The 44,938-nt window shown below is 71.9% G+C and carries 44 protein-coding genes, 1 tRNA gene and 1 pseudogene (1 of these 46 cut by a window edge); 30 read left to right on the forward strand and 16 right to left on the reverse strand.

Features of this window, described 5'->3' with window-relative positions; all coding sequences use genetic code 11:
* The 10 genes from AB0K35_RS29945 to AB0K35_RS29990 form a co-directional block, all read left to right on the forward strand.
* Nucleotides 1–453: the 3' portion of a hypothetical protein gene (locus AB0K35_RS29945; protein ID WP_238671199.1), read on the forward strand. 84 nt of this gene lie to the left of the window's left edge; 453 of the gene's 537 nt are visible here — the last part of the coding sequence; its start codon lies beyond the left edge, outside the window; it ends in the stop codon at nucleotides 451–453.
* Nucleotides 454–504: 51 nt separating this feature from the next.
* Nucleotides 505–1,128: an RNA methyltransferase gene (locus tag AB0K35_RS29950; RefSeq protein ID WP_238671367.1), complete on the forward strand. Its 624-nt coding sequence runs from the start codon at nucleotides 505–507 to the stop codon at nucleotides 1,126–1,128.
* A 79-nt stretch (nucleotides 1,129–1,207) separates the two neighbouring features.
* Nucleotides 1,208–1,885, forward strand: a complete 678-nt coding sequence (locus AB0K35_RS29955) for a DUF6758 family protein (RefSeq protein WP_341866340.1) — start codon at nucleotides 1,208–1,210, stop codon at nucleotides 1,883–1,885.
* A 116-nt stretch (nucleotides 1,886–2,001) separates the two neighbouring features.
* Nucleotides 2,002–2,160 carry a hypothetical protein gene (locus AB0K35_RS29960; protein ID WP_007455302.1) on the forward strand — a complete coding sequence of 53 codons (159 nt, stop codon included), beginning with the start codon at nucleotides 2,002–2,004 and terminating at the stop codon, nucleotides 2,158–2,160.
* Between the two features lie 6 nt (nucleotides 2,161–2,166).
* Nucleotides 2,167–3,042, forward strand: a complete 876-nt coding sequence (locus tag AB0K35_RS29965) for a PH domain-containing protein (RefSeq protein ID WP_238646470.1) — start codon at nucleotides 2,167–2,169, stop codon at nucleotides 3,040–3,042.
* Nucleotides 3,043–3,145: 103 nt separating this feature from the next.
* Nucleotides 3,146–3,925: a SigE family RNA polymerase sigma factor gene (locus tag AB0K35_RS29970; protein ID WP_357364609.1), complete on the forward strand. Its 780-nt coding sequence runs from the start codon at nucleotides 3,146–3,148 to the stop codon at nucleotides 3,923–3,925.
* Nucleotides 3,922–5,184: a hypothetical protein gene (locus tag AB0K35_RS29975; RefSeq protein ID WP_363889669.1), complete on the forward strand. Its 1,263-nt coding sequence runs from the start codon at nucleotides 3,922–3,924 to the stop codon at nucleotides 5,182–5,184. The genes AB0K35_RS29970 and AB0K35_RS29975 overlap by 4 nt, the downstream gene beginning before the upstream one ends.
* Nucleotides 5,185–5,237: 53 nt before the next feature.
* A complete protein-coding gene (locus tag AB0K35_RS29980; RefSeq protein WP_238671196.1) occupies nucleotides 5,238–6,110 on the forward strand; it encodes a PHP domain-containing protein in 873 nt (290 codons plus the stop codon).
* 41 nt (nucleotides 6,111–6,151) lie between these two features.
* Nucleotides 6,152–6,766, forward strand: coding sequence for a MarC family protein (locus AB0K35_RS29985; protein ID WP_030329175.1), 615 nt, complete (start codon nucleotides 6,152–6,154; stop codon nucleotides 6,764–6,766).
* 43 nt (nucleotides 6,767–6,809) lie between these two features.
* Nucleotides 6,810–7,730 (forward strand): PD-(D/E)XK nuclease family protein, encoded by a 921-nt coding sequence (locus AB0K35_RS29990; RefSeq protein WP_363889673.1) that lies wholly within the window; start codon nucleotides 6,810–6,812, stop codon nucleotides 7,728–7,730.
* Between the two features lie 20 nt (nucleotides 7,731–7,750).
* Here the strand turns inward: AB0K35_RS29990 and AB0K35_RS29995 are convergent, their stop codons facing one another.
* Nucleotides 7,751–8,614: an oxygenase MpaB family protein gene (locus tag AB0K35_RS29995; RefSeq protein WP_238671194.1), complete on the reverse strand. Its 864-nt coding sequence runs from the start codon at nucleotides 8,612–8,614 to the stop codon at nucleotides 7,751–7,753.
* Between the two features lie 59 nt (nucleotides 8,615–8,673).
* Nucleotides 8,674–9,102 (reverse strand): Fur family transcriptional regulator, encoded by a 429-nt coding sequence (locus tag AB0K35_RS30000; RefSeq protein ID WP_238671193.1) that lies wholly within the window; start codon nucleotides 9,100–9,102, stop codon nucleotides 8,674–8,676.
* Nucleotides 9,103–9,303: 201 nt separating this feature from the next.
* Between AB0K35_RS30000 and AB0K35_RS30005 the strand changes: the two genes are divergently transcribed.
* Complete coding sequence (locus AB0K35_RS30005) at nucleotides 9,304–9,786, forward strand: DUF2231 domain-containing protein (RefSeq protein WP_238671192.1); 483 nt, start codon at nucleotides 9,304–9,306, stop codon at nucleotides 9,784–9,786.
* Nucleotides 9,787–9,819: 33 nt separating this feature from the next.
* On the opposite strand, the gene AB0K35_RS30010 is transcribed toward AB0K35_RS30005, so the two are convergent.
* Entirely contained in the window at nucleotides 9,820–10,269 is a 450-nt protein-coding gene (locus AB0K35_RS30010; protein ID WP_363889676.1) for a hypothetical protein, read from the reverse strand.
* 143 nt (nucleotides 10,270–10,412) lie between these two features.
* Between AB0K35_RS30010 and AB0K35_RS30015 the strand changes: the two genes are divergently transcribed.
* Nucleotides 10,413–10,595 (forward strand): hypothetical protein, encoded by a 183-nt coding sequence (locus AB0K35_RS30015; RefSeq protein ID WP_124771313.1) that lies wholly within the window; start codon nucleotides 10,413–10,415, stop codon nucleotides 10,593–10,595.
* Nucleotides 10,596–10,621: 26 nt separating this feature from the next.
* Here the strand turns inward: AB0K35_RS30015 and AB0K35_RS30020 are convergent, their stop codons facing one another.
* Nucleotides 10,622–10,933 carry a hypothetical protein gene (locus tag AB0K35_RS30020; protein ID WP_363889678.1) on the reverse strand — a complete coding sequence of 104 codons (312 nt, stop codon included), beginning with the start codon at nucleotides 10,931–10,933 and terminating at the stop codon, nucleotides 10,622–10,624.
* A 251-nt stretch (nucleotides 10,934–11,184) separates the two neighbouring features.
* Here AB0K35_RS30020 and AB0K35_RS30025 point away from each other — a divergent pair, with 251 nt between their 5' ends.
* Nucleotides 11,185–11,472: a hypothetical protein gene (locus AB0K35_RS30025; RefSeq protein ID WP_363889731.1), complete on the forward strand. Its 288-nt coding sequence runs from the start codon at nucleotides 11,185–11,187 to the stop codon at nucleotides 11,470–11,472.
* A gap of 14 nt (nucleotides 11,473–11,486) precedes the next feature.
* On the opposite strand, the pseudogene AB0K35_RS30030 reads toward AB0K35_RS30025, so the two are convergent.
* Nucleotides 11,487–11,693 (reverse strand): annotated as a pseudogene (locus tag AB0K35_RS30030) (FmdB family zinc ribbon protein); the annotation flags it as partial.
* Nucleotides 11,690–12,367 (reverse strand): 5-formyltetrahydrofolate cyclo-ligase, encoded by a 678-nt coding sequence (locus AB0K35_RS30035; RefSeq protein ID WP_363889681.1) that lies wholly within the window; start codon nucleotides 12,365–12,367, stop codon nucleotides 11,690–11,692. The pseudogene AB0K35_RS30030 and the gene AB0K35_RS30035, both read right to left, overlap by 4 nt.
* Before the next feature lie 85 nt (nucleotides 12,368–12,452).
* Between AB0K35_RS30035 and AB0K35_RS30040 the strand changes: the two genes are divergently transcribed.
* The 6 genes from AB0K35_RS30040 to AB0K35_RS30065 all read left to right on the forward strand — a co-directional run bounded on the left by AB0K35_RS30040 (nucleotide 12,453) and on the right by AB0K35_RS30065 (nucleotide 19,115).
* Complete coding sequence (locus tag AB0K35_RS30040; RefSeq protein ID WP_363889683.1) at nucleotides 12,453–14,786, forward strand: diguanylate cyclase; 2,334 nt, start codon at nucleotides 12,453–12,455, stop codon at nucleotides 14,784–14,786.
* Between the two features lie 9 nt (nucleotides 14,787–14,795).
* Nucleotides 14,796–15,758 (forward strand): UTP--glucose-1-phosphate uridylyltransferase, encoded by a 963-nt coding sequence (locus AB0K35_RS30045; RefSeq protein WP_363889685.1) that lies wholly within the window; start codon nucleotides 14,796–14,798, stop codon nucleotides 15,756–15,758.
* A complete protein-coding gene (gene glp, locus AB0K35_RS30050; RefSeq protein WP_091394702.1) occupies nucleotides 15,755–17,068 on the forward strand; it encodes a gephyrin-like molybdotransferase Glp in 1,314 nt (437 codons plus the stop codon). Before AB0K35_RS30045 ends, glp begins: the two co-directional genes overlap by 4 nt.
* Nucleotides 17,069–17,179: 111 nt before the next feature.
* Nucleotides 17,180–17,830 (forward strand): GNAT family protein, encoded by a 651-nt coding sequence (locus tag AB0K35_RS30055; protein WP_238671186.1) that lies wholly within the window; start codon nucleotides 17,180–17,182, stop codon nucleotides 17,828–17,830.
* Between the two features lie 206 nt (nucleotides 17,831–18,036).
* Nucleotides 18,037–18,813 (forward strand): hypothetical protein, encoded by a 777-nt coding sequence (locus AB0K35_RS30060; protein ID WP_363889688.1) that lies wholly within the window; start codon nucleotides 18,037–18,039, stop codon nucleotides 18,811–18,813.
* A 225-nt stretch (nucleotides 18,814–19,038) separates the two neighbouring features.
* A tRNA-Ala gene (locus AB0K35_RS30065) sits at nucleotides 19,039–19,115 on the forward strand.
* A gap of 316 nt (nucleotides 19,116–19,431) precedes the next feature.
* Here the strand turns inward: AB0K35_RS30065 and AB0K35_RS30070 are convergent.
* A complete protein-coding gene (locus tag AB0K35_RS30070; RefSeq protein WP_363889690.1) occupies nucleotides 19,432–19,764 on the reverse strand; it encodes a hypothetical protein in 333 nt (110 codons plus the stop codon).
* 130 nt (nucleotides 19,765–19,894) lie between these two features.
* Here AB0K35_RS30070 and AB0K35_RS30075 point away from each other — a divergent pair, with 130 nt between their 5' ends.
* Complete coding sequence (locus AB0K35_RS30075) at nucleotides 19,895–21,559, forward strand: DUF885 domain-containing protein (protein ID WP_363889693.1); 1,665 nt, start codon at nucleotides 19,895–19,897, stop codon at nucleotides 21,557–21,559.
* 148 nt (nucleotides 21,560–21,707) lie between these two features.
* Here the strand turns inward: AB0K35_RS30075 and AB0K35_RS30080 are convergent, their stop codons facing one another.
* Nucleotides 21,708–22,442 carry a hypothetical protein gene (locus tag AB0K35_RS30080; protein WP_363889696.1) on the reverse strand — a complete coding sequence of 245 codons (735 nt, stop codon included), beginning with the start codon at nucleotides 22,440–22,442 and terminating at the stop codon, nucleotides 21,708–21,710.
* Nucleotides 22,443–22,501: 59 nt separating this feature from the next.
* Here AB0K35_RS30080 and AB0K35_RS30085 point away from each other — a divergent pair, with 59 nt between their 5' ends.
* Both AB0K35_RS30085 and AB0K35_RS30090 read left to right on the forward strand, forming a co-directional pair.
* Nucleotides 22,502–23,587 (forward strand): Gfo/Idh/MocA family oxidoreductase, encoded by a 1,086-nt coding sequence (locus tag AB0K35_RS30085; RefSeq protein ID WP_363889699.1) that lies wholly within the window; start codon nucleotides 22,502–22,504, stop codon nucleotides 23,585–23,587.
* Nucleotides 23,588–23,707: 120 nt separating this feature from the next.
* Complete coding sequence (locus AB0K35_RS30090; RefSeq protein ID WP_238671182.1) at nucleotides 23,708–24,724, forward strand: hypothetical protein; 1,017 nt, start codon at nucleotides 23,708–23,710, stop codon at nucleotides 24,722–24,724.
* A gap of 65 nt (nucleotides 24,725–24,789) precedes the next feature.
* On the opposite strand, the gene AB0K35_RS30095 is transcribed toward AB0K35_RS30090, so the two are convergent.
* Nucleotides 24,790–25,560 (reverse strand): DUF4352 domain-containing protein, encoded by a 771-nt coding sequence (locus AB0K35_RS30095; RefSeq protein ID WP_238671181.1) that lies wholly within the window; start codon nucleotides 25,558–25,560, stop codon nucleotides 24,790–24,792.
* Between the two features lie 202 nt (nucleotides 25,561–25,762).
* Nucleotides 25,763–26,419, reverse strand: coding sequence for a 4'-phosphopantetheinyl transferase superfamily protein (locus AB0K35_RS30100; RefSeq protein ID WP_363889702.1), 657 nt, complete (start codon nucleotides 26,417–26,419; stop codon nucleotides 25,763–25,765).
* Between the two features lie 198 nt (nucleotides 26,420–26,617).
* Between AB0K35_RS30100 and AB0K35_RS30105 the strand changes: the two genes are divergently transcribed.
* Entirely contained in the window at nucleotides 26,618–26,887 is a 270-nt protein-coding gene (locus AB0K35_RS30105) for a hypothetical protein (RefSeq protein ID WP_238671179.1), read from the forward strand.
* Nucleotides 26,888–26,933: 46 nt separating this feature from the next.
* Here AB0K35_RS30105 and AB0K35_RS30110 read toward each other — a convergent pair whose 3' ends face one another.
* From AB0K35_RS30110 to AB0K35_RS30120, 3 genes are all read right to left on the reverse strand, one after another.
* The gene (locus AB0K35_RS30110) at nucleotides 26,934–27,716 is read right to left on the reverse strand and encodes a peptidase (protein WP_363889704.1); all 783 of its coding nucleotides are present in this window, start codon (nucleotides 27,714–27,716) and stop codon (nucleotides 26,934–26,936) included.
* Nucleotides 27,716–28,993, reverse strand: a complete 1,278-nt coding sequence (locus AB0K35_RS30115) for a VWA domain-containing protein (protein WP_357266484.1) — start codon at nucleotides 28,991–28,993, stop codon at nucleotides 27,716–27,718. The genes AB0K35_RS30110 and AB0K35_RS30115 overlap by 1 nt, the downstream gene beginning before the upstream one ends.
* 365 nt (nucleotides 28,994–29,358) lie before the next feature.
* Complete coding sequence (locus AB0K35_RS30120) at nucleotides 29,359–31,068, reverse strand: phospholipid carrier-dependent glycosyltransferase (protein WP_363889707.1); 1,710 nt, start codon at nucleotides 31,066–31,068, stop codon at nucleotides 29,359–29,361.
* Nucleotides 31,069–31,151: 83 nt separating this feature from the next.
* Between AB0K35_RS30120 and rsmI the strand changes: the two genes are divergently transcribed.
* Entirely contained in the window at nucleotides 31,152–32,000 is an 849-nt protein-coding gene (gene rsmI / locus AB0K35_RS30125) for a 16S rRNA (cytidine(1402)-2'-O)-methyltransferase (RefSeq protein ID WP_238671175.1), read from the forward strand.
* A gap of 31 nt (nucleotides 32,001–32,031) precedes the next feature.
* Here rsmI and AB0K35_RS30130 read toward each other — a convergent pair whose 3' ends face one another.
* On the reverse strand, nucleotides 32,032–33,090 hold the full coding sequence (locus tag AB0K35_RS30130) for a hypothetical protein (protein WP_363889711.1): 1,059 nt from the start codon (nucleotides 33,088–33,090) through the stop codon (nucleotides 32,032–32,034).
* A 149-nt stretch (nucleotides 33,091–33,239) separates the two neighbouring features.
* Here AB0K35_RS30130 and metG point away from each other — a divergent pair, with 149 nt between their 5' ends.
* The gene (metG, locus tag AB0K35_RS30135) at nucleotides 33,240–35,042 is read left to right on the forward strand and encodes a methionine--tRNA ligase (RefSeq protein ID WP_357364650.1); all 1,803 of its coding nucleotides are present in this window, start codon (nucleotides 33,240–33,242) and stop codon (nucleotides 35,040–35,042) included.
* A gap of 70 nt (nucleotides 35,043–35,112) precedes the next feature.
* On the opposite strand, the gene AB0K35_RS30140 is transcribed toward metG, so the two are convergent.
* On the reverse strand, nucleotides 35,113–37,983 hold the full coding sequence (locus AB0K35_RS30140) for a hypothetical protein (RefSeq protein ID WP_363889714.1): 2,871 nt from the start codon (nucleotides 37,981–37,983) through the stop codon (nucleotides 35,113–35,115).
* 160 nt (nucleotides 37,984–38,143) lie between these two features.
* On the reverse strand, nucleotides 38,144–39,391 hold the full coding sequence (locus AB0K35_RS30145; protein ID WP_363889717.1) for a hypothetical protein: 1,248 nt from the start codon (nucleotides 39,389–39,391) through the stop codon (nucleotides 38,144–38,146).
* Between the two features lie 128 nt (nucleotides 39,392–39,519).
* Here AB0K35_RS30145 and AB0K35_RS30150 point away from each other — a divergent pair, with 128 nt between their 5' ends.
* The 5 genes from AB0K35_RS30150 (at nucleotide 39,520) to AB0K35_RS30170 (ending at nucleotide 44,851) form a co-directional block, all read left to right on the forward strand.
* Nucleotides 39,520–40,419: a TatD family hydrolase gene (locus AB0K35_RS30150; RefSeq protein ID WP_363889719.1), complete on the forward strand. Its 900-nt coding sequence runs from the start codon at nucleotides 39,520–39,522 to the stop codon at nucleotides 40,417–40,419.
* 46 nt (nucleotides 40,420–40,465) lie between these two features.
* Nucleotides 40,466–41,335: a 16S rRNA (adenine(1518)-N(6)/adenine(1519)-N(6))-dimethyltransferase RsmA gene (gene rsmA, locus AB0K35_RS30155; RefSeq protein ID WP_357266467.1), complete on the forward strand. Its 870-nt coding sequence runs from the start codon at nucleotides 40,466–40,468 to the stop codon at nucleotides 41,333–41,335.
* A gap of 86 nt (nucleotides 41,336–41,421) precedes the next feature.
* A complete protein-coding gene (locus AB0K35_RS30160; RefSeq protein WP_357364658.1) occupies nucleotides 41,422–42,369 on the forward strand; it encodes a 4-(cytidine 5'-diphospho)-2-C-methyl-D-erythritol kinase in 948 nt (315 codons plus the stop codon).
* Nucleotides 42,370–42,489: 120 nt separating this feature from the next.
* Nucleotides 42,490–44,295: an ABC-F family ATP-binding cassette domain-containing protein gene (locus AB0K35_RS30165; RefSeq protein ID WP_363889722.1), complete on the forward strand. Its 1,806-nt coding sequence runs from the start codon at nucleotides 42,490–42,492 to the stop codon at nucleotides 44,293–44,295.
* A gap of 100 nt (nucleotides 44,296–44,395) precedes the next feature.
* Nucleotides 44,396–44,851, forward strand: a complete 456-nt coding sequence (locus AB0K35_RS30170) for a DUF4383 domain-containing protein (RefSeq protein ID WP_238671166.1) — start codon at nucleotides 44,396–44,398, stop codon at nucleotides 44,849–44,851.
* Nucleotides 44,852–44,938 lie beyond the last annotated feature (87 nt).

Genomic DNA, 44,938 nt, shown 5'->3' on the forward strand with positions numbered 1-44,938 from the left:
GCCGTCTACTCCGGCGCCGAGTGGGATCTGCTCACCGGCCTGCCCGGTCGGGTTCTCGTGGCCGCCGCGGCGCCCGGTCCTGGCCGGACGGAGCGTGGAGTGATGGCCGGCCTGGCCGGCCTTGATGCCGTGGCCGCGGGCCGAGCCTCCGACAGTGATCTGGTCCGCGCTGTGGTCGCCACGATCTACGCCCGCCACGACGGCACCCCGCAACCCGCCGAGCGGCTCACCGACCTGGTGGACCTGCTGGCCGCCTGCCGTGCAGCGAGCCGCGTCCTCCGGCGGCGGGCCGACCCCGCCGACTCGGCCGCGTACCGCCAGTGGGTGCAGTCGGTGGCGGCCCGGGTCTGTCGCGCGGTGCCCGGCACCGGCGCGCGTCGCGTGGACCCACCGGCCAGCCCGGCGGACCGGCGCTTCCTGGACCGGCTCGGTGCCGCCCTCGACCTGGGCTGACCGGCAGGTCTCCGCGACGGGCGCCGACGCGGTCCGTACCCTCTGATGACCGTGACCGACGACCAGCTTGAGGTGGGCGTGGGCCCCTGGCCGGGGGACCCACCCGACGACAGCCGTTACGACCCGCAGCTGTTGGCGGAGGGGGACCGGCGCAACGTCGTCGACCGCTACCGCTACTGGCGGCACGAGGCGATCGTCGCCGACCTGGACCGGCACCGGCACGGCTTCCACGTCGCGATCGAGAACTGGCAGCACGACTTCAACATCGGCACTGTGGTGCGCAACGCCAACGCGTTCAACGCCGCCGAGGTGCACATCGTCGGACGGCGACGGTGGAACCGGCGCGGCGCGATGGTGACAGATCGGTACCAGCACGTACGGCACCACGAGACGATCGAGGAGTTCGTCGCCTGGGCGGTCGAGCGGCAGTTGCCGGTGTTCGGCATCGACAACCTGCCCGGGTCGCGTCCGCTGGAGACCGGCACCCTGCCGCGGGAATGTGTGCTGCTGTTCGGCCAGGAGGGCCCCGGCCTCTCCGCGCCGGCCCGTGCCGCCTGCGACCAGCTCTACTCCATCGCCCAGTACGGCTCGACGAGGTCGATCAACGCGGGTGTGGCCAGCGGAATCGCCATGCACGCCTGGATCCGCGCGCACGCCGGTACGCCGCCGGACTGACCCACGTACGGTGCCGAATCGGACGTTCCGGCTTGACGTGCCGCCGGTCCGGGGAGACGGTGGGGATGTGAGTGTCGCGGTGAGTTGTCCGAGATGCGGGGGCCCGGTACGGGCGCCGGATCTGATGAACACCGACTCGAGGTGTGTGCGCTGTGGCCCGGTGCCGCCGTTGCACGTGCCCGAGCACATCGGAGCGGACATCGTGGCGAGCGTGGTGGAACGGATCACCGCGACCGGCGATCCACCGGTGACACCGTTGTGGTGCCCGTGGCCGCTGCCACCCGGTTGGACACTCACCGGCGTGGCGTACGCCGGGGACGACCGCACGGGCGTGCGGGCGACTGTGGTGGCCTGCGCGGGTCCCGCGCCCCTCGGTGGTGGTCCAGCCGATCTGGTCTTCGTGGCCGAGGAACCCGGTGTCGGCCTGGGCACCCGGCTCGCCGGTCTGACCGGCCCGGATCCGGGACCGGAGTTGGTGGACGCGTTGACCGACCCGGGATCGGGTCACCCTGACCACGTCGGACAGGCGAAAATCAAGGTCGGCGGGCACCCCACTCCACTGTGGTTGGTGAATTCACCAACGGATCGAAGCGCGTACGCCGGCGAGGCTCGGGGAATGTGGCTCCATGCGATAGCCTGGCCGGCGAGTGCGGGTCACCTGCTCGCGGAAGATGTCGTGCTACACGACCTGACCGAGTGGACTCCGCCCGAGCTCGTGTACGGCGCACCGTCCCCGTATCTACCCGGTAGAGCTTGACAACTCTTCCGGATTGACGGAGAACGGACGCAGATATTCACTGTACGACACCACACTGATACTCTGGGTGCCGCTGCGGTAATGGGACCCGGCGCCGCGCGAGAGGATGGCCCGCCATGGTCAAGAAGGTCCTCACCTGGGCCGGAATCGCATTCTTGATCTTCTTCGTCGCCTATCGGCCAAACTCTGCGGCGGACGTGTTCAAGTCGCTCGGCGGCGGGATCATGGATATCGCCCAGGGGTTTGGCGACTTCTTCACAAGCCTCGTCGCCTAGCCGCCGATGGGCAGCCCCTCCGGTCCACCCTTCGACCCGGACGACCCCGACCGGGAGCGCCGCGAGCGCGACACCGAGCCGATCCCGCGGATCGGGCCTGATGACGGCCCGGGCTACGGGGCCGGTCCCGGCCTGTCCGACGGTCCGTCCCTTTCGGACGACGTCGGCTATGGCGACGGGCCCGGCTATGCCGGCCAGGGTCGTTCCGGTCGGGGGTGGATCCGTGATCCGGAGGCCAGCTACCAGCCGCCGCAGATCTCCGAGGACGAGCTGGCCGGGTTGCGCGCCGACGCGACCGGCGCGACCCCTCGGCGGGTGCTGCCACTGGAAGACGAGCCCAGTTCGCTGGTGGCTCGCTACCTCTTCCCCACCGAGCGCTACCGGGGCGAGTGGAAGCGACACTGGATCCACCTCACCAACCCGCTGTTGATCGGCGTCGCGGCGACCTTCGTGCTCGGCTACCTCTCCGGCTTCCTCGCCGGCCAGGACGTCGGCGCGTTGACCACCATCGCCGTGCTGCTGTGGTTCGCGGTGATGGGCTGGGTGGCGTGGAAGGTCGCCGACTGGTGGTATGACCGGTTCATCCTGACCAACAAGCGGGTCATGGTGGTCAACGGCATCGTCACCCGCAAGGTGGCGATGATGCCGCTGGTCCGGGTCACCGACATGAAGTACGAGCAGACCCCGACCGGTCGAGCGCTCAACTACGGCACCTTCGTGCTGGAGTCCGCCGGCCAGGAGCAGGCGCTTCGCGAGATCAAGAACCTGCCCAACCCGAACGAGCTCTACCTGCGCGTCGTCGAGGAGATGTACGAGCCGCAGGCTGTCGAGGCGCGGCTCGGCAAGGAGGCCGACGAGGCCAAGGCCGACGACGGGGCGTGAAGGTTTTCGACCGAACATCGGAGCAAGTGCGCACCTTTCGTCATGGACCAGAGCGCCCCTGACGTGGCACTCTGCCAGGACGGCAGGGGTGTGGAGGTGGGCGGTGACGAGCAAGGACTCGTTGGAGGAGCAGTTCCGCGAGTTCGTCGCGGCCCGCTCCGCCGCGCTCCTACGTACCGCTTATCTGCTCACCGGCGACTGGGCCACGGCCGAGGACCTGCTCCAGACGGCGCTGACCAAGACCTACCTCGCGTGGAAGCGGCTCGGCGGAATCGAGGCGGTCGAGCCGTACGCCCGGCGTGTGATGGTCAACACGTCGACAAGTTGGTGGCGGCGGCGCTGGCACGGCGAACGCCCGACCGAGGTCCTGCCCGAGCGGGCCGGCGTCGACGAGATCGAGCAGCAACTTGACCGTGACCTGCTCTGGCGGCATCTCCGGGAGTTGCCCAACCGGCAGCGGGCAGTGCTGGTGCTGCGCTACTACGAGGACATGTCGGAGGCGCAGACCGCCGCGATGCTGGACATTTCACCGGGCACCGTGAAGAGCCAGGCATCCCGGGCGCTCGCCACGCTGCGTCGGCGACTGGGCGCGGACGCACCGGAGCTGGCAGCCGCCGCCGGCATCGCCGGCCGGCCTGCCGCCGCCGGTGCAGGGGCCACGACCGGTGCCACCGGCCGGACGACGGGTTCGGGTTCCCGGACCGGGCGAGTCCCGGCCACCGGTGCCGCTGCCACACCCCGTCCCGGACGGGCGGCCGCCTCACCCGTGCCCCGACCGACCGCTCCGCGCCCCGCCGTGCCGCGGGCCATCAACCCGCAGGTCGTCCTGCCCACCGCCCCGGCGGCCGTGCCCGTCGGCACGGGCTCCGGGGAACAGCAGTGAGTCAGTTCCCAGGCCGGCGCGACAACCTGACGGACGGCCCGCAGCGTTCATACCAGGTGCGGCCTGACGAGCTGGAAGGTGCGGTGCGGGAGACACTCTCGCACCAGGTCGCCCTTGCCCGCCCACTGAGCGTCGATCCGGCCGGCCAGGCCATCCGTCGGGCGAACCGGATCCGGCGTCGACGCACCGCCGCCGGCCTCGCCCTCGCGGCGGTCACCACTGTGCTGCTCAGCGCCGGCATGGCCCAGCTCGGTGCCGAGACCAGGCGGGACGGCTCACCCATCGTCGTGATCGGCGACCCCGACCCGACCAGCCGACCGCTCCCGACGGCCAGCATTCCCGGCCCCGCCCCCTCGCCCACGACGTCGACCTCTCCTGTCGTCGGCGAGACGCTGGTCAGCGCCGACGGGCGGCGGCTGGCGCTGCCCGACGTAGGGCCGGCCGAACGCGTCCAGCGGCTGCCCAGCGGCGGCGGTTGGCTGGTGGTCGGCGCGCCGAGCACCGCAGGACGCTCCCTGTGGGTGGTGCAGGACGACGGGCTGGTGCAGGTGCTGCTCGCCGGTGCCGGCGCGATCGTCCTGGCCCCGGACAGCCTCCAGGTCGCCTGGCGCGACGGAGACGATCTCCTGATGGCGGGCGTGGTCGGCACCCAACTCATCGGGTCGGTGCGCACCCCGGTGCCGGCGGCGGCGGAACCCGTCCGGTTCGTCGGTGACAGCGTGCTGGTCCGGCTCGACAGGGCCAGCGCCGGGCACACGCTCTGGCGGCCCGGTGCGGGGCCGTTGCCCGACGCCCTCGACCGCAAGAGCCTCAACGTCTATGGGCGGCTGCCCGACGGGCGGCTCGTCGGCCAGGTCACCACAACCGATCCGGGCCGGACCTGCCTCGCCATCCTCACCCCGACACGTCACCTGGACCCGGTACGCACCGGCTGCGGCCCGGACCTGAGCCCCGACGGCGTCGGCGCGGTTTCGCCGGACGGGCGGTGGCTGCTGGTCAACGAGGGGAGCGGCGCTGCCGGTCGGTCCCTGCTGGTCGACCTTCACCGGCTCGGGCCGGGTGCGACAGCCGTTGCGGCCGGGCCGCCGATGACCGGGGCGATCGTGTGGAGCGACGAGACCAGGGCCTCCTACCTCGACGGCACCGGCGAGCTGGTCCGGGTCGACGTCGCTCAGGTGCGGGCGGGAAAGCCCGCCAGCCCCGCTGCGGTACCCGACGTGCCAGCCGGAGAGCGGCCGATCCTGGTGGACGGCTTCTGACTCCCGGTGACCCATGTGAGCCGGACTCACCATTTCCTCGGTAACGTCGGGCGGTGACCTCGCGTACCGGCCCCGCCCCCCGGATCGACCTGCACGCCCACTCGACGGCCAGCGACGGCACACTGACCCCGGCCGAGCTGGTCGGCGCGGCCTTCGACGCCGGGCTGGACGTGCTGGCGATCACCGACCACGACACCACCGCCGGCTGGGCGCCGGCACTGGGCGCGCTGCCGCCAGGTCTGCGTCTGATCCGGGGTGCGGAGCTGTCGTGCCGCTGGTCCGGTTCGCAGCCGGCGGTGCCGCTGCACCTGCTCGCGTACCTGTTCGACCCGGACCACCCGGAGCTGGTGGCCGAGCTGGCGCGGGTCCGGGCCGCCAGGGAAGAGCGTGGCGAACGAATGGTCGGCCTCCTGCGGGCCGACGGCATCGACGTGAACTGGCCGGACATCCTGGCCGGCGCGGGTGGCGGCACGGTGGGACGCCCGCACATCGCGCAGGCACTCATCCGCGCCGGCCTGGTCGGCAGCGTCCGGGAGGCGTTCGGCCCGGACTGGCTGGGCGAGCGGTACCGGCTGCCCAAGGAGGACATCGACGTGTTCCGGGCCGTTCGGCTGGTCCGGGCGGCCGGAGGCGTGCCGGTCTTCGCCCACCCGCGAGCCACCCGACGCGGCCGGGTGGTGCCCGACGAGCTGATCGCCGAACTGGCCGCCGTCGGGCTCGCCGGGCTCGAAGCCGACCACGAGGACCACAGCCCGGCCGAGCGGGAACACGTGCGGGCGCTCGCCGCCGAGCTGGGTCTGCTCGTCACCGGCTCCTCGGATTTTCACGGCACCCACAAGACGGTCCAACTCGGCGCGTTCAGCACCAGCGTCGAGGCGTACGAGCGGATCGTCGCCGAGGGGGTGACCGAGGTCGCTTCGGGCTGATCCGGGTATTTCGCCCATCCCGGCGCGGCTAGGTTGATCACGTGGATCTGAAGCTGTTCGGCGAGGTTTTCGTGACCCTGCTGGTGATCACCGACCCGCCGGGCATGATGCCGATCTTCCTGGCGCTGACCGGCCCGCTGCCCGCCCGCGACCGCAACCGGGCAGCCTGGCAGGCCGTCGCGTTGGCGCTCGGCGTCATCGTGATCTTCGCGGTGGCGGGGCAGACCCTGCTCGACTACCTGCACGTGGACCTGCCGGCGTTGCAGGCGGCCGGTGGCCTGCTACTCGTGCTCGTCGCACTGGAGCTGCTGACCGGCAAGGCCGACGACCCGAGCCAGCAGGTCACCTCCAACATCGCGCTGGTGCCGCTGGGCACGCCGTTGCTGGCCGGACCGGGCGCCATCGTGGCCACCATGCTCTTCGTCCAGCAGGCCGACGGGCTGGGAGAGTTCAGTGCCATCGCCGTGGCGATCCTCGCCGTGATGGTCGCCGTCTGGATCGTCCTGCGCTTCTCCGGCGGCATCGTGAAGATCCTCCGGCCGGGCGGGATCGAGGTGCTGACCCGGATCGCCGGCCTGCTGCTGGCCGCGATCGCCGTGCAGCTCATCGCCGACGCGGTGGCCGCCTTCGTCACGCAGTACGTGAACATGACCTGACGGCACGCGCGCGATGTCGGAGGTGGATGGCAGGATCTCAGGCGTGCGACGATCCTCATCAGCGGGGCGGCCCGCCGCCGGCGGCCGGGCCCCGCGGCAGCGCGCCGGCGACGCCGAGCAACTCGGCTTCGAGGGCATGCCGGAGCGGCTGTTCGTCTGCACCCCGAGCAAGCTCGGCGCGTACGCGGACTGCCCGCGTCGCTACCGCTACTCCTACGTCGACAGCCCCGCCCCACCCAAGGGCCCGCCGTGGGCGCACAACTCGCTCGGCGCCAGCGTCCACACCGCACTGAAAAACTGGTATGCGCTGTCCGCCGACCGGCGGCGTCCCGAAGCGCTGGCCACCCTGCTCAAGGGCACCTGGGTCCGCGAGGGCTACCGCGACGACGAGCAGGAGCGTTCCGCCTACCGGCGGGCGTTGGGATGGCTGGAGGCGTACGTCGAGACGCTGGAGCCTGATTCCGACCCGCTCGGCGTGGAGCGGGTGGTGGCGGTCAAGACCGCCGTGCTGGCGTTCAACGGTCGTACCGACCGGATCGACTCGCGGCCCGGCCCGGAGGGCCCGGAGCTGGTCATCGTCGACTACAAGACCGGCCGCACCGGGCTGGACACGGACGATGCCCGGGGCTCACAGGCGCTGGCGCTCTACGCGTACGCCGCCGAGCGGGTGTTCCGTCGGCCGTGCCGTCGGGTGGAGCTGCACCACCTGCCGACCGGCACTGTCGCCGGCCACGACCACACGGTCGAGTCGCTGGCCCGACAACTGACCCGCGCGGAAGAGACGGCCCGCGACATCATGGCCGCCGAGCGGGCAGTCGCCGACGGCGCCGACGCGGACGAGGCCTTCCCGGTGGCACCCAGCCCGCGCTGTGGCTGGTGCGACTTCCGGCGGCACTGCCCGACGGGCGCCCAGGTCCCGGGCAAGGAACCGTGGGCGGCCATGGACCGGCCCGCCGACGGCTGATTCCCCTGCCGAGGGTCGGGTCAGCCGGCCAACGAGGCGGCGGCGTGCCGCGCGGCCCGCTCCTTGGCCGCCTGGATCAACGGCCCCTCCAGGTACCGGCGGGGGACGGCGGCGAAGGCGAGCCGCAGCGCGCGCACGGTCAGATCCGCCGACAGCGCTGTGGTCGGTAGACCGAGACCTCCGTACATCCGGTGTGCCCACGCCGGAAGCAGCGCGAACGCGGTGCTGGCGATCCCCAGGTACGCCCAGCGTGGCGGGCCCAGCGTGAGCCCCAACCGGACCGGCAGGCTGAGCTTCCACGGCAGCGGTGGGGCGGTGAGGAACACCGCCGTCTCGGCGGCCTCCCGGGTCATCCGCAACTGTGGCCGTACGGTCTCGTAGTAGTCCGCGACCTCGGCGGCGGTCCCAGGGACAGTGGCCGGGTCCAGGCCGACCAGGGCGGCGGCGCGGCGCTGCTCGGTGTAGTAGCCGTCCACCTCGTCGTCGCTCAGCGGCAGTCCGGCGCGTCGGGCCGTGCTCAGGAATGACTCGACCTCGGTCACGTGCACCCAGCGCAGCAGGTCCGGTTCGTCGATCCGGAACTGCTCACCGGTGAGCGTGTCGGTGGCCCGCAGCCGGTCGTGCAGGCGGCGCAGCCGGGCCCCGGCGGCCTCAGCCTCGGCGGTGGTCCCGTAGACGGTGGTCGCCACGTAGGTCGCTGTGCGCACCAGTCGACCCCAGGCGTCGGTGCGGTAGTTGCTGTTCTGCGCGACCCCGGCCATGGCCCGGGGGTGCAACGCCTGGAGGTAGAGCGAGCGCAGGCCGGCGACGATCAGGATCGGCTCCTCGTGCACCTTCCACGTGACCGAACCCGGACCGAAAAGGCCGAGGTCATCGGAGTCCACCGCACAAGAGTGCCACGGTCGGCCCGACCTCGCCGGTCACGTGCCGCCGGTGCCGATGATCAGACGTCGGCGGAGCGGCGGGCCCGGCAGCCCGGGCAGAGGCCCCAGAAGGTCACTTCGGCCTCGTCGACCTCGAACCCGTGCGCGCTGTTCGGCTCCAGGCACGGTGCGCTGCCCACCGCGCAGTCGATGTCGGCGATTTCGCCGCAGCCTCGGCAGACCACGTGGTGGTGGTTGTCGCCCACCCGCGCCTCGTAGCGGGCGGGACTGCCCGCCGGCTCGATCCGCCGTGACAGCCCGGCCCGGGACAGCGCGCCCAGCACGTCGTAGACCGCCTGGGTGGAGACCGAGTCGAGGCGTTCGCGCACTCGCCGGGTGATCTCGTCGACCTCCAGGTGGCCGCCGTCGGCCAGCACGTCGAGCACCGCCAGGCGGGGGCGCGTGACACGCAGGCCCCTCGACCGCAGCAGTTCCTCGGCACCGGACACTGGCCAATGACAACACGCCCGACCCGCATCGACAACCGTCGCCCGCTCCGGGTGGCCACCGACACAGCCAGGCAAGGTCGGGATTACGGCCCAGCGGATGAACCCGATCGACGCGGCGCGCGTGTCACCGGTCGAGAGCCTGGGGACGATCGGCGGACCATAGGCTGACCACCCCTGACCATGATCCACCTGGAGGGTTCGATGTTCGAGGAGATCCTGGGTCTACCGGTGCACGTCCTGGTAATCCACGCGGTCGTCGTGTTTGTGCCGCTGCTGGCGGTGCTGGCCATCGCGTACGTGGGGCTACCGCGCTGGCGGCACCGGCTGGACTGGGCCCTGGGCCTCCTCGCCGTGGCCGCACCGGTGACCGCCTACGTCGCGGTCGAGTCCGGTGAGGCACTCACCGACGCGCTGGTGGCCCGGGGCTTCCAGGGGCCGATCCTCGACCAGATCTTCGAGCACTCCCGCTACGGTGACATCCTGTTACGCGTCGTGGTGCCGCTCGGGATCGTGGCCATCCTGCTGCTCGTGGCGACAAGCGGGCACCCCCGGGTGCCGCAGCTGCCCGCGCTGGTCACCCCGGTGCTGGCGGTAGCGGCAGTGGGGCTTGCCATCGCCGCCCTGATCTACGTCTACCTGACCGGCCATTCAGGTGCCGAGACGGTGTGGGGCACCACCCTCTGAGCTGCTGCTCACTGCTGATGCCCGGAGGTGGCGTCAGAAGATGACTCGCGAGCAGAGCAGACAGAGCAGTACCAGCAACACCACGCCGGCCGCAGCGCCGAAACCGTAGGTGACCCGCTGCGATCGCTGTTCGGCCGCGTCCAGGTCGGCCATGTCCTGCGGTGGCAGCTGTCGCGGCGGCGCCGGCTGCAGGTGTACGGGTGGACGCCAACCCGCCGGCGGCGGCACGCTCGGCGGCGGGCCGGAGTATCCGCTGGGAGTGTGCCCCGTGGGCGTTGGCCCGGGCGGCAGCAGGCCTGCTTCTCCGCTGGCAGTGTGCCCCGTCGATGCTGCGCCGGCCTGCTCGCTCCGCTGCGGGTTGGTGGGCCCGGTCGGTGGTGTGGTCGGGGGCGCGGCGGGAGGCTGGTCCGCCGCCGCATCGTCACCGGTGTCGGGCCGTCGCCAGTAGTCGTCCGGGGTGCTGCCACCGCTGGGGGTCGTCACGCCGTCCGACGCTACCAACGCCACCGGCGGCCCGGTCGGTTCTGCCCGGCGTGCCCTCGGTTGGCGGTCCGGTCGGTTCTGCCCGGCGTGCCCTCGGTTTGTGGTCCGGTCCACGGTCGTCGGCTGCGCTAGTCTTGCCGCTCGTGAGCACCGAGGACCCCGGCACGCACGGCGTACGTGGAGACGACGACCGCGCCGTCGACCTGAGCGAAGACTTCGTGGTGCTGCCCGAGCAGACCTCCGACGACACCGACCGTGGTTGGGGAGAGCGGCCGGGCGGCAACGACGACTGGCTGCTCGCCGAACGCCCCCCGCACTGGGATTGACTGACCCCGGCGGCTCGACCAGACCCTCATGACGTCGGTCCGTCAGCCGTCCGTGCGGTGCCGGGGGAGCCTGCTCCCTTGGAGTCGGCCGATCGGCCCTCGTCGAGAGGCCGGGCCGTGTCGTCTGCCACCGACCCGCCCTGTCGGGCCGTGTCGTCTGCCACCGACGGTGCGTCGGCGGGCACGACTGTCGACGGGCATCCGGCCGGGGTGTGCAGGACCGCGACGGCCAGGCAGAGCAGCGCGGCGACCAGGCCGGCCCGGAGCAGGGTGCGCCCGCGGGGCAGGGTGAACTTGCGCAGCGGGCGCAACGCCCGCGACGAATCCGGATCGACCATTGCGTCTGCCGCCTCCCGTCCCCGAGCGCCGCAGTGGCACCCATGGACGGCAGACTAGGCAGTTCCCGCCGCCTCGGCCGACCCACGGCCGACGCCTGTGGACAACCGCCCGGCCTGTGGAAAACGCCCATCCGGCGGGTCGATTTGTTATGGCACCAACCCTGATCGACTCGCGATCAAGGAAATCGGCCTAACGAAGCGACCGGGATGGGCCGACTTCCTGAAACCCGAGTCGATCGAGGCCCGACCCCGTGGGTGTCGGGGGCCCGACCCGTGGGTGTCGGGCCTTCGACGATCAGGACGCGGAGCTTGCCGCCGGTGCCTTGCCGCCGCCCGATCCACCCGAGGACGACCCGGAAGACGACCCCGAGGAGGACGACGAGCCCGAGGACGACCCGGACGAGGACGACCCCGAGGAGGACGAGGACCCCGAAGAGGACGAGGAGCTGTCACCGGAGGACGACTCGGACTTCGCCGGCTTGGTGGCAGTGCCGCCGGCTGTCGTCTCGGAACCGGACGCCCGGGAGTCGGTGCGGTAGAAGCCCGAACCCTTGAAGACGATGCCGACCGAGTTGAAGACCTTGCGCAGCCGCCCCTGACACGCCGGGCACTCGGTCAACGGCTCGTCAGAGAAGGACTGCACCGCCTCGAGCTGCTGACCGCACGTGGTGCAGGCGTACTGGTACGTGGGCACGTTCTCCTCCGGATCTGGGCTCAGCCAGTTGGCACTCGACGTATTCGAGTGCCAATGGTGCGTCATGCGCCCCGGGTTCGTCCAGCAGACGTGTGGGGCGCGACACCGTGCGCCGCACCCGGGCCGTCGTCAAGCGTACGCACCCCGTCGGCTGGAGTGACCACCGCGCGCACCCGACGGTCGTGGGGCTCTGCCGGCAGCACCTCGACCAGCTCACCGTCGTGCAGTGGCACCACCGTCAGGGTCGCCGCGGGTACCCGGGCGAGTGCGCGGTCGTACGAGCCGCCGCCGCGCCCGAGCCGCCGACCGTGGTGGTCGACAGCGAGAGCCGGTACGACCACCAGTTCCGCGTGCGCCACGGCGGTCACCCCGAGACGGGCACCGACTGGTTCTCGGATACCCCGTCCCGCAGCGATCAGGGCATCGGGACCGGTATAAGCCGCCCAGTCCAGATCCAGGTCGGCGAGGAGCACCGGCAGCAGCAACTCGGCGTCCGCCGGCAGGGCCGCCCGAAGCACCTCGGGCAGATCGGCGCCGCCCGGTTCGGAGCCGACCGGCACGTACGCCGTCATCCGGTGTGGGCGTAGCCGGCGTACCAGGGCGACCAGCTCGGCCTGCACGCGCCCGGCGGCGGCTGCCCGGGTCTCGGCGGGCAGTGACCGGCGGCGAGCGAGCAGCTCGACGCGGGTCTCCCGCTTCGCCAGCCGGGTCACTTCCGCTTCATCAGAAAATTCCGGCACGCAACACTCCTGACGCAACGCCTCTCCCACGGTTGCACTGTGTCAGCATCGCAAGCAACGGAGGCGGAACTTCCGGGGGGACCGAGTGACGCTACGCGGGCGGTTGACGGCAGCCTTCCTCGTGGTGGTGCTCGGGCCGGTCCTGCTCGGCGCGCTCTTCGTCGCCTCCACCGTCGCAGCGGTCGACCGCAGCCGCTCCACCGAGCGCCTGGCGGTGGCGGCGTCCACCGTTCGTACCTCGGTCGACGCGCTCTGCCAGCAGCTACGCGCCACCGCCGACGCGGTGGCGCTCACCGCCGATCCGGCCGTCGCCGCCGCGCAACTGGTCGGCCGGGGTCTGGCCGCCGCGGTGCTGGTCACCGATGTGGCCGGCCAGATCACCTACCTGTCGCCAGGTGCTCCGTCGACCCCGTGGCAGGACTGCGCCGGCTCGGCCGAGGGCACGAACGGGAGCTCGAACCCAGGCTCGACCGGCCCGGTCCGTGCGTTGGCCGCCCAGGTCGACCTGCACGATCGCGCCGGCGCCCGGCTGGGCACTGTGACCGCCGCGCAACTGGTCGACCCGGCCTTCGTGGCCCGACTGGCGGCGGTGACCGGGGTGGCGGTCACACTGCTCGACAGTGGGGCGAGCGCCGCGCGGGTCACCCACACGACCGAGTCCCGTGACGTCCGCGACGCGGTGCTGGCCGCCGCCGTCGGCGTACGGGGCGAGCAGGTCACCGAGACCAACGAGGGCCGGTACGTGCGCAGGCTCGGGCCCTCCGACGCGCAGCCGCTGCCACTGGTGCTCTCCGTGCCCAGTGAACGGCCACCTGGGCTGCACGCCACGCTGCTCGGGGTGGTAGTGCTGGCCGGGCTGCTCGCGGTGCTGACCGCCTGGCGGCTGGCCCGGGTCACCACCCGGCCGTTGGCGGAGCTGGCCGGTGCTGTCGACCGGGTGGCCCAGGGCGACCTGACCGCCCGGGTGCCGGTACGCAGCAGCGACGAGTTGGGGCGGTTGGCCGCCGCGTTCAACCGGATGACCCGGGAGACCGGCGCCTACGTCGCGGCGTTGACCAGCAACCGGGATCAGCTGCGGGGGCACCTCGCGGTGCTCGGCGACACCCTGGCCAGCACGCACGACCTGCAACGCATCCTGCGGGTGATCCTGCGCAGTGCCATCGGGGCCACCGGCGCGCGGGCCGGCGCCGTGCTGCTCGCGGAGACCGGCGGGGTGCTCGTCGCGCAGTGCACCGAGGGGTTGGACGGGCGCTGGCCGGCCGAGGAGGCGGACGGGTCGCAGACGCTCCGGGTGCCGGTCGGCGTCGGCGTGATCGGTGAGGTCGCCGCCACCGGGGAACCGCAGCGGGGCAGGGCGGAGCCGACCGAGGCGACAACAGGTGAGCCACGCTGTCGCACCTACGTCGCCGTTCCGTTCGCCGCGCCCGCCGGCGGTGCCACGGCCACCCTCGCCGGACCCTCCGGCCCTGTCGACGAGACGGGCGCGGCGGTCGCGCTCGGCGTGCTGGCCCTCTACGACCGGCTGGGCGCCGACGAGTTCGACGACGACGACCTGGCCACCCTGCGCACCTTCGCCGGTCACGCGGCAGTGGCGGTGGACAACGTCCGGGTGCATGAGGAGGCGCAGCGGCTGTCCCTCACCGACCCGCTCACCGGGCTGTGGAACTACCGCTACCTGCGCGAGTCGATCCGGCGGGAGGTGGAACGGGCCAGCCGCTTCGGGCGGATGCTCAGCGTTCTCGCGTTGGACCTGGACCGGTTCAAGGACGTCAACGACACCTACGGGCACGCCGCCGGGGACACCGTCCTGGCCGAGTTCGCCCGTCGGGTGCGCGGGGAGATCCGCGAGGTCGATCTGGCCTTCCGCCAGGGTGGTGAGGAGTTCGTGCTGCTGCTGCCGGAGACCGACGCGCGGGGCGCGGCGATCGTGGCCGAGCGGCTCGGCGCGGCGGTGCGCGACACGCCCATCGCCATCGAGGCGTACGCCGGGCCGGTCCTGGTGACCGTGTCGGTGGGCATCGCCGTCTTCCCGGACCACGGCAGCACCGGGCGGGAGGTGCTGGAGGCCGCCGACGACGCGCTCTACGCGGCCAAGGCAGCGGGCCGCGACACGTACCGGGTCGCCGAGGTTCGCTCGGATCTGCCGACCCGGGAGATTCCGGTGCTCGCGTGTGCGGTGAGCCCAACCGATGGGCTGCCGCGCGCCGGCCAGCCGGTGCAGGCCAACCGGGAGCCGGGCGGGCCCGCCCGGTCCGACCCGGCGGTGGGCGTACCGGAATCATCGCTGGCGGGCCCGGCGCACGCCCAACCGGATTCGGCCGACGACACGCCGGACAGCGCGACGGGCGCGGCGCGGCCGGGGCCGGGGGGCGGCGCGTCTTCTGGGCCACACCCGCCGCGGCAGAGCCGTGGCCGATAGTCTCGCGGCATGTCGGAGCACTCAGCGAACCCCTCATCGACGGTCGCCGCAACTGGCCGTCCCCTGGCGGTCAAGGCCGTCATCCCGGCCGCCGGACTGGCCACCCGGTTCCTGCCGGCCACCAAGGCGGTGCCCAAGGAACTGCTGCCGGTGGTGGATCGGCCGGTGTTGCAGTACATCGTCGAGGAGGCCACGCAGGCTGGCATCGGTGACGTGTTGCTGGTCACCGGGCGGGGTAAGACGTCGATGGTGGACCACTTCGACCGTCGCCCGGACCTGGAGGCCAGGTTGGAGGAGAAGGGCGACTCCGAGAGGTTGGCCGCCGTGCGGCGGCCCAGCGAGCTGGCCGAGATCTACACAGTGCGGCAGCCCGAGCAGCTCGGGCTCGGCCACGCCATCGGGTACGCCGAGTCGCACGTCGGGGACCAGCCCTTCGCGGTGCTGCTCGGCGACGAGTTCGTCAAGCCGTCGGAGCCGCTGCTGCCGGCGATGATCGAGTTGCAGGCCCGCACCGGCGGTGTGGTGCTCGCCTTCTTCGAGGTCGACCCGGCCGAGACCAAGCGGTACGGGATCGCCTCCGTCGAGCCGGCCGAGTCGGAGCTGACCGACATCGGCGAGGTGGTCAAGGTGACCGGGATGGTGGAGAAGCCGCAGCCCGAGGACGCCCCGAGCAACCTCGCGGTGCTCGGCCGCTACGTGTTGCCGGGCAGGATCTTCGACGCGATCCGGCGGACCAAGCCGGGCAGCGGCGGCGAGATCCAGCTGACCGACGCGATGGAGCTGCTGCGTACCGAGGGCGTCCCGGTGCACGCGATCGTCTACCGGGGCACCCGCTACGACACCGGCATGCCGCTGGGGTACCTCCAGACGGTGGTGCAGATCGCCGCCGAGCGCGAGGACCTGGGCACCGAGTTCCGGTCCTGGCTCGCCGACTTCGTCAAGGCCGACGCGGCAGGCGGATCTGGTACATGACCGCGACGGCCGACGCCGAGGCGGCCGCGAACGAGTTGACGCCGCTCGCCGACTACCTGGGCAGCGTGCTGCGCAGGTTGCGCGCGCTGCCGCCACTCGACCTCGACCTCACCCAGGCGCACGGCAACGTCCTCGCCGAGGACGTCGTCGCGCCGCACGCCTTCCCGGCCTTCGACCAGGCGGCAGTGGATGGCTACGCCGCGCGCTGGGAGGACATTTCCGGAGGGGGCCGGGGGCCGAGCTACGTCCCGGCCCCCTCCGGCACGCCCGGCGGCCGCACCATCCGGCTCAACGTGGTCGGCGACCTCGGCGCCGCGAGCTGGCGGCCGGTCCGGCTCACCCCCGGCTCGTGCTTCTCGGTGGCCGCCGGGGCTCCGCTGCCGGTCGCCGCTGACGTCGTGGTCCCGGTGGAGTGGACCGACCAGGGCATGGCCGCCGTGGAGATCTTCCGCACCCCCAAACGGGGGTACGGGGTACGCCGAGCGGGTGAGGAGCTGCCCGCCGGCACCCTGCTCGCTCGTGCCGGCACCTACGTGTCCCCGGCCCTGGTCGCCGTCTTCGCGGCGACCGGCATCGGGCATGTGGTGGTCCGGCCCAGTCCACGGGTGGTCATCGTGGCCACCGGTGACGAACTCGTCGACGTGGGCCGGGGCAGCCAGCCCGGTCAGGTGGTGGACGCGAACTCGCACGCGCTGACCGCCGCGGCGGCCGAGGTGGGCGCACTGGCGTACCGGGTGGGAATCTGCGACGACGACCCGGAGGGGTTGCGCGGGCTGCTGGAGGACCAGACGCTGCGTGCCGACCTGATCATCACGACCGGGGGCACCGGCACCGGCCCCGGAGACATGGTGCGTCGGATCCTCTCCCGCCGTGAGGGCGGTCGCGCCGGGCCGGTCACCTTCACCGACGTGGCGCTCTATCCCGGCACCGCGCTCGGGTTCGGCACTGTCGGCGCCGAGGAGGTGCCGGTGGTCTGCCTGCCCGGCGACCCGGGTGCTGCGTTGATCGGCTTCGAGGTGCTGGCCCGCCCCGCCATCCAATTGCTCGCCGGCGCCGAGCCGGTGTTCCGCCCCAGTGTGCGGGCACACCTGCTGGAGACCGTGTCGTCGCCGACCGGGTTGCGCGAGTTCCGGCCGGCGCACGTCGCCGAGCGACGCGGCGGCGGGTACACGGTCCAGCCGCTCAGCGGCGGACCGTTCACCCTCTCCGGGTTGGCCGAGGCCAACGGGCTGCTGGTGCTCGGCGAGCGGGTCACCACGGCCGCGGCCGGCTCGACAGTGGACGTCCTGCTGCTGGACCGCCGCCGGTGACGCGTCCCGGCCGGTCCGCTCGCGGCCCGCGTCGGATGATCGTCGGATCTGTGTGGTGAACGCGGTGGAGCCACTTGCGCGCGACACGGTCCCGCGCGGGAGACTGTGCGGGTGAGTCTCTTCGGACCCGCGCGGGCACCGGGCTGGCCGGTGGAGCTGGCCGACGGCCCAGTGCTGCTGCGGCCCTATCGGCGCTCCGACGCGGCGGCGTGGTCGGAGGTGCGGCGGGCCAACCGGGCCTGGCTGGCACCCTGGGAGTCGTCACTGCCCGGCGGTTGGGACGAGATGAACTCGCCGGCCGCGTTCCGCTGGGTGCAGCGTGACCAGCGGCGCTCGGCCCGCGAGGGTGAGGGGATGCCGTTCGCGGTCTGCCTGCGCGAGGCCGATCGGGACCGGCTGGTCGGGCACATCAACGTGGGCAGCATCGTGCGACGGGCGCTCTGCTCCGGCTACGTCGGCTACTGGGTGGACGCGCGGGTCGCCGGCCAGGGTGTGATCCCGACGGCGCTGGCGCTCGCCGTGGACCATGCGTTCGGGCCGGGCGGGCTGCACCGGGTCGAGGTGAACATCCGTCCGGAGAACCGGCCGTCCCGGCGGGTGGTGGAGAAGCTGGGCTTCCGCGAGGAGTCGTACCACGTGCGCTACATGCACATCGACGGCGCGTGGCGGGACCACATCGGATACGCGATGACGAGTGAGGAGATCGCCGCCGAGGGTGGCCTGCTGGCCCGCTGGCACCGGGTCCGCGCCAACGCGCGGTAGGAGGATTTCCCGACATCCGCCCACTCGTCCCACGGACGGGATCGGCGCGGCGCGGTGGCATCCCGGTCGGTGCGCCGTAACCTCAAGTAACTGCAAGCTGCGGCAAGCGCTCCCCGGCCGGACGATCCACGCGCTCAGGCGTGATCGATGGAAGATCCTGCGGTCGGATGGCGCTTGCTTCGAATTCGGTGACGGGAGGGGTGAGGGTGCCGACCTCGGTGCTCCTCGCCGTCCTCGCCGCCGCCGGCCTGCTCGCCCTGGCCCCGGCGTTGGTTCGCCGGTACGACGCCACCGAGCGGCTGGTGGCGGAGCGGGCGCAGTCGACGGCGCGGGTGCTCCAGCGCCGCCGACGGCGCCGCACTGTGCCGGGACGGCGACCCGTCCATCCTCCGCGCTCACTGGTCGTCACCCTCAGTGAAGACGCGACTACCGGCGCGTTGGGTGCGCCGGTAGTCGCGCCACCGGCCGGTCGCCGCTCCGGTCGACTGCGCGCAGTGCCCGCCGCGCCCAAGCGGTCCCGTCGCCGCCCGCCGCCGCGCCGACAGCACACCCCCGCCGTGTACCGGCGTCGCCGGGTGCTCGCCGCACTGCTGCTCCTCAACGTCGTCGAGTTGATCGGCGTGCTGTTCGTCAGCCCCGGCTTCTGGGTCGGCTTCGGGGTCACCTTCCTGCTCCTGGCCCTGTACGTCGTGCACCTGCGGGGACAGGCCCTCGCCGGGCGCCGCCGCCGCCGCGCCCGAGCCCGGGAGGCCGCCTGGTTGGCCGCCCGGCAGGCCGAGGTGCGCCGGGAGCAGGCCCGGCGGGCCACGGCCCGTCGGGAGGCGCAGCGCCGCCTCGCCGCCCAGCGCGAAGGGGTACGCCGAGCCGCCATGGGCCTGGACCGGCCGGGAGACCTGCCGGCGGCGGTCAACGGTGGATCGGTCTCGTACCGGCGGTCGGGTGGGCTGCGCGGTCGCCCCTACGAGGCCGGCCGAGGCGCCTGACGCCGGTCTCGGTCGCGCCTCGGCCGGCTTGATCGACTCGGGTTCCTGAAAGTCGGGTGGTTGTGGCGTCCGGGATGCCCCGGTTTCCAGGAACCCGAGTCGATCTTCGGGTGGGCCGGAGCGCCGGGCAGGGGGCGGATTCGCGGTGGAGGCCGGCGACCTGTTAGCCTTGCTGCCGGCCCGCCCGGTGTAAGCCGGGTGGGACCGAAGCCGGTTCGCCGGCGGGGGGCTGTGGCGCAGACTGGTAGCGCACCTCGTTCGCATCGAGGGGGTCAGGGGTTCAAATCCCCTCAGCTCCACCAAGAAATAGCAGGTCAAGGGCGGGTTTCCGGTGACGGAGAACCCGCCCTTGATCGTTTGACCGTCGTTTGACCGCCGGACAGAGCCACAGACCGCGGCACAGGGCGGCAGAACTCGAGCCGAATGGCGAGTTCGACGCTCACCGCCAGTTGACCAAGACTGCGGCAAGTCAGTGCGGCCGAGCCACGTGGCGGCCCGACGAGGTTCCTCGCCGATCAGTGTGCCGCCGCATATCGAACGCCACAGGCCCGCAAACCGAACATCGCCGAGCCGCAGATCGAAAGCGGACCTGCCCGCAGATCGTAACCCCGCCGGTTATCATGCGGGATTGTTCGTCAGGCTCAGGGAGAGCTTTTTCTCGCCGTTGCGGGCATCGACGACGTGCGCCGCCACGACCGAGTTGTACTGGTAGGTGAGGCGCTGCTGATCGCCGAATTCCGTGGTCTCGAAGTCGAGAGTGACCGTGACCTGGCGGACGCCGTCCTTCGTGGGTAGGAAGAGGGCCACGCGGTAGTGGCGCAGCGTGTCCCAATCCGTTCTTACCTCGGAGCGACGCGTGCTAGCGATCTTGCTCGCGTCGATGACAAGTGGCCCTCTCGTTCGCATCGAGGGGGTCACTGGTTCAAATCCCCTCAGCTCCACCAGCAACACGTACGACCTGGGGAGACGCCTCCGGGCCCTGTTTTCGTTTGGCGTGCTCGTCGCGTAGCGCGCCGCTGATGATGTTGGGACGGCGGTCTTTCTCGGGCCACCAGTGCACGTAGGCCCTAGCATTGCCCCAATGCTTGAGGACTTCGCGGATCGCCTCCTGTACGACATGGCCGGCCTCGACCCCTGCACAGCGGTCGTCGAGGCTGGCGAGCAGGATGTCGACGGGCTTACCGACTACAGCCCGGAGGGCCACCAGGCCCGCGCCGACCTCGCAGCCCGCTCCCTGCGCGAGCTTGAGATCTCCGGTGACGCACTGCCGGCCGCGATTCCGTTGCACGCCCACCTCGCCGAACGGCTGCATACGCGTATCGCCTTCCACGACGCCGGGGAGGACCTGCGCGAACTGCACGCTGCGGCCACCGGTCCGCTCCAGCTCATCCGCCAGGCCGTCGAGGCCGCGGTACCCGCCCGGGGCGCCGAGGGCGCGGAATTCGAGCAGGGCTGGGCTCGTGTCGGCGCACGCCTGGCCGCGGTCCCTACGGCCCTGGACGGGTACGCCCGCAGCCTCTTACTTGCCGTGGAGCGCGGCAATGTGCCGGCGCGGCGTCAGGTGGAGCTCGTCACGCAGCGCTGCCGCAACTGGATCGACGACGATGCCGCCCTGGTGGATCGCTACGGCGCGGGGCGTCAGCGGGCGTCGTTGCAGGCCGCGGCGACGGGTTCGCGAGAGGCGTACCAGAAACTGGCGGAGATGCTGACCGCGGACCTGGCACCGCGGGCCGTTGAGGATGAAGCGTTTGGCCAGCAGCGGTACGCACTCTGGGTGCGCACCTTCCTCGCTGCCCAGCCTGACCTGCGCGAGCTGTACGACTGGGGCTGGGACGAGTTCCGAGCGACAGAGGCGGAGCTGATCGCGGAGGCTAAGGCCCTGGGCGGAAGCGTGCCAGAGGTGCTCGCCTGGCTCGCCAGCCCCGACGCGCCCGGCACGCTGCACAGCAGGGAGGCGTTCGCCGCGTGGCTGCAGGAGCTGTTGGAGTCCACCACCGAGCAACTGGATGGCGTGTACTTCGACATCCCCGCCCCGCTGCGGCGCATCGAGTCGCGGTTGACCACGTCGTCCGGCATTGCCTACATCGGGCCGTCGCGGGATCTGTCGCGCCCGGGCCGGGTGTGGTGGTCAGTTCCCGAGGACGCAGCGACCTTCCCCACTTGGTACGCCTACAGCACCGCCTATCACGAGGGCGTTCCCGGCCACCACCTCCACCTCGGCTCCGAGGTCTGCCGGGCGGGCCTCGGGCAGCGGCTGAACCTGCTCGGCGGCCTCTCCGGCAGCCAGGAGGGCTGGGCACTGTACGCCGAGCGGTTCATGGACGAACTCGGGCTCTACGGACAGCCGGGTGCTCGACTGGGGTATCTGTACATGCAGCTCCTGCGGGCGGCACGGGTCGTGCTCGACATCGGCCTGCACCTGCGACTGCCGGTGCCGTTTGGCGACGGAGAACTGTGGACGCCGGACGCTGCGCTGAAGCTGCTGCGGGACCGCTGTCATCAGGGGCCGTACGCGTCCGCCGAACTCGGGCGTTACCTGGGCCGGCCCGGGCAGGCGCTGGCCTACAAGGTGGGTGAGCGCGCCTGGCTGGCAGGCCGCTCGTCCTTCCCCGGCGACCGGCGCGCATTCCATCGTCAGGCTCTGGAGTTGGGTTCGCTGGGGTTGGATCAGTTGACGGTTGCCCTCGATGGTGACCGCGCACCACTCGTGCACCGCGGAGAGACAAGCCGGGGACAGCACCTGTAGCTCTAGGGGATAGGCGGCGGGTTGGGGGACCACGCACGCCTGGGCCCAGACATCGGCCCGCGCGGCGGTCACCAGCTCGGCGAGCGGGATGGGCTCAAGGTCGACTGAGATTCGAGCCCCCAGTGTCGTCCGATGGCGGTGCCGGGCCCTAGGAGAAGCGTTCGGTCGTCACGGGTATCAGGCCGTGCTGGCGCAGGACGTTCGTCAGCTCGGACAGTGTCGAGCCGAGCGCCGCGGTGGCGTCGGTCCGCAGCAGCGCGGTGACGTCGAGGCACCAGGCGAGGGAGTGGCCGACGCGGCGCAGATCCCAGGTGAGCTGGTCGCCGTGCGCGTCGAGGCGACCGCTCGCGGCGGACGTGAGGGTGCCGTCCGTCGGTGTCCGCCAGGCCGTCCGGAGGTTCGCCACCTGTTCGGCGCGGAGATCCTTGGCGAAGAGGACGCGGTACACCCGCCGTTCGTGGAAGCCGGCTGGTGGCTGCGCCGGGCCGAGCCGCAGTGGCGGGGCGGTGGCGATCGGTTGATGGTCGAGGAAGTGCGTACGAAGCAGCGGCTCGTCCGGCAGTTGCCCACCACCGAGCGCGCGGTAGACGTCCTCGGCCTCCCGGCGGGTGGTGGGGACGATCCGCGCCAGCACCTCGGGGTCGGTGCGCATGCCGAGGCTCAGCGCGGGGGAACTCCACCAGCCGGCGTCCGGCGTCCACCCGGCGCTGTCCAGCCCTGTCGTGGTGAGGTCGTGGTGGCGGGTGAACTCCTCGACGACGATCCCTTCCACAGTGCTGGCCGGATCGCGGGCGTCGAGTCGAGGTAGGACCAGGTAGTAGTCCAGGGGCGGCCCCGCGTCGGGCACTGGCACGGGTACGGCCCGCATCGGCTCGGTGGTCATCAGCGCAACCGTAGCGAAGGAGAGCGGCTAGCATCCGGATCTCTACGTGAGGAGCCCAGATGACTTCGGTGGCCCAGACCCGGTTCGGCATCATCGGCAGCGGCTGGCGAGGTGAGTTCTTCCTCCGCCTGGCCCGGCTGCTCCCCGAGCGGTTCCGGGTGACCGGGGTGGTGACGCGTACCGAGTCCCGGGGAGCCGCCGTGACGGCCGACTGGGGCGTGCCGACCTTCCGCACGGCGGCGGAGATGCTCGCCCACGAGCGGCCGGACTTCGTCATCGTGTCGGTGCCGTGGCCGGTGACTCCAGAGGCGACCCGGGAGCTGGTGGCGGCCGGCGTACCGGTGCTCGCCGAGACGCCGCCTGCCGCCGACCTGGCGGGTCTGCGTTCGCTCTGGGCCGACGTCGGAGGCAGCGGCCTGGTGCAGGTCGCCGAGCAGTACCTGCTGATGCCCGGGCACGCGGCGCGGCTGGCGTTGGTCCGCGCCGGAGTGCTCGGTGACCCGACTTCGGTCCAGATCTCCTCGACCCACCTGTACCACGCGGTCTCACTGATCCGGGGTCTGCTCGGCGTCGGTCACGGGAGCGCCGAGGTGAGCGCGCGCGCGTTCGTCGCGCCGCTGGCCAACCCGCTCTCGCCGGCCGGCTGGAGTGGCGACGACACCCCGCAGCAGCTCTCCACCACCCTCGCGACCATCGACTTCGGTGGGCGGATGGGGTTGTACGACTTCACCGACAACCAGTGGTGGAACCCGCTGCGCACCCGTCGGTTGGTGGTCCGGGGCTCGCGCGGTGAGCTGGTGGACGACAGGGTGGTCCGCTTGGTCGACCCGAGCACACCTGTGGAGTCGTTCCTGACCCGGCGGCAGACCGGTCTCGATCTCAATCTGGAAGGTCTCGACCTCAAGCACATCAGCTTCGACGGCGACGTGGTCTACCGCAATCCGTTCGTCGGCAGCGGGATGTCCGACGACGACATCGCTGTCGCCGACATCGTCGCCCGCGCCGGGGCGTGGGCTCGGGAGGAGGGCCCGGCGCCGTATCCCCTCGCCGAGGCATGCCAGGACCACCTGATCGGCCTCGCCATCGACGAATCGGTACGCACCGGCCGGCCGGTCGTCACGGATACCGAGGCGTGGGTGCGGTAGCTCCAGCGGATCCACTTCTGTCTCTTGGCTGACAGTGCGCAACCGTGCAGCCAGCTCACCTGTGAAGCCGGGTATCAACCCAATGCCCGGGAGCACCCGGGCCCCACACGGGGAGCAAGGATGAATCGAAGCACTCGACGCAGGATGCTCGCAGCCACCGCGACCGGTCTGCTGGCCACCTCTCTCGGTGTCGCTGTCTCCGCGACGGCGACCGCCGCGCCCGCCGGCGCGACCCCTCGCAACTGCAAGATCAGTACGCTGCCGTACCCGACCGGCACCTATCGCGCCGACGCGAACGCTGTCGACCCGACGGGTCGCTACGTCGCGGGCACCGCGCTGCGGGTCGGTGAGACCGACAACCAGTATCTGCTGCTGTTCTGGGACGGGCAGCGGGTCACCGAGTTGCAGTCGGAGGCCACGTCCACCCCCGTCGACATCAACGCCGACGGCGTCGTGATCGGCAACGGATCGGCGGAGACCGGCTACGCGCAGCCGTGGAGGTACCGCGACGGCAAGCTTGAGCGGTTGCCGGTGCTGCCGTCCACCGGCATCTTCGTCAGCGCCATCAACGATGCCGGCGACATCGTCGGCTACGGCTCCGACATCGTCCCCGGGGAACTGGTCGCGCTGCGCTGGCCGGCCGCCCGTCCGGGCACTGTGGAGGTGCTCGACGCCCCCGTCGACGCCCAGGCGGGTGGGATCACTGACAACGGGACCATCGTCGGTAGCGCCGGACCCTTCGGAGACTGGAACAGCTGGGTCCGCCGGCCGAACGGCCGGATCGACGCGCTCACGATCCCGGGCGCCGAGTGGAGCACTGCCGGCGCGGCGGCGGGTCGCTGGGCGATCGGCCAGGCATGGCTGGGCGGCACCACCTCGACAAGGGTGCGGTGGGACCTCCGGAACGGCTCGCACACGTTGCTCGACCAGGAGATGCCGGCACTGACCGGCATCAACACCAAGGGTGTCGTGGTGGGCGGTGACCGCGTTGCCAGGGGCTCCACCTCCCGGGTCCTGCCGGGCGGCGGCCAAGGGGTGGTCGTCGGTGCGCGGTCCATCTCCGACTCGGGCACCATCGTCGGGTTCCGCAATGTCCTCGCCGACCGGGTGACCCCGGTGCGCTGGACGGGCTGCTGACCCACCAACTCTCCCACCGCGTGGGGCCGGCCCGGACAGGGTCGGCCCCATGTCGCGTCAGCGCGTCACGGCTTCCAGGAACCGGCGGTCTGGAACTGGTCCTGGTATTCCAGCGCGCCCGAGGTGTCGTGCACGTCGAACACCACGCTGCCGGTGCTTCTGGTGCCAGCGGTCAGGTCGTCGACGGCCGGCATCGGTTTGCCACAGCCGGAGAAGGCTCCACCGATGGCTGTGGTCTTTGTGCCGTCGGCGGCGACCCACTGGAAGTAGAGCGGGTTCGTCGACGCGGTGCCCTTGGTGACGGCCACAGTCACGTCGGCGATCACGTACATACCCTCGCCGGGCTTCAGTCCGTGGGACTTGCAGGGTTTGGTGGCGCTACTGAACTTCGTCACGGTGATCTCGACGGTGCCGGCCTCGCGGTTGACGACCAGGGTGTCACCCGGCGACATCCCGCGGGTGTCGCCGTTCGCCGGCGACGGGGTCGGCGGGGTGGCCTGTGCCTCGCTCACAGTGGTCGAGGTGCCCTTGGTGCCGATGACGACCGCCACGATGCCGCCGGCGCAGGTGAGCAGGGTGAGTACGGCCGCGGTGACCGCGACGACCACGACGGACTTCTTGGCGCGGTCCGTCTGCACCGGTGGTGGTGCGATGATCGGGTAGCCGGAGCCACCCGGTGCCCGGTATCCGCCGCCACCGCCCGTGTGCCCGCCGGCCGCCGGGTACGCAGCCCCCGAGAACGGCGGCTGCGGTGTCGCCGCGAACGAGCGGGTCGGCGGCTGCGGGTTCGGCTGTCGGGGGTCGTGCGGCCTGACGCGAGGCTGGGGGTGGGTCACCGTACTCCTTGACGCTTCGGTACGTGCGGTGCGGGAACTCTTCGACGTTACCGTGGGTGGTGGAGCGTCCAGTCGCCACTCCAGAGGGCTTCCCACCGCAACAATCCGAAACCCCTCTGGCCAGCGTGGACAGTGTTCGATCGGTCACCGAACGCCAATATTTATCGGTATTCCATTCATCGCTATGAGTAACCAGACGAGGTCAACGTGCCGGAAGTGCGGCGGCGGTGCGGACCAGCCCGTCGGCGATCACGAAGCGGCCGCTGATCGATGCCGGCGGGTTGTCGACCCCTGCCGTGTCCACCCGGGCCGGTGCGATCCGGGCAGTGAACGTGCCCGCATCCGGGTCGATATCGAGTTGGGCGTCGTGGAAGCCCAACCAGCCGCGGACGATCGGATGCCACACCTTGTAGACGGTCTCCTTCGCACTGAACAGCACGACCGGCCAGTAGGTGCCGTTGGGCAGCCGTGCGCAGGTGGCCTCCTCCTCGGGCAGCAGCACGAGTCGGCGTACTCCCGGATCGACCTCGCGGTGCTGCTCGGCATCCATTCCGACGGACCTGACGTCGGTGGTGTGCGCAGCCGCAGCGGCGCAGTAGCCGGCGGTGTGGGTGATGCTGCCGACCACCCCGGCCGGCCAGACCGGCGCGCGGTCGGCGGCGGCCGGCACGGCGGTCGTCGGCAGGCCGAGGTCGCGCAATGCCCTGCGGGCGCACATCCTTCCCGCGGCAAAGTCCCGCCGACGGGTCTGCACCGCCCGCTCGCCGAGGCATGCCTGCTCAGCGGGGAGCAATTCGCCGGTCCAGTCCTCCGGCCCGGCGACGGCGACGGCGACCGTCGACGGCAGCAGGTCACGCATTCCGGTGGCCTACTGGTCGGTAGGAATGACGCATCAAGTTAACCGTCAAATTTCCGACTCCCACGACCGATGAAGGTACCGCAAAGATGTAACACCGGAGGGACGCGCAGCGCCCTCCCTGATGGCTCCGGGGGGACCACCATCAATGCTGGCCGGCACGGCAGCCGCCAGTCCCGTGGACATCTGGAAGGACGTGCGATGACCGATGGTCTGGAACGGCCGGGGGTGCGGGCTGACGAACACGCCCCGAAGACCCCCTGCTGGAGCTGCGGCTCCTGCGGTGACGAGTGGCCGTGCGCGACGAAGCGCACCCGGCTGCTGGCGGAGTATGGGGGTGACCGCGCCATGCTCAGCGTCTATCTGGGCTCCTGCCTCGCCGCCGCCACCGAGGATCTGCGCACCGCCCCGGTGATGTCGCTCCAGGACAGGTTCATCGGCTGGTTGCCGCGCGGCTCCCGGCGTAGCTGATCCTCTGGTGGCCCCGCCCGGCGGCGGGGCCACCAGAGGTGGCGTTTCAGCGACGTCGAGGCCGTCGGGTCACCGCGAAGCCGAACACGCCGGCCACCGCGGCGAGCACGCCGCCGATGCCGGTCCAGACCCAGCGCGAGCCGAGGTCCGGCAACCAGTCCGCCAGCGAGCCGCTCTCGTCGTCGGCCTCCGCCTCCACCGGGGGTACGGCGTTGAGCACCGTTCCGGCCTTGGTGTTCGGCACCAGCGGGGCGGCCAACTCGCCGTCGTCGGCCGAGGCGCCCCGGTCGGCGATGGTGCCCACCAGCAGGTCGACGTCGATCGGCGCACCAAGGTCCGGCTCCGGCAGCTCGATCACCGAGAGCCGGACGACGTACGTGCCGGGCAGTGGGTCGGCCGACCAGGGCTCCGCCCACGACCGCACCTCGCGCAGCGTGCAACCCAGCACCACGTTCGATGCCTTCGCGTCCACTGTCGGGGTCTGGGCCCCCGCCGTGCACGCCTGGCGTCGGCGCAACCCGTCGAAGATGTCCACCGTCCAGGTGGAGGCGCCGCTGCGTCCCTTCGGGAAGGTGACGGTGGCGGTGATCTCGTGCACCTGGCCGGCCGTCGCCGGGAACGACCAGTAGAGGTGGTCGCCGATCGAGGCGTCCACCCGTACCGGTTGGCCGGCGGTGATCGGGGTGGCGGTGAGGAACGATGTGCCGGCACGGTTCACCGGCGTGGCACCCGGGGAGGGGGTCGGTGCGGCGGTGGCCGCGGTGGGAAGTAGAGCGGCCGCGCCGGCGGCGAGCAGCGCCACCATCGACCGGAACAGTGCGGTACGCATCAGTTCTCCCTCCAGGTGGCTACCCACCAGCGGGTGAGCAGACCGGCGAGCAGACCGGTGAGCAGACCGGCGATGGTGAGCAGCGCGAGCAGCACCCAGCCCCGGCCGAGGTCCGGTCCGTCCGGTGCGGGTGCGGCGGCGACCACGTCGATCGTCAACTCCACCGGCATGCCCGGGGTGGCCGCGGTGCCGGGACGCGGGGCGAACGAGTTGCTGACCACCAGGCAGACGGTGGTGGGTTCGATGACCGGCGCGGAGCTCTGCTCGGTCTCGGCGGCATCCTCGTCGTCGGCGGTGGCCGACCAGCGCAGCCCGGCGGAGAGCACGTCGGCCCGCCCGCTGCCGGCGTCAGCGCCGCGGACGAGTTCCCGGCCGTCGGCCGCGGTGGCCCGCAGCAGCACCCCGTAGTCCCGGTTGACGGCCCGGTCCAGCGCCATGCTCACCGAAGCCCGCAGTTCCTGCCCGGGGCGGACCGGCACCCGGTAGTAGCGATGCTCGGAGAACGCCTCCCGGTCGGCGTAGACGCCGGGGGCGAGCAGTGGCGCCGAGTCGCACGCGCTGGTGCCGCCGACCACTGTGGGGGCCCGGGTGTGCGTGTCTCCGGCCCGCTCGACGAGCTGTTTGATCCGGTCGGTCAGCTCCTCGGCGCTCTGCGCGGCGGTGTAGGTCCCGCCGGTCGCGCTGGCGATGCAGAGCAGTTGCCGGCGAACCTTGTCGTCGGGGGCCAGGCCGAGGGTGTCGACGACCAGGCTGGTGCCCTGGGCGGCCAGTTCCCGGGCCACCTCGCACGGGTCCGGCGGAGCACAGGTGTCCTCGCCGTCGGTGATCAGGACGATCCGTCGGGTGGTGGCCCCGGTGCCCAGGTCCTGCGCGGCGGAGCGCAGCGCCAGCCCGACCGGAGTGAACCCGGTCGGCCGAAGTGTCGCCACCGCCGCCTTGGCGGCGGACCGGTCCACCGGCCCGACCGGCACGATCTGCTGGGTGTCCTGGCAACCGACCTTCTTGTCCTTGCCGCGGTAGGTCGCGCCGAGCACCCGGATGCCGAGCTGTGTCTCCTCGGGTAGCGCGTCGACCACCTCGTTGAAGGCCTGCTGGGCGACCGAGATCCGGGTGCGTCCGTCGATGTCGGCGGCGCGCATCGACCCGCTGACGTCGAGCACCAGCTCGACCCGGGGCGGCTCGGGCACCGGCTCCTCGTCGGCCTGCGCCGGCCCGGTCAGCGCGGTGGTCGCCAACAGTCCGAGAAGGACCGCCGTCGATCGTCTGAAGTTGATCACGACCCGCAGTGTAGTGAGATCCACTTTGGATGATCGTTTGGGTGGAGGCATGCGGAACCGGCGACTGCGGCTGAGCCGAGGATCGCCTCTGACCGGCCGCGCCCGCGCTCAGGGTCCACGCCGGGTCACCCTCGGTCAACTGCACGAGGGAAGGTGTCGGTTCGGCCAGCATCCGTCGGAAATCTGACCCAAGTCGACCCGTTGTGCCGGTGGTGCGCGGTGGTTAAGCTCTTCTTGCGCGCCCCAATCGCCCGCTTCCCCCGTGGCAGGCGATCGGGGCGCGCGTCTTTGTCAAGAAGGGCCCGCACGCTTCGGCGTGCGGGCCCTTCTTCCGTCGCGCTGTGCGGCGCGTCGCCTGTCGATGCTTATATCCACCGACCGTCGAGCCACATCCGGGACAGCCAGTCCGAGTACGGAATCACCCGACCCACGAAGATCGGATAGAAGTACGCAAAGCAGAGCGCCACCAGCAGCACGTACGCCCCCGCCGCGATGCTGCCCACCAGTCGACGCTCATAACTCGGGTCACCGGGCACCAGCGGCGCCACCGCACCCACGTCACCCCCGGCGGGGGCGATCATCGCGCCCAGCACGTACACCACGGCCAGCACCAGGAACGGCACCGCCGGCGCGGCGTAGAACGAGAACATCGTCCGGCCGTCGAGGGCGAACCAGAACCACGGCAGCAGCCCGGCGGCCACGGTGAGCAGGATCGCGCCGGCCCGCCAGTCCCGACGGGCCACACCAAGCCAGACCAGCGCCACCAGAGCGGGCAGGAACGACCACCAGAGCAGCGGGGTGCCGAGCAGCAGAATCTCCGAGGCGCAGCTCGCCGCGCCGCAGACGCCGTCGCCGGCGTAGTGGAACGCCACCGGACGGCCCAACAGCAGCCACTGCCACGGCCACGACTGGTACTTGTGCGCGTCGTCAAGCTGGGCGTGGAACCCGTACGCCGCGCGGTGGTATTCGAAGAGGTTGATCAGCGGACCGATCACCGGGCGGTCGCTGAGCCGGGAGCCCGGGTAGGCCGACGCGAGCCGGTAGTAACCGTCGTCGGTGAACAGCCAGCCGGACCAGGTGGCGAGGTAGGTGCCCACCACGAGTACGCCGGCGAACACCAGCCAGGGCAGCTCGTCGACGAGCGTGTCCCGCCAGGGCCTGCGGACGCCGGCCGAGCGGCGGACGCCGACCTCCCAGAAGAGCACCAGCAGCGCGAAGGCAGGCACGAAGTACAGGGCGCTCCACTTCACCGCACAGGCGCAGCCGATCAGCACCCCGGCCGCCAGCCGCCACCACGGCCAGGTGCGCCAACCGGTCGGCGGGCGGCCGGCCCGGCCCGGCTGGCTCGGATCGAGCCCGTCGTCCAGGGCCCGAGCCCAGCGTCGACGGCGGGCGTCCCGATCGAGCACCAGCGCGCCGAACGCCGCCAGTACGAAGAAGAGCAGGAAGATGTCGAGCAGGGCCGCGCGGGACAGCACCAGGTGGAAGCCGTCCAGGGCGAGCAGCAGGCCGGCAGCGCAGCCGAGCACCGTCGAGCGGAACATCCGCCGGCCGATGCGGACCAGCAGCAGCACCGACAGCGTGCCGATCACCGCCGCCGAGAATCGCCAGCCGAACTCCGGCGCGGTGGTCATCAGGTGCCCTGGGACGGAGACCTTCGAATCGGCGTCCTGATAGCCGAACGCCCACTCGCCGATGCCGATCAACCACTTGCCCAGCGGCGGGTGCACCACGTACGACGGGACGTTGTCCTTGTAGTTCCACTCCACGCCGCGGGAGATCAGCCCGTAGGCGTCCTTGGCGTAGTACGTCTCGTCGAAGATCTTGCCCTTCGGGCTGGACAGCCCGACGAAGCGCACTATCGCCGCGATGGCCACCACCACTGCCGTGGCCAGCCAGGAGAACCGATCCACCTGGGTGTCGACGGTGGCGAACCGTCGCCGGACCGTCGCGGCCACCCCGCCGCCCTCGGCACCCGGTGCCGTCGGCTCCTGGTTGGCACCGGGCTCGCCCGTCGCCTGGATCATCTTGTCCGGATCGGCGCTCGGGCTCTGCGCTGTCGACGCACTCGTCACCCGGCGATCGTAGGCTGCCAAGGTGTCCGGTGGCGTCCGTCGTCCCTGATACCGGTATTCCCAGCAATGAAGGAGACGAATTCGTGGGTGAAATGTCCGAAGTTGGGCGCCTGATCCTGCTCGGTGCCCCGCTCGGCAACCCCGCCGACGCCTCGGCCCGACTCCGGGAGGTGCTGATCAGCGCCGACGTGGTCGCCGCCGAGGACACCCGCCGGCTCACCCGGCTGGCCCGTGACCTCGACCTCACCGTCGGCGGTCGAATCGTCTCCTACTTCGAGGGCAACGAGGAGCGGCGCACCCCCGAGCTGGTCGAGGCCATCCTCGGCGGATACGTGGTGGCGCTCGTCACCGACGGTGGGATGCCCAGCGTCTCCGACCCCGGCTACCGACTGGTCCGTGCCACGTTGGATGTCGGGGCGCCGGTCACCGTCGCCCCCGGGCCCAGCGCTGTCACCACCGCGCTGGCCGTCTCCGGGCTGCCCTGCGACCGGTTCTGCTTCGAGGGCTTCCTGCCCCGTACCCCCGGCGGCCGCCGATCCCGGCTGCGCGCCCTCGCCGCCGAGGAGCGCACCCTGGTCTTCTTCGAGGCCCCGCACCGGATCGGAGCGACGCTCACCGACCTGGCCGACACGTTCGGGGCGGACCGGCCGGCCGCGCTCTGCCGTGAACTCACGAAGACCTACGAGGAGGTGCTCCGTCGCCCCCTCGGCGAGCTGGCCCGGTGGGCCACCGAGGGGGACCCGCGCGGAGAGATCACCCTTGTGGTGGCCGGCGCTCCGCTGACCGCTGCCGAACGCCCCGACGACGACACCCTGCGCGCCGCCGTCGCCGAGCGGGAGGCCGCCGGCCGGTCCCGCCGGGACGCCATCACCGACGTCGCCACCGAGTACGCGCTGCGCCGCCGGGACGTCTACACGATCGTGCACAGCTGACCGCTGTGGCAGGGTCCGCCGGACGGCGGGTTCACCACGCGGCGGCCAGGAAGCCGACTGTGATCAGCGTGGGGCCGGCGATGGCGGCGGCCACTGCCCAGCGGCGGTGCCGGCGACCGGGCAGCCGGGCCGACCCGGTCCATCGAACGATGCCGGCGGCGCAGGCCAGCACCACCAACAGACCGGGCAGCCACCGCAGGTGCCGGCCCACACCGACATCCGCGTACGCGGTGCCGCTGTCCGGGCCGGTCATCCGCGCCGGCAGCGCGGTGCCGGCCGTGCTCCCCTCGACTGGCACGCCGCTGACCCGGACACCATGGGCGATGAACCGCCCGTCCTCGGCAGTGAAGATCCCCCGGCACCGCAGGGTGAGCCCGCCGCCGGAGCAGTCGTCGATCACCACGGTGCCAGTCCGGGCGTGCCCGACCGCGAGCCAGAACGGGCCGGCGCTGACCCAGGCGAAAAAGGCCGCGACCAGGCTCAGCACCACCAGCGCGGCGAGCCCGGGCAGCGGATCCGGCGGTGGGGGCGTGCGGCTGGGTGCCCGGCGCAGCGCCAGCCGGAAGCCGCGAAGCCGCGCCGGTGCCGGGTCCTTGCGGACCGGGGTGCCGTCCCAGTGCACCTGCTCGATCGGCGCCCAGAAAGCGCCGCCGTCGTCCGGCGGGTCGCCGTCGGGCCCATTGTCGCGCTGTCGGCGACCCTGCTGCCGGACCGGCACCCGACGTGGCACCGCGTCCACCGGAGCGCCGGTGGTCGGCTCCACCTCGACGGGCTCCGCGCCGACCGGTGCCGCGCCGGCCGGCGGGCCCGACGAGCCGGGCCGGACCGGGCTGGGAGCGGGTGCCCCCGGGGTCGGACGAGTCGGTGTGGGTGACGGCGCCGCCGGCGCGGGGCGGGCCGGGGCAGCGGACCTCCCCGCCGGGGTGGGCCGCTGCGAACCCGGGTCGGCGCTGGGCACGACCCGGGGCTGCGGCGCGACCCCGGCGAGCCGTGACGCGGCAGGCTCAGGCCCCGGGTCGTCGCCGACCGCCGACCCGGTGGGACGGTCCTCGTGGTCCCGCGCCGCTCCTCTGCCCGTCACGACGTTCATTGCACACCGCGCCAGGAGGTGAAACCGGCAGGTGAGCCGCGTGTCGACGACAAATCGGACCAACGGGCGAGGTGGTCGGCCCGGTCCGACGGTCGGGCACCCCCCATTGGTTCGCGAAGGCCCCGGACGGGTCACTAGGCTCACTGCTCATGAGTCACGTTCTCGCGGCAGTGGCCTGGCCGTACGCCAACGGCCCCCGCCACATCGGCCACGTCTCCGGTTTCGGCGTTCCCTCCGACGTCTTCGCCCGGTACATGCGGATGGCCGGCCACGACGTGCTCATGGTCTCCGGCACCGACGAGCACGGCACCCCGATCCAGGTGCAGGCCGACGCCGACGGGGTGACCCCGCGCGAGTTGGCCGACCGGTACAACAGGGTGATCGTCGAGGACCTGCACGGCCTCGGTCTCTCCTACGACCTGTTCACCCGCACCACCACCCGCAACCACTACGCGGTGGTGCAGGAGTTGTTCGAGGGGATGTACCGCAACGGCTACATCGTGCCGAAGACCACCATGGGCGCGATCTCCCCGTCCACCGGGCGCACCCTGCCCGACCGTTACATCGAGGGCACCTGCCCGATCTGCGGGTACGACAGCGCCCGCGGCGACCAGTGCGACAACTGCGGCAACCAACTCGACCCGATCGACCTGATCAACCCCAAGTCGCGGATCAACGGAGAGACTCCGAAGTTCGTCGAGACCGAGCACTTCTTCCTGGACCTGCCGGCCCTGGCCGAGGTGCTGCGGCAGTGGCTGGACACCCGCGAGGGGTGGCGGCCCAACGTGCTGCGGTTCTCCCGCAACCTGCTCGACGACCTCCAGCCCCGGGCGATCACCCGTGACCTGGAGTGGGGCGTACCGATCCCGCTCGACGGCTGGCGCGACCGGTCGGACAAGCGGATCTACGTGTGGTTCGACGCCGTGATCGGCTACCTGTCCGCCTCGATCGAATGGGCCCGTCGCTCCGGCGACCCGGACGCGTGGCGCAGGTACTGGTCCGCCGACGGCGCGGGGAAGGACGCCCAGTCCTACTACTTCATGGGCAAGGACAACATCGTCTTCCACTCGGTGATCTGGCCGGCGCTGCTCTCCGGCTACTCCGGCGAGGGCTCCCGCGACGGTGAGCCGGGCGAACTGGGTCGGCTCAACCTGCCCACCGAGGTGGTCTCGAGCGAGTACCTGACCATGGAGGGGCGCAAGTTCTCCTCGTCCCGCAAGGTGGTCATCTACGTTCGCGACTTCCTGGAGCGCTACGACGCCGACGCGCTGCGCTACTTCATCGCCGCCGCCGGCCCGGAGAGCAACGACACCGACTTCACCTGGGCGGAGTTCCTGCGCCGCAACAACGACGAGTTGGTCGCCGGTTGGGGCAACCTGGTCAACCGGTGCGTCTCGATGGCCGCGAAGAACTTCGGGGCGATCCCGCCGGTCGACCCGGCCGGGCTCACCGAGGCCGACGAGGCGCTGCTCGCCGTCGCCCGGACCGGGTTCACCACAGTCGGCGACCTGATCGGCCGGCACCGGCAGAAGCAGGCGATCGGTGAGGCCATGAAGGTGGTCGCCGAGGCCAACAGGTACCTCTCCGAGCAGGCGCCCTGGAAGCTCAAGGACGAGGCGGACAAGCCCCGGATGGGCACCATCCTGCACGTCGCCCTTCAGGTGATCAGCGATGCCAACACGCTGCTCACCCCGTTCCTGCCGCACTCCGCGCAGCAGGTGCACGAGCTGCTCGGGGGCACCGGCGTGCACGCGCCGATGCCGGTGATCGAGCAGGTCGACGACCTGGACGGCGGCCCGGCGTACCCGGTGCTCACCGGGGACTACACAGTCGGCGCGCGCTGGGAGTCGGTGTCGATCGAGGCGGGTCGCCCGCTGGCCGCGCCGAAGCCGGTGTTCCGCAAGCTCGACCCGTCGATCGTCGACGAGGAACTGGCCCGGCTGGCCGACTGAGCACCCTGCCCACGTACGAACCGCGGCCCCGGGGAAACCCCGGGGCCGCGGTTCGTACGGGTGGGCCGCCTTACGGCTGTACGAGGATGTTGTAGGACGAACTCTCCGTCCACGTGCCGTTGGCCAGTCGGCCCCGCACTGTCATCGTGTAGCTGGTCCAGTAAGGCGGAGTCCAGCTGACAGTCGCCGTGCCGTCGACGGCCGGGACGACCCGAGCGTCATCCTCACCGACCTGGTACTCGAACTCGACAATGCCTGCGGTGCCCCCGCTGAAGGTGAACAGGCCGGCCTGACCGGCGCCGCCGCTCCACTGCCCGGCCGGGTACTCCGCCGAGGTGACCAGCGGTGCGGTGCCAACCCGGAAGCGGTATTCGGTCGCCGGGGACATCTCCCCGCTGCGCAGCAGCTGACGGACCGACAGGGTGTTCACGCCGTTCCGGTCCGGGGTGAGGAGGAAACCCGTGCCGGTGCCGTCCGGGTCTGCGACCACAGTCTGCTCGGGGCCGTCGTTGAGTCGGTACCGGTACTCGGCGACGTCCGGGTACAGCTCGGTCCAGAAGGTCATCGAACCCGGCACACCGATGCCACCGGTGACGCTCCAGTCGCTGTAGTAGCCGGCCACGCCCACCCGGTCGCTCTTCACCACGAACTCGTACGTCCGGGTCTGCGACCTGGTGCCGTCCACGCCGTGGCTGGTGACCTCGATCGTCTGGTAGCCGGATTCGCTCGGGGTGTACGTCACGCTGGCCGTTCCGTCGGCGCCAGCGTCGACGCTTCGTTCCTGACCCCAGTTGAGCCGGTAGGTGTACCGCTGCACACCGGGCAGGGCCGGCTGGAAGGTGAACGTGGCCTCCTTGCCCACCCGCCCGTCCGAGCTGCCCGAGTCGTACGCGGCCGACCGGACGACCGGCCCGGTCCAGACCGCGAACGGCCACACCGCCGGGGGAGACAGCTCGCCGGAGGTGTACCGGGAGCGGACCGTCACCTGGCGGTTGCCGGCTCGATCGGGGGTCCAGGTCAGGCGGGCCGTTCCGTACTCCGCCGGCACCGTCTGCTCGGCCTCGCCGTCGAACTGGTAGACGAACTCCGCCACGTCGGGCATCGACGTGCTGAACTGGAACGACATCGGCAATCCGAGGCCGTCCCGACGCGGCGATCCGTCGACATCCGAGGAGTAGACGGTGGGCTTGTTGTCGACGACCGAGAATTCGTACCGGGTGTTCTGCGAGATCGTTCCGTCGGCCCGCTCCGAACGAACGTTGAGCTGGTAGTAGTTGGGCGCCTGCGGGGTCCACGCCAACGACGCCGTCCCGTCCGCCGCCGCGACAATCCGCGACTCCTCGTCGTAACCGAACGAGTAGCGGTAGGCCACCACGTCGGTGGTGCGGGGTCGGAACGTGAACGTTCCCTGCACGTCGACGACGCCGCTGTGATCCCAGGCGAAGTCTGTCGACTCGATCCTCGGCGCGTCGTTGACGGACACCGACTGGTGCCGTGAGCCGGAGAGCTTGTCACCTACGTAGGCCGAGACCACCAGCTGGTACAGGCGGGGTTCGGTGAAGGTGACAGTTGCCGTCGCCGCGGCTTCCGCCGCCAACACCCGTACCTCCTCACCGTCGTCGAACCGGTAGCCGAAGGAGGTCACCTCGGCGACGGGAGAGCGCATGGTGAGCGTGCTGGGCAGGTGGGTGCCGGCCACGTCGACCTGCACGCTGGGCTCGGTGTTCCGGACCCAGAACTCGTACTCGCGGGGCGGGGAGGCATTGCCCACGGCGTCCAGCGACCACACCCGCATGGTCACCGGTCCGCTTCGCTCCGGCGTCCAGGTGAAGGTTGCGGCAGCGCCCGGTGCCGGTGCGTTCACCACGACGATCGTTCCACTGTTGGGGTCGTCGTAGCGGTAGCGGGTCACGTCGGTGTCGCCACTTGCGTCGAAGCGGAACGTGCCCGGCACGCCGACGCCTCCCGAACCCGGAGCACCGTTGGCCGGGTATTCAGCGGAGCTCACCTGCGGAGCCTCGGCGGGGGCCTGCCCGTCCACCCGCACATAGCAGAGGGGAGCCCACCCGGAGTCGCCGTCCCCGTCCGTCGCTCGCGCCGTCCAGGCCAGGACGGTGCCGTGCGGATAGCTCGACATCTCCCACTCGGTCCGGTGCTCCTGGCCACCGCCGTAGCTGCTGCCACCCCGCTCGCGGCGCTGGTCCGGGTGGTCCACCGGCCAGGCCGCGAAGTAGACGTCGGCCCAGTCGTTGGGGTCCGGATCACTGGCCTTTGCCGAGAACGTGATCCAACCGCCCCCGACGGTGACCGGGTGGGTGGCGTCACCGCAGCCCTTGCTCGGGTAGAGGGAGAGGCCGCCGATCGTGGGCAGTCCGTTGTGCTGCACGCTGAGCGTGGGTCGGTAGTACAGCCAGCGGCCCTGACGGGCGTCCCGCTCGGCCTCCGCATTCAGCCGAAGCTCCAGGTGTAGCCGCGTCTCCCCCCGCGCGAGAGCGGCCCGGACGGTGCTGGTGAGGTCCTGGACGAGCGAACCGGGGCACTCGGCGCCGGCGCCGGCGCTCATCGTGCCGAGCTTCTCCCGCTCGACCGGAGGCTTCTTCCAGGAGTTGATGTTGGCGAACCCGGCGGTACGCCACAACTCGACCGAGGCCGCCGCGCCGCAGTCGGTGACCTTCTTCTCCCGCACGATCAGGTCCGCGTCGGACAACTGCCTACCGGCCAGCTCGGCCAGGCTGATGGAGAAGTAGAAGCGGGAGGTGTGGGCGTTCTCCTCGGCGTCCAGCCAGCGCCCGACGGGGGCGTCGGTCTGGGCGTTGACGGTGGCCCGGGTGGGTGTGGCGGAATCGGTGTAGGCCCAGCTCGACGCCGGGATCTGGGTGTTGGTGTAGGCGAGCGCGGGACTGGGCGCGACGAGCGCGCCGACGGCAACGGTCACCGCCACCGTGGCTGCTGACAGCCTTCGACGAAACACTATGGGAAACCTCCGGAAAGACGCCGGCGCGCAGCACGCCGGAGGCTCCGACCCTAATGATCATCGACGTGTCGCGGTGTCCCGTTTCCACGCCGAACGGCTCGCTCTCCCAACCCGGGAGGGGGAGCGCTCACATCGCGTACCGGGTGTCCATCACCTGGTCGTCGGTCACCTCGGCGCCCGGCGCCCAGGCCTCGTAGACGCCGCGTTCCTGACACTGCGCGCCGGTCGTCACCACGGTGTCCGGGTTCGGGTAGCGCAGGCGCACCCGCAGCCAGCCGGCCTCCTCCCGGAGCACCAGGCACGGCACCCCCCGCCACTGGGCGAACCGGAGCCGGCGGGCCACCGCGTCCACCGGGTAACGGGCCGCCCGGGTCATCGCCAGCACCCGGAACCCACCGGGCAGGTCGGCGACGGCCTCGTACTCGCTGTCGCCGTACATGCCGACCAACTGGGTGGAGCGGGGAGCGTCGGCGTTCGGCACGTACTCCTGGTCCGGGGAGAGGTCCGGCACCGCGGCCAGCAGGTGCCGCCACTGCGGGCCCACCATCCGCAGCCACCCGCGCTGCTCGGCCTGGTAGGTGTACAGCACCACCTCCACCCCGTCCGCCGGGTAGGCGATGAGGGCGGCGTTCGCCGGCATCGGCAGGTCGGCGAAGTCCCGGGTGATGAACTCCGGGATGAGCTGACCGTTGCTGGGCACGAAGCCGGTGCCGAGCACCGGGGCGCCGAGCCGGTCCCGGGAGGCCAGCGCGGTCAGGCCGCGGTGTGCCGAGCCCACCGGCACGTCGTAGTCGCCCGGGTCGGACGCGCGCCAGCGCAGCGCGTACGCCACGTCCGGGCCGTCCCGGCCAACGTCACCATCCGTACGCAGCACCGTCGTCGTCGCCGGCGTACGCAGGTGCGCCACATCGTGCTCGCGGTAGCAGAAGCCGTGCGGCAGCCAACCCCGTACGTAGCCGGCGAGCTGCTGGGCCGAGAGCACCTTCACCATCCGGGTGCCCCGCCGGACCACCGCCGACGCGCGCGCCGCCGCCAGCATCGGGTCGCCCGCTGCCGCCGGCTGCTGGCTGAGCTGGTGCAGGTACGCCCAACCCCGCTCGCGGTGAGCGGGCATCAGCAGCGGCGTCTCCGGCTCGTCGGCCGGCTCGGTGGCCCCGTGCACAGCGGTCACCTCGGTGACGTGCACGAACCGGTGCCACGGCAGGGCGCTACCCGGGCGGGGTGCCCACTCGAAGCCGGCCACCTCGTCGGCGCTGAACAACTCGTACGCGGCGCCCCGGGCGATCTCCTCGGCCGGGTACACGCCGCCGCCGAACGCCACGTGCAGTCCGGTCCGTTCGCCGGCGCTGCCACCGGCCTGGGGGGTGACGCTCATGCCGTCGCCTCGCTGCTCGGTGGGATGGGTCCGCACGCTGTCGCGTCCGCTCGTGAGCGACCGTAGAGTCGCGCGGCGTAGTCGGGGTGAACGTCGGGTGGCGGGCAGATGGACAGGCCCGGTGTGTGATGCTGTCGCTGATGAGCGAGCCCACTGAATCCCGCCGCGAGCGCGCCGCCCGGCGGGCCGGAGAGTTTCCGCCCGCCCCCGAGCCGTTGCCCCGGGCGGTGCTGGACAGCCACACCCACCTGGACATCACGGTCAGCGAGGCCGGTGTGCCCGGCGGCGGGCCGGCCGACGACCCGGTTGCCGTGGCGATCGCGTTGGCCACGAAGGTCGGCGTGGACCGGCTGGTCCAGGTAGGCGTGGACGTCGCCTCCTCCCGGTGGGGCGCGGACACCGCCGATGAGTACCCCGCCGTGCTGGCCACTGTGGCGCTGCACCCGAACGAGGCCCCCCGGCTCAGCGACCTCGACGAGGCGTTGCGGGAGATCGAGTCACTCGCGGCCCGCGACCGGGTCCGGGCGATCGGCGAGACCGGGATGGACTTCTTCCGGACCGGCGACGAGGGGCGTGCCGCCCAGGAGCAGAGTTTCCGGGCACACATCGCCATCGCCAAGCGGTACGGCAAGACGCTTGTCATCCACGACCGCGACGCGCACGCCGACGTGCTGCGGATCCTCGACGACGAGGGCGCTCCCGACCGGGTGGTGCTGCACTGCTTCTCCGGCGACGCCGACTTCGCCAGCGAGTGCGTCCGGCGCGGCTACCTGCTGAGCTTCGCCGGCACTGTCACCTTCGGCAGCGCGACGGCGCTGCGTGCGGCTGCCGCGCTGACCCCGGTGGATCAGATGCTGGTGGAGACCGACGCCCCGTACCTCACTCCGATGCCGTACCGCGGCCGGCCGAACGCGTCGTACCTGATCCCGCTCACCGTCCGCGCGCTCGCCGCGACCACCGGCAGCGACCTGGACGAGCTGTGCGCGGCCATCTCCGCCACCGGCGACCGGGCCTTCGGCCCGTGGTGAGCCCGGCCCGACGGTCGGCACCGACCCCGTCGCTACGCTGCCTGCCATGACCGGTCTCCTCGGCCCGGCGGAGATCCGGGAACTCGCCGCCCGGCTGGGCGTCGCGCCCACCAAGAAGCTGGGCCAGAACTTCGTGCACGACCCGAACACAGTGCGCCGGATCGTGACCGCCGCCGGCCTCACCCCCGACGACGTGGCCCTGGAGGTGGGGCCCGGGCTCGGCTCGCTGACAGTGGGGCTGCTGCCGGTCGCCGGGCACGTGCACGCCGTGGAGATCGACCCGGTGCTCGCCGGGGCGCTACCGGAGACCGCCGCGCGGCACGCCGGGGCCGACGCCGCCCGCCTGACCGTGCACCGCGCGGACGCGCTGCGCATCGCCGCCGCCGAACTGGCCGACCCGGCACCGACCGCGTTGGTGGCGAACCTGCCCTACAACGTCGCCGTGCCAGTGGTGCTGCACCTGCTCGCCGTGCTGCCCACCCTGCGACACGGCCTGGTGATGGTGCAGAAGGAGGTCGCCGACCGGCTCGTCGCCGGTCCCGGCTCCAAGGTGTACGGCATTCCGTCGGTGAAGCTCGCCTGGTACGCCCAGGCAAGGGGCGCCGGCAAGGTGCCACCGAACGTGTTCTGGCCGGTGCCCAACGTCGACTCCGGCCTGGTCTCCTTCACCTGCCACGAGCCGCCCCGCACCGACGTACCGCGGGAGCGGGTCTTCGCCGTGGTGGACGCGGCGTTCGCGCAGCGGCGCAAGACGCTGCGCGCCGCGTTGGCCGGTTGGGCCGGTGGCGCGGACCGGGCAGCCGCGGCGCTCACCGCCGCCGGCGTCGACCCCGGCGCCCGTGGGGAGTCACTGACAGTCGAGCAGTTCGCCGCCATCGCCGCGTCGGCTCCGGTCGGTACGCCGGCCGGGAAGTAGGCTGACGCCGTGCCCGCCCAGGACGCTGAGGAGCTGAAAGTGGCCAAGCCGTTCGACATCCGCCTGCGCCTGCGGGACAGCACCCCGTGACCGAGGCCTGGCGACCGGACGACGACGAGCGACGCGGGGCCCTCGGCCCGGTGCGGGTGCGGGTGCCCGCGAAGGTCAACCTGCACCTCGGGGTGGGCCCGCTGCGCCGGGACGGCTACCACGAGCTGAACACGATCTACCACGCCATCTCGATCTACGACGAGCTGACGGCCCGCCGGGGCGACACCCTCGCCCTGACCATGGAGGGTGAGGGCACCGGCGAGCTGGCCCTGGACGACACCAACCTGGTGATCCGCGCCGCGCACGCCCTCGCCGGGTACGCGGGGGTGCTGCCGCACGCCCGACTGCACCTGCGCAAGCAGATCCCGCTCGCCGGTGGCTTGGCCGGTGGCAGCGCCGACGCTGCCGCCGCGCTGGTGGCCTGCGACGCGCTCTGGGGCACCGGGCTGTCCCGCGACGAGCTGGCCGGCATCGCCGCCGACCTCGGCTCCGACGTGCCGTTCTTGATCTACGGTGGCACCGCGCTGGGCACCGGCCGGGGTGAGGCGATCAGCCCCGTGCTGGCCCGCCCCACCTCCTGGCACTGGGTGGTGGCGATCGCCGACGGCGGCCTGTCCACCCCGACCGCGTACCGGGAGCTGGATCGGCTCCGCGACTCCGGTGCCGCCGGCGCCCCGCTGGGCAGCACCGACGCCCTGCTGGGCGCGCTGCGCCAGCGTGACCCCCGGGTGCTCGCCCGCACGCTCGGCAACGACCTCCAGGACGCCGCGCTGGCCATGCGCCCGGCGCTGGCCGACACCCTGAAGGCTGGCGAGGCGGCCGGCGCGCTCACCGGCATCGTCTCCGGCTCCGGCCCGACCTGCGTGTTCCTCGCCGCCAACGCGGCCGACGCGGAGCGGATCGCCGCCGAGTTGACCGCCGCCGGCGTCTGCCGGGAGGCGCGGGTCGCGCACGGTCCGGTAGCCGGCGCCCGCGTCGGCTGACGAGGCGTTCCACCGGAGCTGCTGGCGCGCGGCGCGGGCGTTCGGGGCTTCCGCGTACCCTTGGGACAGGCGTCCAGGTGCCCGCCGGCACCCGGACGCTTTGATCATGAAGGGTGGAACGTGGCGAACATCGTCAATCTGGACCGGGTGTCCAAGGGGTACGGCGCCGCCGGGCGGCTGCTCACGGACGTCTCGCTCGGCCTGGACGACGCCGACCGGATCGGCGTGGTCGGCCTCAACGGCGCCGGCAAGTCCACCCTGCTGCGGCTGCTCACCAAGCAGGAGGACCCCGACGACGGTCGGGTGACCCACCGCCGTGACCTGCGTGTGCTCTGGCTGCCGCAGCAGCTCGCCCTCGCTCCCGAGGCCACCGTCCGGGACGTGGTGCTCGGCACCGCCTGGCTCGCCGAGGGCATGGGCGCCGAGCACGAGTGGGCCGGTGACTCCGGTGTGCGGGCCATCCTCGACGGCCTCGGCATGCCGCACCTCGGCCTCGACCAGCCGGTCGGCCCGATGTCCGGTGGCGAACGCCGCCGGGTGGCGCTCGCCGCGCTGCTCGTGCGCGACTCCGACCTGCTCATCCTCGACGAGCCCACCAACCACCTGGACGTCGGCGGGGTCGACTGGCTGGCCCGGCACCTGGTCGGCCGCAAGGGCGCCCTGGTCGTGGTCACCCACGACCGGTGGTTCCTGGACGCGGTCTGCACCAACACCTGGGAGGTCGCCGACCAGACCGTCCGCGCCTACGAGGGTGGCTTCGCCGCCTGGACCCTCGCCCGCGCCGAGCGCGAGCGGGTCGCCGCCGCCACCGAGGCCCGCCGGCAGAACCTGCTCCGCAAGGAGATCGCCTGGCTGCGCCGTGGCCCGCCCGCCCGGACCTCCAAGCCGCAGTTCCGCATCGACGCCGCCAACGCGTTGATCGCCGACGTGCCGCCGGCACGCGACACCATGTCGTTGCAGCGCATGGCCACCTCCCGGCTCGGCAAGCAGGTGTACGACCTGGAGAACGTCGAGCTGCACGCCGGCCCGAAGGAGATCCTTCGCGACGTCACCTGGCTGGTCGGCCCCGGCGACCGGATCGCCATCCTCGGCGCCAACGGCGCCGGCAAGACCACGCTGCTGCGGATGCTCGCCGGCATCACCCGCCCCGATGGTGGCCGCCTCGGCACCGGCTCCACAGTGCGGCCCGCGTTCCTCTCCCAGGAGCTCACCGAGCTGCCCGGGCACCTGCGGGTCCTGGAGGCGGTCGAGGAGGTCGCCCGCCGGGTTCAGCTCGGCGACCGGGAGGTCTCCGCCGCGCAGCTCGCCGAGGTGTTCGGCTTCGACGACCGCCGCCTCTGGACCCCGGTCAGTGACCTCTCCGGTGGGGAACGCCGCCGGTTGCAGATGCTGCGGCTGCTGGCCGGCGAGCCCAACGTGCTGCTCTTCGACGAGCCCACCAACGACCTGGACACCGACACCCTCGCCTCGCTGGAGGACCTGCTCGACTCGTGGCCCGGCACGATCATCGTGGCCAGCCATGACCGGTACCTGATCGAACGGGTCACCGACACGGCGTACGGGATGTTCGGCGACGGTCGGCTGGTGCACCTGCCCGGCGGCGTGGACGAATACCTCGCACGGACCGCCGAGCGGGCCGGCTCGCCCCGGGTGGGCGTCACCTCGACCTCCGCGCCCGGTGCCCCCTTGGGAGGCGGTATGTCCGCCGCCGAGGTCCGTCAGGCCCGCAAGGAGCTGACCCGGCTGGAGCGGCAGCTCAGCAAGCTCGACCAGCGCGAGACCACGCTGCTCGATCAGCTCGCGGCGGACGCCACCGACTACGCCCGGGTCGCCGAGTTGGACACCCAGCTCAAGGATCTGCGCGCCGAACGGGAGCGGATCGAGGAGAGCTGGATGACCCTCGCCGAGGACCTGCCCGAGAGCTGACCGGCCGGGCGCGCCGGCCCGGGCCCCGTGTGCGGCGTCACACCACCACATGCGAGACAATCGTCGGCGACACCTACCCCACGGCGTTGGAGACACAGACATGGCACACACCCCCGTCAACCACCCCGCGCGGCCGATCTACCGGGCGATCGGCGGGCTGACCGGTCTGTACCTGGTCGTCTTCGGTGTGCTCGGCATCATCGCGAGCACCGGCAACGAGATCCTCGCCCAGGACGACACCCGGGTCCTCGGTCAGGGCACCAACCTCGGCTTCTCGCTGCTCAGCGTGCTGCTCGGGATCATCGTGCTGGTCGGCACCGCGCTCGGCCGCAACATCGACGTGGCGATCAACCAGTGGCTGGCGTACGGCCTCATGGTGGTCAGCCTGGCCGGTCTCGCGTTCATCCGGACCGATGCCAACTTCTTCAACTTCAGCATCACCACGGTGGTCGTGGTGATGGCGGCCGCCCTGGTGCTGCTGATGGTCGGCATGTACGGCAAGGTCGGCACCGAGGATGAGGCGGAGGCGTTCCAGAAGGCTCGTCTCGTTCTCTGAGCTTTCTTCGTGGTTGCGGCCGTGGGTTTTCGCCGGAGCCCGAGCTGCTCCGGGCGGGGCGGGGTGGTGCCAGCGCCGCGAGGGGGA

The sequence above is a fragment of the Micromonospora sp. NPDC053740 genome (genome assembly GCF_040677775.1).
Lineage (GTDB): Bacteria > Actinomycetota > Actinomycetes > Mycobacteriales > Micromonosporaceae > Micromonospora > Micromonospora alfalfae.

Excerpts from the sequence above, each read along its gene's own strand:
- AB0K35_RS29960 (WP_007455302.1), top strand. The coding sequence starts at position 2,002 with ATGGTCAAGAAGGTCCTCACCTGGGCCGGAATCGCATTCTTGATCTTC.
- AB0K35_RS29965 (WP_238646470.1), top strand. The coding sequence starts at position 2,167 with ATGGGCAGCCCCTCCGGTCCACCCTTCGACCCGGACGACCCCGACCGG.
- AB0K35_RS30005 (WP_238671192.1), top strand. The coding sequence starts at position 9,304 with ATGTTCGAGGAGATCCTGGGTCTACCGGTGCACGTCCTGGTAATCCAC.
- AB0K35_RS30020 (WP_363889678.1), bottom strand. The coding sequence starts at position 10,933 with ATGGTCGATCCGGATTCGTCGCGGGCGTTGCGCCCGCTGCGCAAGTTC.
- AB0K35_RS30045 (WP_363889685.1), top strand. The coding sequence starts at position 14,796 with ATGTCGGAGCACTCAGCGAACCCCTCATCGACGGTCGCCGCAACTGGC.
- glp (WP_091394702.1), top strand. The coding sequence starts at position 15,755 with ATGACCGCGACGGCCGACGCCGAGGCGGCCGCGAACGAGTTGACGCCG.
- AB0K35_RS30075 (WP_363889693.1), top strand. The coding sequence starts at position 19,895 with ATGCTTGAGGACTTCGCGGATCGCCTCCTGTACGACATGGCCGGCCTC.
- AB0K35_RS30080 (WP_363889696.1), bottom strand. The coding sequence starts at position 22,442 with ATGACCACCGAGCCGATGCGGGCCGTACCCGTGCCAGTGCCCGACGCG.
- AB0K35_RS30085 (WP_363889699.1), top strand. The coding sequence starts at position 22,502 with ATGACTTCGGTGGCCCAGACCCGGTTCGGCATCATCGGCAGCGGCTGG.
- AB0K35_RS30090 (WP_238671182.1), top strand. The coding sequence starts at position 23,708 with ATGAATCGAAGCACTCGACGCAGGATGCTCGCAGCCACCGCGACCGGT.
- AB0K35_RS30100 (WP_363889702.1), bottom strand. The coding sequence starts at position 26,419 with ATGCGTGACCTGCTGCCGTCGACGGTCGCCGTCGCCGTCGCCGGGCCG.
- AB0K35_RS30105 (WP_238671179.1), top strand. The coding sequence starts at position 26,618 with ATGACCGATGGTCTGGAACGGCCGGGGGTGCGGGCTGACGAACACGCC.
- AB0K35_RS30110 (WP_363889704.1), bottom strand. The coding sequence starts at position 27,716 with ATGCGTACCGCACTGTTCCGGTCGATGGTGGCGCTGCTCGCCGCCGGC.
- AB0K35_RS30130 (WP_363889711.1), bottom strand. The coding sequence starts at position 33,090 with ATGAACGTCGTGACGGGCAGAGGAGCGGCGCGGGACCACGAGGACCGT.
- metG (WP_357364650.1), top strand. The coding sequence starts at position 33,240 with ATGAGTCACGTTCTCGCGGCAGTGGCCTGGCCGTACGCCAACGGCCCC.
- AB0K35_RS30145 (WP_363889717.1), bottom strand. The coding sequence starts at position 39,391 with ATGAGCGTCACCCCCCAGGCCGGTGGCAGCGCCGGCGAACGGACCGGA.
- AB0K35_RS30150 (WP_363889719.1), top strand. The coding sequence starts at position 39,520 with ATGCTGTCGCTGATGAGCGAGCCCACTGAATCCCGCCGCGAGCGCGCC.
- rsmA (WP_357266467.1), top strand. The coding sequence starts at position 40,466 with ATGACCGGTCTCCTCGGCCCGGCGGAGATCCGGGAACTCGCCGCCCGG.
- AB0K35_RS30170 (WP_238671166.1), top strand. The coding sequence starts at position 44,396 with ATGGCACACACCCCCGTCAACCACCCCGCGCGGCCGATCTACCGGGCG.